The organism is Pedobacter sp. Leaf250 (assembly GCF_920984735.1).
Taxonomy (GTDB): domain Bacteria; phylum Bacteroidota; class Bacteroidia; order Sphingobacteriales; family Sphingobacteriaceae; genus Pedobacter.
Window position 1 is genome coordinate 1 of record NZ_CAKLBU010000028.1, and the last position, 55197, is coordinate 55197.

The following is a 55197-nucleotide window of genomic DNA, read 5'->3' on the forward strand; positions in this document are numbered from 1 at the left end:
TCTATCTTTTCGCCTGTTTCTGTTAAAATGCACATAAAAACACTATCTTTATGTACATCAAGACCACAACATCTTTCCATAACAACTTTGTTTTTTAGTTCATTATAAAGTTAATAAAGATCGATGAGGTGGTCTTAATTTTTATTGAACGCGATTATAATTCCTCACTTTTTATGTAAGTTTGAAAGTATTAACATTTCATATATGTTCTCAACTTTAAGTTTAGCCTTTCTTGGTACACCCGAAATTATTCTCTTTTTTTTATTCTTTGCCTGCATTTTATTATCATATTTTTTTATAAAAGGGATTATTTACTTTTTAAAGGCTTTAAAAGGTAAATAGATATCCGATAATGATTGGTGGTCACTACTTATTCCGAATACCCTTTGTTGGATTGACTACTCGTAGATAATTGACGGGGTCAGGCAGTTGCTTTATTCCTTTCCTTTATTAACCACAATGCTTCAAACAACCGAACCAAGTTTTCATAGACAGCAATGATCTCTTCTTTCGATAGACTATCCTCCATATATTTTTGACTTAATGAATCATAAAGCCAGTTTTTCAAAATAACATGGTAATGGCGGAGTTTAAAGGTTTTAAAAATTTTCCTTAACACTTTCACAGGATTTATTATTTCATCTGCATTTAGGTGAGTTGGATAGTCCCTCATTCCTTTCTTTTCTTCTTTAATACACCATGCTACAATGATATCAATCTCTCCACTAGCAATATCAAGTCTTCCAAATGTTTTCTTTCGAATTAACCAGGCAGCTTCAATGAGTTTCATAGTAAGTTCATAATCATAAAGTCTGTCGGATGGGCTGCTTTTAAGCGGATGATTAGCCTCAAATGAAACGTCATTGCGCTATTTTTTCAACATCTTAAGTTGATCAGGTAACCATGCCGCATCAAAGAATGCTGTTATCGGTTTGATCGGCACTACTATCTCCTCATCATCAAGTAGTATAATCCTATTTTTCTTTTGTCTGTTTAAATTATTTCTCACAAGAATTATATTGAATTTAATTATTTGACTATTAGCTAGATAAGCTCAATTGCAAAACGTTTGCCATGCTGAATACATAGTGAGGGTAAACGGGTAAAAGTTGAATATAGATGACAAGTTGATCCTGTACATGTCTTCTACATTCTTAAATCGAATTATTCGAAACATATTTTATTTTCCATTGTCATATTTCCTGCCCTTTCAAATTCTGATATTTTGTTTTCGCACAATTTTCTGGTTAGCTTTTCAAAAGCATAGGCTTTGGATAATAATTTATCTGCATCGTCCTGCTGGACGCTAAATTTGTCATTATACCTGGCCTGCGAGTAGCTCTTTAACAAGATTTCAAATAATCTGCGATCTGCCTCCGTTGCCTTAAGCATTTCGTAAGGTAATGGTGAAAAGCTGCTACACAAATCAAGCTGCCGACCTAAATGATGAATGTCAGATCGGTAGGCGAGGTATACACGAATTAGTGCTATCGTGCATTGTTCTATAACCTGGTGGGTCATAAACAGACATACCGCATAATGCTCATTACTGTAGCAATCCGATGCACCTTCCAAAAAACCGGCAGCGAGTTTAATTCTGTGTGCATAATGTTTGCTTGCTTTCTCTGAATTCTGTGAAGAATCAAAAGCGATACTTGAAGTTTCATTTAAGATTCCATTTGAACTGTAAAGGTGCTGAGCCGCATTTAATATGGAAATGAAAAAGCGATTATTCTTTTTGATGCAGTATTGAATGGTTTCCATGCCGTGGGAAAGCATAGTTATTTTACCGCAGAAAAATTTGGTATTGCAAAAATCCTGTGCCTCATGCTCGTTTCTTGTTTTACTCGCCATAACCATTAACAAAAAGTAGTGGTGCTCAGTTGAAGAATAAGTGGAACCAAAACATCCCGATTTTGTTGCTGTTTGAGTCAGCTTGCAAAAGCAATAAATATAAATTGGCTTGAATTTCTCTATAAGCAATCTACAGAGCTCAATGATGCAATCTGTCCTAACCGTTTGTAATACATGTTTTGTTTTCATAACTATATGATTTTGAATTTATTCCAAATCTCCATATCTGTTCGATCGTACCGAACCACGAGCGGGTTGTTAAATACAAAAACTTAGTTGTTTTTAACGCTCGAAAAAAATCGATATATTTGGGTATGGAAACATCTGAAAAAAACACTCGAATGCATTTAGGGCGTAAAATCTCTCGTATACGTGAATTACGCGGGATGAAACAAGAAGCGCTTGCTAATGAATTAGGCATCAGCCAACAGGCTATCAGTAAGCTTGAGCAGAGTGAAGATATTGAAGATTCGACCTTAGATAAGGTTGCAAAGGCTCTTGGTGTGACCGCCGAAGGAATTAAGCATTTCACTGAAGAAACTATTTTTAATAATATAAATAACTTTCATGATAATTCAATTCAAAATAATTTTAATCCAATAGAAAAAATTGTTGAGTTGTATGAAAGATTGTTAGCGAGCGAGCGTGAAAAGAACGAAATTTTAAAAAAGTTTTAAATCTTCAATCGAAGAGATATAATTATTTTAACTAAAAGAGCTTATGATGCCGCTGCACCCGCTCACGCGCTATTGATAAATGCCATGGCAAAATCTTATTTTTTGCTGGGTGTTATTAAGTGATTTCCCACCACACTTTTACGCCTTAACGGCTACGCCCGAAAGGTGATTTGCTTCTACCCGTAAGGGGATGTAGTGGGTTGCCGCAGGATTGTGTTGCAAGTGGAAGGGATGGTGGAGGTTGTTGGTGTTTTCCCGCCACGCTTTTTGCCCTATCGGCTTCGCCCGAAAAGTGATTTGCTTCTATCCGTGATGGGATGTTGTGGCTTGACGCAGGACTGTGGTACAAGTGGAATGCGGTGTGCGATATGCTGCTGTTTTCCCCACCACACTTTAGTGGCCTATCGGCTTTGCCCGAAAGGTGCTTTTTTTTGCTTCTATCCGTGAGGGGATGTTGTGGGTTGCCGAAGGATCGTGCTACAAGTGGTGGGGGCAGGCATCGACCTCCTGCGATTTAATAAACAGAAAATGATTTCGTGAAGATTAGGCTTTTAGCGCATATTCCTGAATTAACAAATTGGTAGGAATGTGTAGGGTGGCACTGAACTGCCTGATCATTTTGAGTGATAATGCCCTTTCGTAGTTCAGAACCTTGCTTAGGTTGCCTTTATCTCCATACTTCCTGGCCAGGTCGGCAGGTTTTAGCCCAAACTCTTCCATCCTGATTCTGATTGTTTCAATGGGGTCTACAGCTGGTAAAGCCCATTGCTTGTTTTCATATTCGGAAATAAGGTGTACCAAAAGCATTTTCTCCCTGTGTTCTGGAGAATCCTTTGGGGCATACTTTACCTCTTCATATCGAGACGTGGCAAGATCATATTCCTGCTCATTCTCCAGTAAAAACCACTGGGTTGTTTTACTCATAATTCCTTAATTGACTTTTGAATACAAACTATATCGTTAATGCATCAACTTTGTCATATTCGGCATGTGTGCCGACAAATCTTATTTCAACTGTTTTGTCTATGAAATCCACCTCAACTATAATGCGGTATTTGTTTCCGACAATTTTAAATCTGGCCCTTCGGCCGTTAAGTACTTTGGCTTTTGGAAAGCTTTTCATTATTTCTAACGGCGTATTCCAATCAGCGTTTTCTACGATGCTTTTAAAAACAGATATGCTTTTAATTGAATCGACGTGTGTTCTTGAGAAGTCTTGTAACTTCTTTAAATAAATTATCCTCATTTGGAATAGCTTTAGGTTTAATTGAAGGCCTATTAAACATGATTCAAAAAATTTAGAAGTAAAAATACAAAGGCTTCAGACGACCATTCGTCTGATTTACCGCTATAAGTTTAACGAATGCTGCAAATGGCAACATTCGAATTAGCATCACTAGCTTCCCAAACCTAGGATTGCCGGTACAAACATAAATAAAAGTTGTCTATTTGACAACTTTTATTTGTGTTTTTTTATTTTGTCATTAAAGACGGTGCTAGAGCATATTTAAAGAGCAGTGCGTTACTTAAATTTCAACACCAACTTTTTTCATTTACCGACATTTGTCGGAAAATTCCCGATTTCTTCGCCGCAGATTTGTACTGTAGATCACATTGATCCACCTAACCAGATCTTGAACCAATGAAAAACACCCTGTTAATGTTAGGGGAAGAAAACAGGCCGATCATTTGCAGATTTTCATTTAGAAATTCTTTTTAAAAGACTTTTTTTCTTTTTGGGCGTGCCCCTAAAGGGCTGCGTCTTACGCTATATCTTTTGTTCCAAAGGATGCCGCTGCAACCGCTCACGCGCTGATGATTAACTGACTTTACGAAAAATCTATTTCATGACATGATTAGCTAAATGAATCTGGTTTAAGTAAATGAGCTAGTGTCATGTTTAATCAGCTTAGGTATGATTTTATTAGGACGCAATCTGCCACAGTTCTCTTTTTGATGAAATAATGGTGTCACTTATATGAATAACTGCCATCTTGTCCAGTGAGAAATACAAATAAAATAATGGCATAAAACTTGAAAGAGTGATTTCGCCTTTAGAAATGTCTAGGGGGTTAACAGTTTAATATACCAAATATCTGGGAATTTTCCAAATATTTCTGCACTTCTATAATCCTTATAGCAGTATCAGGCTCCATCCTAACGGATATGAGTACTGAACACATGAGAATCTGTAGAACGGTGTTGAGTGTTTCCATAACATTGTTTATAAAGTTTAAAGAGACCTTACTGGAGAAATCCAGAAAACCCGATCAAAGTCGAAACATATGGAGAGAGGTTTTGAGGCAACAGAAGCAGGTATCAGTTACCTGCCGGTAATCTCAAATAGGTCTGCCGGAACTGTCCGGTAGATGTGTAGTGCCACATTTGTTATGGATGATTGGCCATGGGCGGATTAAGGTAGGCAGGGGTGCAAGTCCCTGAACGATCTAAGGCAGTCGTTTACCAAGCAATGACATACATTGTGCATTGGTCAGAAAGTTAAAACTGATGAATCTTTCTGATCAATGTCCCATTAAAACAGATGAATTACGCTCAATTATACTCAGAAGAAATCTGGAAAGAGTATTCCGATAAAGTGCTCAGGGAAAACAAACCCAAGACCTATAAGCATTTCGACCACATCTTTGATTTTGCTGAAAAGAACCAACTAATACAGCACCTGGTAAGCGACCCAAAGCTACTGCGTGTCGCTAAACATTCGTTTGTCCCGTTGCTGAAAATCCTGACAAAAACGCCAAGATATAAATACGATGAAGAGGACGGGGTCTATGACCTGGAAACGAAGATCCGGCCGATATCCTTTGCCTCCCATTTTGATTCCTACCTATATGGATTTTATGCCTATGCGCTGAATAAAAAGTATCAAGATTACATTAAACGCAAGGGTTTTGACAGTAGTATATTGGCGTATAGGTCGGATCTGAATGGTGATTGCAATATCCAGTTTGCGAAACGGGCATTTGATTCAGTATCCATGATGGTTGGGAAGTACGGAAAGTGTACGGCGATTGCATTGGACATCACAGGGTATTTTGATAATATAGATCATACTGAACTTAAGGATAAGTGGGCATCTGTAATCAGCCTGAAAGAACTACCGGCAGATCAATACAAGATATTCCGTTCACTGACCAATTATTCTTATATCAATAAATCGAGTTTGCTCAAGCATTTCAAGATAGACCTCAAAAAAGAAGAGGATGTAAGAACACTGCTGAATGTTATTCCATCTACTCTGGCTGGGAAAACATACAACGACAAATTTGAACTTTTAAGGAAAAGGCAGCTTGTTGTCAGAAACAAACCCAAAACAGATGCCCATGGAAACAAATCATACCGGGGTATACCCCAGGGATCACCGATGAGTTCTGTGCTTTCAAATATTTACCTTGTTAATTTCGATGAATGGCTCCATAACAGAGGCAGGTACATGGATTTCCAATACATGAGATACTGCGATGATTTGTTGATCATCTGCAGATCGGAACATGCCCAGGATCTTATCGAACAGGTTATAGAAGAGATTAGTGTCCGATATAAGTTAACGATACAAAAAAAGAAAACCGAGATAGTAGAGTTTAGACCAAATTCCAAAGGAAAGGTTCGCTCATTCGATATCGGTGCGAAAGCGGTCATTAAGCCTGGTAGTGACGAGCAACGGCTTTATAAAAACCTTCAATATCTGGGTTTTGAATTTAATGGCAGCAACACCTATATCCGTCCGGGAAGCCTTTCCAGGTATTTCCGGAAAGTCAAGGGTAGGGTATTAAAGACCATGATGATGGCTTATGGCAAAAAATCGGTAAAAGCGGTGATTTCGAAAAAGCAGTTGTATGAAAGATATTCGCATTCCGGGGAAAGGAACTTTATTACCTATGCGATGAATGCAGCTAAAAACAGTTACAAAAATGCTTCGGGGGTTGAAAGATGTGGCCTTGATTCACCATCAATTAAGAGGCAGCTAAATGCCCATTTTTCATTCCTGCAAAAGGAAATCGACAAAATGAGCAGAGAATTTGCCAGGCAGAAAAAAATGGTCAAAAAGAAATAAGTTATATCGATAGTTTCATCAGGTTTCTGTTGTCTATTATGATCAGGGTTTTACTATAAAAATATTTTCAGCATTTAATCCGTTTTTGATATACAGTTTTGGGGTGTTTTCTTCGGGGATCCCTTCTAACATCAACGAGGCCCTAGCTTGTTCAAAGGATTTTTTAACCGAATTGCCATATCCGATCGATCCGTAAAACTGCGCAGCAAATATCCTGGCCGCATTGTCGCTGATGGATGTCGTCATTCCTATGGCTACTTCAATTTGATCAACTACTTTTTCTGCCTGTCTATGGGAATGGCAGGTATTAAAAAATACCAGCCTGATACTGTCGGTCGAGGCGTGCATGGTCTGGACAATTGCATCAATGGATACGGTTTTGCTTTGGTGTTGGTTGTCCATTAAAACCAGTTCATCTTCCTGGGTTCCGTGCCCGCTAAAATGTACAATCACTGGCTGAAATTCATTTAAACCTTGAAGTATGTCCACTGGGCGCACTGCCCAGCAGGATTCCAGTTTCACAGAATCACGGTGTTTCGATGATAAAATATTTTTCTGTATTTCCCTGATTTCCTCATCCAAGAATAATTGGCCTTGGTCTACAGGATTAGAAGCAAAAAATAATACCGTTATTTTTTTTGGGAGATTGGATAATTCGCGTAGTTTCAAGCCGTGGACATTAACGGTATTTTGTAACGTGTTCAGGTTTAGTTGATGTGCTTGCTGTATCTGAGCATTCTGTTTTGACCTTTTATTCTGCTCGCTGATTTCCTCTTTTGATAACTTTGCCAGTTCTCTTGCGAGGTTCAACTCAATTTTGCTGATTTTCGCATCGATATCCGCTATCTTCTTTTCCGACTTGGCATATTGATCGCTATACCGGGAGATTTCTGAATTTTTACTTTTTATTGTGGACAGGTTCTTTGTTGATAACAAAGTCTTTCTGCTTGCTTGGATTCGTGAGGAGATCGAGGAAAGATTTTTACCCTCCAAGGCCTTTTTCTTGATTAAGGAGGCTATATCCTCCCTAAATTTGTTGACATTTCTCCTGTAAGAATCTATAAGTGGCATAATTAAGTATTGTTGGGATAAGATACGTATTGTTTCCAAAGTTCCTGCTCTTGATCTGTTGCTTTTTTTTAGTAACTGAGTTGATCTAGAAGAAATTTGCTGATTAAAGTACTGCTAATATTCCATTCAACCGGATATGTTATTATCACCGGTTAAGCTAAAAGTAAAACGGTTGATGAATGCCAAAGCTAAAAGGACGACTGCCCATTTTAATATTTAAAATACCCGCCAACGATAAATTGTTTCTTTTGACTGCAGTTTTTCCTTATTTTTCAACAATATTTTGGCTTTTATCATGGAAAATTGGAAAGATCTTCAGCGAGCATTAATTGAATTTAGAAACGAACGGGACTGGGAACAGTTTCATAACCCTAAAGATCTGGCCCTTGCGCTGTCTATTGAAGCGGCAGAACTGAATGAATTATTTCTCTGGAAAAAAGCTGATGAGGCAGACAAGGAAAAAATAAAAGACGAATTAGCAGACGTTTTTGCCTATGCCATATTGCTTGCTGAAAAATATGACCTGGACATCAACCAGATTGTTGCAGGTAAGATAAAAAAGAACGCAGAAAAATATCCTATTGCTAAATCCAAAGGTTCGGCCAAGAAATACAACGAACTTTAAACGCTCTTTTATGATTGTATACCAGGCTACAAAAGCTGGCTTCAGTGACGATGTCCTCAATGATCAGATTGAAAACAAAATCCATACTTATTTCAAACAGAATTTAAACCGCTCAACTGGAAATCCGGAAATACGCTCCTGGAAGAACTCCATGCATTATATGGACCGGGTGTTGAATGATCCGTCAATTCCGGATGATTGCGGAATATCCATTGAGTTCCAGATACCGCAGACCTCGAACAGAATTGATTTTATTTTAACAGGGAAAGGCGAGCAGGATAAAGAATATGCGGTAATAGTTGAGCTCAAGCAATGGTCCGAGGCTACTTTGTCTGATAAAGATGCAGTGGTCAACTCATTTGTAGGAGGTAAGGTGCGGGAATGTACCTACCCGTCTTATCAGGCTTGGTCATATGCAGCGTTACTGGAGAGTTTTAACGAAACGGTAGAGCAGGACGGAATTGAGTTAAGGCCGTGTGCATATTTGCACAATTATGTGGCGGATGATGTGATCTCCCATCGCAATTATAAAAAACACATAGAAAAAGCACCTATGTTTTTGAAAGGGGAGGCAGTTAAGCTCCGTGATTTCATTAAACAATTTGTCAAATACGGGGATGACTGTAAAATCATGTACAGGATAGATCGGGGTAGGATAAGGCCGTCTAAAATGCTTTCCGATAGTATGGTAGGCATGTTAAACGGTAATACCGAGTTCATCATGATCGATGACCAGAAGGTGATCTACGAAACTGCGCTTCAGGTATCTGCCAAAGCAAATATCAACCGGAAAGAAATATTGATCGTAAAGGGTGGTCCTGGTACCGGAAAGTCAGTCGTTGCCATAAATCTTCTTGTGGAATTGACCAACAGAGGTTTGCTTGCCAAATATGTGTCCAAAAACGCTGCACCAAGAGCAGTTTATGAAAGCAAGCTTACAGGCACCATCAAAAAAACGGTGATTTCCAATCTGTTTGGTGGTTCCGGTGCATTTATCAATACAAAGAGTAAACAGTTCGATGTACTCGTTGTGGATGAGGCTCACCGCCTGAATGAAAAATCCGGTCTGTATGGTACCGATGGGCTAAACCAGGTTAAGGAAATCATTGATGCCGCCCAGTCTTCCGTTTTCTTTTTGGATGAGGATCAGCGGATACACCTGAAAGATATCGGTTCGGTAAATGAGATTAGGCACTGGGCATCGTTGGTCGGTGCAAATGTTCAGGAGATGGAGCTGAGTTCACAGTTCCGTTGTTCAGGATCGGATGCATATATCGCCTGGCTGGACAATACGTTACAAGTGAGGGAAACAGCAAATGAAACTTTGGCAGCTACCAATTATGAGTTTAAGGTCTTTGATTCCCCTAATGAGTTAAGGACAGCAATTCAGGAGAAAAACGAGGTAAACAATAAAGCGAGGATGGTGGCCGGTTATTGCTGGGACTGGAAGAGTGATAAAAATCCGGCAGTAAATGATGTAGTTATCGCCGAACATAATTTTGGAATGAAATGGAACCTGAAGACAGATGGCAGTCTTTGGATCATCAAACCGGAATCGGTGAATGAGGTTGGCTGTATCCATACCTGTCAGGGCCTGGAAGTAGATTATATTGGTGTAATCATAGGAGAGGACTTAGTGGTAAGGGATGGTAAAGTAATTACCAATCCTTACAAACGGTCGAAAAATGACAGTTCTGTACGTGGCTATAAAAAGTTACTCAAACAAGACCCGATTGAGGGCGGAAAACTTTTGGACTTAATTATCAAGAATACCTACCGGACGCTGATGACCAGGGGTATGAAAGGATGTTATATCTATTGTGTTGATCCGGAGACAGCTGAATTTTTTAGGGCTAAAGTATCTCTTTAGGGATGGGCGGTTTGACGCTGTTTTTTTCGCTTTTGCGGGCTAAAAGCTACGTACGAAAAGTGCTTTTTTTTTTGCTTTTATCCCTGAGTGAATGTTGTTTAGCCATGCAGTGACATGTCATCCTCGAATGGAATAAGAAAGGCCCTTATATATTTTTCTTTAATGTTTTTTGATCAATTTCGAAGACCGATCTTTTAAATAGGAGCCTTAGTTTGTGCGATTTGTTTGACCACATATTCGTCATTTGCAAATGATATCAAAAGATAAAGGCAAAAAAAAGGCCTGCGTCCTGCGCTGGCCCTATACCGATTTTTGAATCAAATTTAGATAAACCCGTGCCGGTCGTTCATCCGGTCATCATACTCAAGCTCTGCGTCAGTGTAGATTTGGGTTCTGTCAGCATGCTGAACCAGTGATTCTCCAAATTCCAGATCTTCTGGAAGGATGTAGCCTTTTTCCTGTGTGGCCCTCACGATGATGAAACTTAGTGTTTTCATTTTTTTTGGTTTTAATTTATCGATCTTGCCAGCACTTTGCTGCAATGCAAGTTAAGCAAAAAATACAAATACTACAAATCCATGAAGGCTTAGGGGGCCGGGTCTTAACCGTAAAGTTGTTCCATCAGGTCCTCTGAGCAGTATTCAAACACTTCGGCAAAATCGCCGACCAGGTCATTGTGCCAGATAATTTCAATTTTTGGGAATTCGCAATCCTTCTCCTCATCAGCAGTCCTTTTTGCCAGGATCAGTACAGCATTCTGCGCGTTATCAAAATTAAGGTCATTGCGGCTGCCTAGGAATTCACTCAGTGCATCACCAAATCGCCTCATGCGTTGCTTTGGGCTGATCTCCAGCCCCGGGGTCATGCCTTGCTCTAATTCGATTGCATAGTTGACCTGCTCCTGCACCTCGCCTAGTGTAAAGCTCCAATCCTGCAGGTCATCAATTTCTTCCAGGTGCTCCAAGGGTTCGTTGAGGCAAAAAAGTATGTCTTTAACCTCATCGTATGATTGGTTACTATCGAAATAATCATAAATCCTAACAGTCACTGCAAACCCATCACAGGTTTTGCATCTAGGAAGTGCTTTGGGCTTAAGGATTTGCAGTTTTCGTGTACTGATGCGTTGGAATTCGTTATCATAAGCCTTAGCTATTTTTCCATCACGGATGATCACGATATTTTCAATATGGGTTCTGGCGGAATAAGTCCAATTATAAGATCCTGTAATCACAGTCTGGCTATCGATGATACAGAATTTACTGTGCAGGTAAAATTCAAGATGCGCATCAATCAGGACGATGTTAGCCCCAGTCTCCCTGAGTCGGTCTAGTTCGAGTTTGAACAGGCCATAGGGCTTGTGGCTGGTTGGAACCATGATGTTATTTTTATTGCTGGCATGGTCTAAGAGCACAAGGTCAATATCAACGGCTTTATTACTCATTTCAATCAGCTTTTCAAACAGGTCCGGGTCGGTAAACCAGGCCATTACAATTTTGATCGATTTTTTTGCGGCGGAAAGTTCGCTTAGTGTAGCGGTAAGGATATTTTCGAAAACGGGAATGATCATTTTGAGCGTCAATTAATATTTTGTTTATTGCAAATATACCCTGAGACTAGCCATTTTTCAAGGCATATTTTGAATGGAACCAAAAGGTGTGACGTTTGGCTAATGTTTCTTACCCTGCTCACTTACTGTTAAAAGCTGAGTCATTTTTTGCATTTACCAGATAGCCGATGTTGTGTGGCACCGCTGGACTGTGCAGCAAGTCGTTGGGGTAGCTATATACTTGTTTTCTATTTTTTTGGCGTGCGCCTAAAAGACCAGCGTCTGCTTCTGTATCACACTTCAGGAGGATGCGGCTGCAACCGCTCACGCGGTATTGATGAAAGCCAGGGCAAAATTTTGTAATCTTTCTGTATGTCGGATAGTTGTCAAGTGATTTCCCACCACACGCTTGCGGCCTATCAGCTCCGCCCGAAAGGTGCTTTTTTGCTTCTAACCGTGATGGAATGTTGTGGTTGGAGGCGGGACTGTGCTACAAGTGGCGCGGATAGTGCCTTTTGTTATTTCCTTCATCAGATCAGGCGCTGTACCATCAGCGTATTATCCCTATTTTCATAGGTATTTGAACTACGGAGCATCCTAACAATAAGCTTTCACGCGGACGTTTTTGCAGCTAAATCGGATTCATAAATAAAAAAGACAAAAAAGATACAATTGCAAACAATGTGCAGCATTTCGAGGAAATGTTAAACTCCATATGGAGGGTAATACGTCCAGGTGGCTATCTGTTCTGCCGTTTGGCATCGGATATCGGTATTGAAAACCTGGTGCGTTCAATTGGCAATGGAAGGTATATTCTGCCAGATGAATCTGAACGCTTTTTGGTCAATCAGGAAATGCTGCTGAGGTTTACGTCAAAACTTGGAGCCACATTGCATGAGCCGATCAAAACAACCAATGTGCAGAACCTGCGGTCAATGACCACATGGTGCCTGAGAAAGTAAAAAATATCTAAATAAAACGGGGGAACAGTTTTCACCGTTACCCCCGTATCTAAATTAACGCTCTCAGAACAAATGTAATAAAACCGTCTATATTTGCCGCACTTGCGGTCGGAATTTTCTCGGTCATCTTGTTCATGGCTTTTGACCTGTTCAATATGTTATTTTACCTGATCCAGTTCAAAATATTAGATAGCTTATACCTCTGTTTTTTTTACAGGCTTTAGTTTGTGATATCGAGTGAAATGATGAGCTTCTAAGTCATACCGATTTTCTTTATCATCAAAGTTCTGTTCATTTTTAAAACCAAATCCAACCCTATACAGGAGATCAAAACATTTGTTCATATCAGGGCTTGAAAAAAATGGAGCTTTCTTAGCGCAGTCTTTTACGAATTTGTCCCGGTCGAAAAGGAAATATGCACAAAGCTCGAGTTCATCATAGCAGTAGAGCCGCCCATGGAGTTTTTCCCTCGCTAAAAGAAACCTTCCAAATTCTGCTACGTAATCATCCTTCCGCTTCAGGGTAATCAAGAAGCTTTCAAGATCATCAATTGATACTGACCAGGGGTAATTACGGTCATCGTCGATGTTTAACAGATGACCAAGGTTGCACTGAATCTGCCCAAATCTTTCCTGGGTTACTACAATCGTAAAAATCTCATCAAAATCTTCTGGTTGTATGGTCTCAGTGGCCTTTTTATTTTTTCCACATATGTCAAAGGGCTTGTCATCCAAAAGCACATCTTCAACTTCGATAGCCTGCGAGAAACCTTTGCCGATTATTTTCTTGAAATCACTTTTGATGCGCTGGTAAGCACGTTCAGTATCCCGTAGAGGCTCATGATATTTGTGAGCCTTGCATTCTATAACAAATACCTGTCTGTTGCATAATATCAATCGGTCTTTTTCATTACCATTGCAATAATAGCTGGTGTAGACTTTAGCTTCACTGCCAAAAAAATCCTGGAAAACCTCACGCGTTTTTTCCTCCAAAAACTCGTCCCGCCGTTCAGATATCTTTCTGCCGGGCGCTTCCGGAACATTGCAAATCCGATAAAGAAAGTTGTATATCGCATTGATCAACTGCTTGGAATAGAGCATCACAATATGATCCCCGTCCATCAGCAAAATAGGCCGGTCGAGATATGGGCAATCATCCGTATAATAGAGATAATCGGCGTCTTCCTTGCCGAGCAGTGTAAAATGTGCAAGCAATTGTTCCGCCTTTTCTTTATCGATTTCACTGTATATATCGGAAAATGGAATCCCCATCTTGTAAATCCTGTTTTCTCCCAAATCCAGCAGATGGAGTTTTTCATCGATCGATAACTGTTTTGCTGGTCTTCCCCGGTTCAGAGCCGCAATAGTCGGATTGCCATCGAAATCATTGTTTGCATATAATTCCATGTATTTTTTCTCCAAACGGGTCAATAGCTGAAAGAAGTCGATGAAATCCTGGATCTTGAATCCGGTTTCCTGAAAGATAAAAGGTTCTAGATGCCTGAACGTTCTGGTTATGCGTTCGATATCCTGTTCAAAGAAAGAAAGGGGAGCGTTAAGATAATAATTTAAAAAGGTGCTCTTGGTGACAATGATTTTATCTACGTCTTCTTTGCTTAATTTGCTCTGTGCGTTAGTTGGTGCGTAGCCATATTCCCGCTCAATCTCATTCAATAGTTTGATGATCCGGCGCTCATCTGTACCGATTGCAGAATATCTTTTTGTCCCTCTTTGGGGAGTAGCATGATATAGGCTCACCAGATACATCAGTTGACGGATAGGAGAACGTAATTTTATTACTCCGGTACCCTGTCTATGGTGGGCGGTGGAAAGATGCGCCATATGGGCAATAAAGCTCCTGTAGCTAAATTGGCTTATAATGGATTTCAGTTCTTTGGCAATCCTTGTTGCCTTGTCTTCGGTTTCGAGCGTCATGCGGTAAATTTATCAATTACATTGCTCACTCTATCTATATCGATACCATAAAATAAAAAACTGATCCTCGATGATTTTGCCGTTGCCTTCTGCCCGGGCTCATATCTTTGATTTCATAAAAGAGGAGGCAAATCGAGGCTGGGCAGGACACGTAGTTTAACGATGTTGACGAGATAGGCAGATCCTCTTTTTTTTTCTTAAAGTCTGAACAGTACCTAAATAACAGGGTTCCGTACCTGATTATGTATTGAATGAGCAAAGACCGGAGGGAAAGCATGAAGCCGGATTGCTATTCGCATGTTTCCTAATAGTCTATGTACAGTGAAAGGCATCTGATCACTAAGGGAATTTATCTTTGTATTTAGCACTTCATTCTAGGGCGTCAGGCCTTACTATAATGTGATAATTGCTGCATATAACTTCACCAGTAAAAGTGAATGAAACAAAACGGTATTGATTGTCGCGCCTTTAGTGCGACAATCTGTAATTTGCTACTGCATTTGTCGCAGTTTATTTTAATTCACTATATTTTTTTTTAAAGTTGCGCTTTATGATGCTCTAGGAAGGTTTTGAGTGATTCAGGCTGAATGCCAAATTCTGCAAATTCCTGCGGGTCTACTTTATAACCTTCTACATTTTGCCAGAGATAGGAATCGATGCCATATTTAAACAACCCACTGTTAGCAGCTTCTTCCTCAGTTTGGCTGATGGCTTCAAATCGTTTGCCAACAACCGAAGACAGTACATCAGCAACTTGTGTCATAGTAAGGTTATCACCGGTTATGGCAAACTCTTTTTTATTAAATTTCTCGGGCTGCGCAAAAGTTTCAGCTGCGAAACGCCCAATATCATTAGGAGATACCCAATCTATTTTTGTGTCCGGTGCGATTGGAGTGAGTATTTTACCCTCTCTAAGAGTAGGAAACGTCACTTCATCCATAGGTGGAAGTACGTTCACCATAATAAAAGGCGGTTTGATGACTGTCCAGTACGTAAATCCTGCGGTTTTAACAGCATCAATTGCTGCGGCTTTTTCTTCCCAGTATAGCGGCTCCCATCTGCCTTCTTCCCAGCCGGCAAAGTTTTCGTGTTCTCCGGCACGCGCAACCGAAGTATGTACGATCTGCTCTATCCCTGCCGCCTTTGCTGCTGCAATTAGATTATTGGCATGCAGGGTTTCTTGACCTTTATTGCCTGGGTGTGTTCCCATTTGTACAGAAAATACTCCTGTGGCGCCTTTGGCCGCCTGAGTTAGAGTTTTCAGGTCGTCGAAAGTAGCTTCGGCTATTTCTACATTCTTTGCTGCCAATGCCTTTGCCGCTTCACTATTTTTATCCCTTACTATTGCCCTGACAGCAATGTGTTTAGCTAATAATGCCTCTATAACTGCACCACCCTGTGTTCCGGTGGCACCGGCTATTAGTATCAATGGTTTATTGTTCATATCTGTTCGTTCATTTTTTTTTTGTAAATTTACGGAGCCGTTGGTTTATAAAACATACCAGTTACCTAAAGGATGCCAGATATACAAGAGGGTAAAGCAGCCATTGACCAGCAGATACGACATTTGCAGGATACGCTGTATGTAATAAACGGGAAGTGGAAACTGCCTATACTGGTTGCTGTCCACCAGGGGAATACCCGCTTTCGAGATATACAACGGAGTACTGGCGGTATTACCACCAAAGCATTATCTAAAGAGCTTAAAGAACTGGAACAAAATAAGCTTGTACTACGCAAAGTATACGACACCTCTCCACCCCGTGTGGAGTGCACGACTACTAGCTATTGCGATACGCTAAGCAATATGATTGCTGAAATGATTGACTGGGGTAAAAACCATCGAAATAAGATAAAGGAGGATTAATAATTGGGTTTCTAAATTTTTTGAAGCAAAAGATCTTCAAATTATATATCCTTAAATACACAGATTTTTAATATTAAAACCGCCACCGTCACAATTTGTAAGAAAAATTAGTGTATTATAACACTGGCGTGAAAATTTACGCTTCATCGGTCTTCCAAGATCATATTATGCTTTTTTTATATCTTCTTAAAAAAACCTAACTCATATAGAGAATCCAAAGCATGATGACAAAACTTTCATTCCACAATCGCAGCACGATTATTGTCGGTTTTTTTTTCATGAAAAACATACACCTTCAGTCATCAGAAAACGAATCCTGATCACTATTTACTAGCAACATTAATCATACCACTAATGTGTAATTTAGCTGTTTGCTGGCCTTTGTTCTACAGATTCTTATAGGTTAGCTAACCTTGAATCGACTCATTCCTCTCCCTTATCTTCTTTTCGCTGAACCGAGGCAGCGCAAAATAGATGTAGAGTAATACTATGGGAATAATACTAAAAGCCACGTTCCAAAAAGAAATAATTAAGGCAGCTAAGTGTAGCACAGGGGCGATCGCATACTCTCTTGTCAGCAGTTTGACAAGTGCCGGGTCTGTATTTTCTTCCAAAAGACCTTTCTTTCTGGTGGCATACCACCATACGCAGTTATAAAGTACTGTCATCAACACCAATATAGTATGATAGATCAATGCCGCCGTTCTTTCGTCTGGTTTGCCTACATGGAGTGCCAATAATCCTGTAGTGAAAGACTGGAGTGTGACAAACATTAAAAACAAGATATGTAATATGAGCAGGTACTGGTCTGTCTTTTTTATATAAATAAACATGTTGTGATGGTTGGATCAGGCAACGCATATAAACAGGAAAGACGCGGCGAACGCAGCATAATGAGGCCAGTTTTTCAATATCTCTCCCAGCAGATCTGTTCCGGCTTCCGGTTTAGGCAATTCTGTGGCGAGTAATGTTGCAGCAATAGCTAAAACAGCATCGCTAAAATATTCAAGCCTGTCAGTTGTTCGATGATTGTACATAAGATCCCTATTAAACTAATTTTAATTGCAGGCCTGAACTGGAAACCAAATATCTATTGATATCGGCAATTGATCACAACGATATCTTATGTGGTTGGATCGGGTAATATTTGAGATTATCCACATAATCCGATCAGATCATATTCAGCAGGCAAGTGATAGCGGTCGGCCTGTGCCGAATGCCGACCTGCGGTCACTGCCAGCTTTTGTTAGAGATCACTTAAAGGCAAGTATTTTTACTTTGTCAATCACTGGCGTCGAAACAAGTAGTTCATCGGCGCTAGCCATCAGTGCTTTAGCGATCTCACCGTTTAAGTGCGCATCTCGACCGGCATCATCGGTAAATGTATCGAATATACCAAAGGTGGAAGGTCCGAGCTGCAATGCATACCAGCGAATAGTACCGGATTCCGCTTCCGCCAAAGGCAAAGCGCTTGCAAGGAAGTCAGCAACTTGTTGTTCTTTACCGGGTTTAGCCTCGAAGTGGGCCAGTAACGCTAAATTTTCCATTTGATCAATTTTAATAGAACTGTTCGTTAGCGGCGATATACCGCTATAATAGATTGAACACGAATAGTGCCACGATCAGGCAATTCAGATGCTTGGCAAATACATAATTATTTTCACAATTGATAGGTTAAAAGTCTTTTAACTGTCCATCTGCTTGGAATAGCAATCCTTTGACCGCGTTCATCCGATTTCCTATGCGGCGCTTTTTGACTCTGGCATAACGCTGGGTAGTTCTTATACTTTTATGTCCGAGCATTTTGCTCACATCTTCCAATGGGAATTCCAGGACGTTGAGCATGATGTCTGCAAAAGTATGGCATGCAAGGTGGGTATTCAGCTCTCTTCCAATACCACAAATATCGGCAAGTTCCTTCAAGTAGGTATTGTATTTCGCATTGCTATTTACCGGTAAGAGGCTATTTTTAAAACGGCAATAGGGATCATCTTTATATTTATCAATGATTTCATCCACTATGGGGAGCACCGGTACCATCTCAGTCACCTTTGTCTTTCCTCTTTCCTTATTAACCAACCATCGTTCCCGTTCAACACCGTGTTTTTTGATATGCTGCGGTGTCAGGGCATAGATGTCCTGATAGGCAAAACCTGTAAAACATTGGAAAACGAAAGCATCCCTGACCTTGTCCAAGCGTAAAATGTCAATCTTTTTTTTCCAGATCGCACCAACTTCCTCCATTTCCAATGGCGGGATCTCCGCTTCATCGCCTTTACAACGGTACTTTTCTATAGGGTTTTTCAGTAACCAGCCATTGGCTTCAGCTAAATTTAACAGTTTCTTCGCATTCTTGATCTGCTTATTTGCGGCGGCGGCCTTTAATTTTTTTAACCTTTTGATCGTGAGGTACCGGAAAAGCTTTTGCGCAAACGAAAATTCAATTTCGGACAGGAGCAGATCGCTACATTTAAATTCAAAAGAAATAAATTCTTTAAGCTTCCTCTGAGAAGACCTCCATTGCCTAAGCGTTGCTTTTGAATGCTGGCCAATTGCCGCTAGTTCGGCAAATTCAGCCAGGTGATATTCACTTAGCTCCAGAAGCGTCGGTATTTCCTCAACAGTTGTTCTTTTGCCAATTTTTTCCAGGTGTAAGGGTGCATTTTTGTAGGCATTCCTAACCATTTGTGGTGTAACAAAGCCATGTTACATCCGGAGAACCTTAAAGTGGGTTTCAAGATCCGACTCCACATCACTCAGTGCGAGGTTGACAGCTTTGTGATCCCTACCACCAGATGCCCGTTTGGTAACCAGATCCCAGTGATCGGTATGAACTTTTTTGGATGTAGAGAATTCCTTTTCCATCCCGTCGATGGTAATCCTACAGACCACCGTTGCGTAGCCGTCCTTACCGGCTTTTGATTTTTTGTGCCAGAACAATATGTTCATGACCTGATTGCTTTTCATTTTCAATCCATTTAAAGTAAAACATGTTATTTCCCGGACGGATCCGGCAAAACGGCTTATGCTAAAAACTGATTCGATAGGAGGTGAGCCTAATGGTGGCCAACAAATTTAATTCATAATATGGCCAGTGAATTCACCACCATACAGATTGAATTAAGTTGTATTTGATTGATTTATCTTCGAAAAGCTATCTTGGTCTAAATATTATTAAACCAAAAAAGACGCAATTTCTTGCGTCTTTCTGTGATCCCGCTGGGATTTGCACCTCAAGCAAAAATCAACGTTTAAAGAGTATTTTTCGCGGTTTGAAATTCTACTCACCGAATCGCTCACCATTAAATTTGTACGTTTTTAGCTGCAATCGCAATATACAAAAATAATGAATTTTTAGAAAAGAACCTAAAGAATTACGATAAGTAGCGTTAAGTAAAAGCAAAGCCCGGGGAAGTAGCTAATTTGCATAAGTTGTTTTGTGAATTAGGAAAATTGTTGGAATTTCAGTCTTTCATTCATCATCTCGAATATTCCTGCTATCTAAATTAACGCTCTCGAAGTAAAAATATATTTTAGTGGTGAAGAAAAAAAGCAGATATATAATCGTAAAAATGTCATTATAGATTACACTTATTTTTTTGTCGGCAAACATTAAAACCGTGAATTTCATTTATTATTATAAAATATTGATGCCACGACTTCACCTTGAATAATATAGAGTAATGCCTTTTACTAAAATGCTTTTAGATCAAATGCATATTTCTGGTAACTGATCAATTCTCTTGTAGGTTCGTTTTCGATCCAGGCAGGTTCTTCATGGCTAATATCAACTACTTCTTTGGTGGTACTTTTTTTGAAATGCTTAAGTACACTTGAAAGAACTTCTAGTTCCATAGTACTGAAATCATCCATGTCATCTTCCTTTCCAACTATTTTTTCGCCATAATTACCATCTTTAAATGCTATCTGTGTAATATTTATTCTTTCATCGTCACATAGTTTGATGTACATTTTATCGTATTCAGCTGGCACAGGTCCATAGGGGATAGCTTTATAGGTAATACCAGTCATAGAATGTGCCGTTCTTTTGTACATCAGAAAATCACAATAGAAAAGCAACTTGTTAACCTTAGTCTTGTAGGTATCTAGTTCATTTGAAAAGTAGGAGATTACCTTGGCTATCTTTAAAAGATCAGGACTTTTGTAGCCATTGTATTCAGATGGCTTATGGTCATGGAATATTTTTTCCTCAAACATGGTTTCCCACCACTCCCTGGTTTCCTGCTCTTGAATTTTTTTAACGTGATTGGTAAGCTTATTGATTTCCTTATCACTCAGAAAGTGGATGCTGGCCTCTACCTGTGATAGGAAAGAAACCGGCTTTTCAATGGTTGATATCAATCTTCCATTAGAAACCGATGGCATTTCGCCATTTTCATATAAACGGTATGTGTTTGTTCCCAGTCCTAATATTTCGGATATCTTGGATGCGGAGATGCCATACTTTTCCCTAATACTTGTAATCTCCTCAGGAAAGGGAATGCCATACTTTTCCCTGTATTGATTATACACTTGGTTCATGTTAATCTCATCCAGTTCGGTATTGGTAAATGCCTCTTGGGTTTTGGTGCATTCAAAATAGTGGTACCAAATCCGAAACTCTTCTTTCCTGAATTTGAAATCAACTTCTTTATGCTTGCGGAGCATTGGTTTGTTGTTGAATGGGCTGGTCATAATCATCATTTTAATGGATAGCTCATGGGGTACTCTGCCAAATGAAAAGAAATGCAAATGGCAGGGTTATCTTTAGTTCCCATAGATATCTTAATGTATATTTCTTGGTTTTTATGCGTTCTTCCAAAAACCCATAAACTGGCAATGCCATTAAGGTCATCGTCAATTGGGCCTTCCGAATAATCTATGGCGACTATTGCATCAACTATTTCACGTCTTTTCAGTGGTGTAAGCTCCAGATCTAATAGGGCTTGGGTGTTTTTCTGTCTGGCATCACGGAAGAAAATATCGAAAATCTGTGCCTTCGTTTTAAAGTCTCTGAGAAAGTTTTTTACGTCATCAATAGTAGCCAAGGGTGAGTTTTTTTGTAAAATTAAACTTTAAAGTTGCATTAGCCTAGTATATCGGAAAATTATTTATGTTTTATATTGTTAGTTATTCACACTCTTAAAGTTTTCAACAAAGATATGTAATATAACTATATAGTTGTAATATTGTTTGAATTATTTAATATATACAACTTTAAAGTTATGAAAAAGAATTATCATGTGGTTCCGCACAATGGCGAATGGGCCGCTAAGGAGGAGGGCAACCAAAGGGTTACCCAAATAGCTTCTACACAGAGAGAGGCAATTCAGATTGCAAGAGAGCATGCAATTAATAACCAATCAGAGGTAGTTATCCACCGACCAAATGGACAGATTAGGGATCGTAATAGTTATGGTAATGATCCGTATCCACCAAGAGGTTAATGATTGAAGCCCAAAAAATATTATTTTTTGGGCTTTTTTATTGCGTGAAGTATTATTTAAATTACGATCGTGGTGATCACTCACTAGGTTTCGGTGTTAAAATTTGAAAATACTACCTTTGTTATAAGATTACTATTAATCTAAATTTCGTATGTCTAAATATTATTTTACCCCAGCAGGTAATAGACAAATTGCGCTAGCATTAAACAATACTGCTTACGATGATTTTAATTTTCAGCACGACCATAAATCAGAAGATCCAACAGACCTAATTTTTATACCATATTTCCCAACTGACACGGATACTGCTTTAGAAGTTTTCGCCAAAAGCAAATACCTTGCGATGTTGATAGGTGGTAGCTTTAATATAGCTACGCATGAAAAAGGAAGTTCACTGGATATTACATTGGATTGGTTGATAGATTGGGAGAAAGAAAAACGTGTCCAGATTGTTAATCCTGAAGATATTATCCCAATAAATCCATACAGCCAAGCTGAACTCTTTGATCGTAGTAAAGCAATAGATTACAGAAGAGAAGATTTTGTTAAATACGCCATCTATCTTTCAAAATATGATCGTTTTGTTAACTCACTACTTCTATTGGCTAGCCAAAAGCACAGTTTTATATCTCTACATGCTTTATTGGATACGATAGAAACCAAAGCAAAGTTTCCGTTGGTTGAAGATAAGAAATTGACCAAGGAGAAAAGAGAGCAAAGAATAGCCTACATACTTGAGAAAAGCGAAGTTACTATAAATAACATCAATGCATTTACTGGAACCGCCAATAATTATGGAATGCTTGGCCTACAAAGTAGGCATGGGGATATGGGTCGGGGGAAGCCCGCTAAAACAATGGATTTAGCAACATCCACAAAAATGATTCTTAAATTAGCCTATTTTACAATCTACCATCATATAGAACTTGATGAAATATAGCAAGAAGAATTTTATTACTTATAATAAGCCAGCAGTTTACAAAGTACTCAAACTGATCCGTATAGCAACCGTTTTTTCATAACTAGAGAAAGGCTGTAAACCATTCGACCCTCTTCTATTAAATCCTCTTCGGGTGATCCCGTAATGCAGGTATATTCCAAAAAGCATAGATAAATACAATTTAAGAAAATTTATAGAAGAATTTATCGGTCACAGTAAATCCGGATGCTAAAATTTATAAAATCATTTTTACGGTTTTCCGTAAATTAATATTAATAGTGAATAATATTTTTGGAATAAATTAAACAAGAATATTATGGCAGATTGCAGAATCACTCACATCACTAAAAAAAATCGTCAATGTGCGCATGAACATATTACCCATGCTGGAAACCCGCCGACTTGGTACTGGAGCAGAGAAGATATTATTGAGAGCATCAACAATAAAACAAACACTTTTTATGTGCTGGAAAATGGTAATCGTTCAAATGTAGGTGTGGTTAATCCAAATGATGGACGTTCACCTTTTTTAAGAACTTATGCTGATAATGTCTGGAATGATAATTTGCTGGCATTACCAGAACAAACGCCTTAATAAGTGATCTTTTGAAAATAATTTGTCGATTTTGAAATATCAGAATAGAAAATAACAAAAATTTAAATTATTTTTAATTGAATATAATTAACCTCTTTTCGTTTATAACATGCTTATTGAAATCTTACTAGTAATATTGATTACTCTTATAATTATTGTTATATTTCTTCTGCTGATCAAAAAAACAGTCAAAATAACCAACCACTTCTCGAACAGTTTTATAAAGCAGATTTGATACTTTCAAAACTTGAACCTGCAATTAGAGATGAGGCGTCTCAAACGCGAGATGAAAATCAAGCGTCATTCAAATTAGACAGGGAAGAACTTGCTAACTCTTTTAAATTTTTAGGAGATACGCTTTCCAATACCGTTAAAGATCTGTTGGAAGTGCAGAAAAATCAATTTGAAATATTTCAAATCAATTATTGAACTTTGATTATGGTTGACTAGAAAACCAAATTGAGTAGGATAAATATAATAATAAATAAATTCAATTGAATATTGAAATAATAACTACCTTAGATATAATAAACTGATATTCTTTTTGAAAATTACTCTAAAGGCTGCTAATATTTACGTTGCGTCAGCAATTAAACAGGAATTATTTTGGATTGTTTAGCAAATAGTTAAACGCTTTCTCTAATGTCTTTTCTCCGATTCCGTCATAATTTGCTAATGCAATTATTGAATTTGTTTCACCGCTTTGGATTATTTCTGATATTTTTTTTGCATATTGAGGTTGTATACCTGTTTCTACTTTGATTGTCTTTTCGTCTAATGACAACCATTTTGCTTTGAAAGAAGCGAATAAATCGTCTTGAACATTTGGGTCATAGTCGTAAATTTCAATATCAATTGAACATTTGTTTAAATATACTTCCATCAGACATCTAACTTCGTTTGTATCTAAGCCACCATTGTGCGTGCCAAGTAGAGGAAAAGCAATGGAATTAATTCCTTTCTTTTCATACGTGTCGACAAATTTTTGTAGACCTTGTTCAATCCACTCTATTTTACTTGGATATTTCCAATGAAACTTTGTCGGGAAGCTTAAAATCCAAGGTGCATTTTCTTGTTTGGTGTAAAGCCACAATGAACCTGTTTTAATAAGTTTGTTTTTACAATGCTCTTTATATTCCTCATACATTTGAGGATAACGAAGTCTATGGACAAATGCTATTCCTTTTCCCATTACGCCAACACAATTTACGGTGTTCACAATGGTTTGACACTTTGAATTAAAAATATTTCCTTTAATATGTTTTATTGCCATTTTATTATGCATAATTTATGAGGTAAAACCGAAAATAGAAGCGTGTCAATTCGCATACACAAACCAATTTCTGTTTGATTCATCTATAAAGTTTAATTGTAGGTTTTGCTTTACGTTTCCAAGAGAAATATTAGATTTAAAAATAATTTTGTCTTGGGTTGTTTTAGTTACATCTCCGAAAAGAATCTCTATTTTTTCTATATCAGATGTTCCGTTCAATACAAAATAACCCTCTCCGCTGAAATTAGTTGAAATGTGCAATTCAGAATCTTCTTCTTCAATTCTTACTCGTGGATTTTCATTGTTGTAATAACGTCTATCTACTACAATTTTTGAAAAAATATCTTTATGCTCATTTCCCAATAAATTCACAAGTAACCTTCTATCTGCTTCCGTAGGACAAACAATTTCAAAATCGTTTAACTCTTCATCTTTAAAAGAAAGTTCGTCTTTTACCAAAAACTCTTGTTGCGAATAGTTCATATAATTTTCTAAACCGTCACCTATGACAGAATATAAATATTGAAAATTAAACTTGTCAATCATTTGTTCAACAGCTTTAAATTTTGTTGCTCCTTTTTGCATATTACCGTTACTAACACAACATTTACTTTCATTTTTGTAAAGAACTTCTTTTAATGAAAAACGAAAGAAAATAGGTAGCGGACATTTTGGAAAACCTAGGTTTCGGGCTTTGTCAAAAAACTTGTCTGTTGTATTTTTTCCTAAAAATTCATTATAAAATTGCGTTGGTGTATTCGGTCTGAAATAAAAGCGTGCATAATCGTGAGCATCGTCTCTGCGGTGAACAACATTGCCTGCAGCATCGCTTTTTCTTGCTGCTGTATTTCGGCTTTGAATTTTTCTGGTTTTAATTATTTCTACAGCATTGTCAATATGTGCAAAGTGATAGATACTACCTTTCCAATGAGAGTACTGTTTATCAATTCTATCAACGAAATTTAAAATCGGGGAATTTTCAATTTCATCCTCTATATAGTTGCCTAAAAGTTCCTCAATTCGTTTGTTTTGTTTCAGCGAAGTCCAATTCCAAAACTGTTTAAAATCTTGAATACTTTTTTTTGTAAAATCCATATTGGTGTTTGATGAAATCAAATTCCAATCTAAATATTTTTTGAATTGGTTTAGAATTTGATTGTTCAATGTCAGTTTACTTGATTCACATATAAAATGCCAATTCCATTTGTCCGCAAAACGTTCAATGAAATCAATATCATCAAAATTGATTTTCGTATTTTTCGTAATGCTTTTCCAATGCCATTTATTTTCAAATTTGGCAAGTAGTTCTTTTGTCGGATCTAAACTCGAATGTTGCGATAAATGTGCCCAATCTAAATCAAAATCTTTAGTAAGCGTAAGAATTTCGATGGTTGGTAAAAATGTTTTGTGCCGTGAAACAGTTTTCCAATTCCAGTTTTTTTCTTTCGTTTTTTCAATAAATCCAAAGTCAAATTCAAGATTTAGATTTTCCGATAAATGAGCCCAATCCCAATCTTTTTCTAACAATTGTAAAAGCATTACATTGGTAATGTCTATCTTTTTCCGCTTAGAAATGGCTTTCCAATACCAATTTTTGTCTTTAAGTTCAAGAATGAGTTCATTTGAAATGTCTGCCTTTTCATTTGCAGATAAACTTTGCCAATCCCAATTTCTGTCTTTGGTTGAAAGAATAAAATTGCTATCAATATTGATGTCTAAACGTTTAGATAAAGTCTCAAAGTTTATTTTAGGAAATTGTTTGGCAACTTGTTCTAAATACTTTTCATTGTCCTTTTTTTGCCTTGTTAGAAACCCGCCAAACTCGGTTAAATACTCCCAATCCCAATTTTCGTCTTTATACTTTTGTAATAGAAGCCTGTTGTAATTAATATTTCTATTTTGAGTTAAAATTTGCCAATCCCAGTTGTCAATAAATTTTTTTAAATAATGGTCAATGTTGTTAAACCACTCTTTACCATTATTCCAATTACTTGGATTAAATTTCTTCTGAATGGCATTGCTTTCAGATAAAATAGACCAATTTATTTTTTGTCGGAATTTGTTAAGAGTAGAAATGTCTGTCGGGAAATATTTATTATTTGCAATGAAATCCCAATCCCATTCAAAAACTTGGAAGTCGTTCGTTGTCTCAACAATTGGAAACAATAATTCAAATGGAATTTTAGCCGTTATGTCTCTCCATATATCTTTTCGTATTTCGGGTTGTACGATCGACAAACAAGCTGCAATTCTTGGAAGTTGCTTATCCATTACAAGCTCGTTTTCCACGCTGAATACTTCTTTTATTAAAAATTTCCAATCAATGAAACGAGCAAAATCTTCTAAATTATCAAGAATAGTTTCTTTGTCAAGTTTACGGGATGCTATTTTCCAGTCCCATTTTTCAAATAAAACATCATCATCAAAGCTGTCAATGATTGCGTCTTCATCAATGTTTTCTGTAATAAAAGTCCAATCCCAAGGGAAATGATTATTTGCAATAATGTAGTCTTGTTGTTCCTTCCGTGTTAGAGATTTCCAAAATTCAATTTGCTTTTCGTTGTCTAACGTATCGTGAAATGCTTCTAAGTTTTTGTTCCAAAATGAAATATCAAAAGTTGAATTAGATAGGATTTCGTTCCAAACCAAATTCCCTGAAAATGAAAAATTGCCTACAAAAGCACCCTCAATAAATGTCGTGTTGTCAATCAGATTCTTGTTTTTTGACATACCTAGCCAATTCCAGGCAAAATCTGGGAATTCTTCGATTAGATGGTAATCTGAAATATGTTGGCTTACATTTAAAAATCCTTTGTCTGACGTAATGCGTCTATTATACTTTTCAAAAATTAATTTATTCCATTCAAAATTATCGTTCGTATCAAAACCTTGTATGTAGATTTTTGTTTCCCATTGTATTAGATTTTGTTCCTCAAAAAAGTCAATTAGGTCTAATGTCCAAAGGTATTTTTGATGTGCAATTACAAAATTGTCAGGCAAATACTTTTTTAAATGGGCTTTAAACGATTCGTCTTTCAAACAATGGGCTGTAATTTCTTTGTTGTTGAAAAAACGATTTAATACTATATGCCAATCTAATTTGCTTGCAAGTCCTGAAATGTTTTTATATAAAAAATTAAGATTAATTTCTTCCGAAATAAATTTCCAATTCCATTCTTTTGAAATTAGTATTTCAAGTCTATCTCGGTATTTGATAAACGTATTTTTAAAAATTTCATTTTTGCTTACCGTTATAACATAAAAATCCCAAGAAAAATCTTCAATGTGTTCCTCTATAAAATTATCAGGAAGATTTTTTGACAAATAATTCCAATCCCAATCACGGTGTTTAAGTTCTAAATTAAAAAGTATCGATGTTACAAGTTCACTTTCTTTTTGCGAAAGTTCTTCAAAATCCCAGTCATAATGCTCAATATTTTCTTTGATAAATTTATCATCAAATCTTTCTGTTAGTATAGTCCAATTCCAATATTCAGCATATCGTTGTATAACCAATTTAATTTTTTCAATTGGTGCATTGAGGGAAATGGCGCTCCAAATACTTCCATCTCCGTATTTATGGAACAGTTCAAAAACAGTTTTATCACTCCAGTCAACTTTTTGACTTTCTGCTAGTTCTTTCCAATTCCATAAGTCAATGTATGTTTCAATATCTTGTGCATTAATAGAGCTTTTATCTGATAGAATATGATGATACATCGCTTTGCGTATCAATTCGCTTTTTAATTTCTCATTTTCGGGCAAATTTATTAACGTTTCAATCTGAGGTTTATCAATGCCTGATTTGTAAAATGAAAACTTTAAAACGTTATCAAATATATTAATGTCACACTGCAAGGTAATTGGTTTGTAACTGATATCCAGATGATTTTCAATAACTTTAACGACTTCGGTTTTATAATTTATTTCCGAACCATTTACAACAACATCGATAACCTGAGTTTTGTGATTGAATTTCGGGTTTTCTATTAAGTCAACAATTTCACCTAAGTAAATATCGTTTTCGAAAAGTTGAAATTGAATTTTTTGTTTCAATTCAAGATCATCGAATGTTTTTTTTGTCGTTTCTCTTTCGTGAGATAATCTATTTTCTAAATCAAATACACTTTTGAATGAAAAATCAAAGTTTTCGCCATTAGCTGTTTGGTTTTCAAATACTTCGGCTGTTGCAAAATAGTATTTGTATTTCAACTTACTTTGTAAGGCTTCTTGTCCGAAATCTGTTAAATGAATTATTTCTTGATTTATCGTAATCAAGTTGTATTCAGTAAGATCTTTTAAGTAAATGTTCAAAATATCTCTTTCAGCCAAATCTTGTAGGTTGAAACCTAGCAGAATTCCTAATTCTGAAAAATTGATTTCATTTCCTTTTGCATTGATGATTGAACAAAAAATTTCATCAATTTGATTGATGTTAAACGCTTTTCTATATCGAATTTGGTAAGAAGTGGCTTTGACATACCATTCAAACGGAAATGATGCGTATGTTGTTTTAGTGCTACCCATTTTGTTCTACTTCGTTTTGTAATTCCTCTGCACTAATTATTTTTCCGTTTTGTTTAATAGTATCAAATACATTTTTGTAAATGTCTTTTCTGCAAAAGTGGTCACTATTTCCAACAACAATAAGCAATCGTCTCGCTCTCGACAAGGCAACATTTAAACGATTAGGTGATTCTGCAAAACCTAAACTTTCTTGTGATGGAAACCCTATGTCACCGTAAATTTCATCGGCTTGTTGCCCTTGAAAAGATGCAAGTTTGTTACTTCGTACCATTGAAACAATAAGTATGTTTCTTTCCATTCCTTGAAACCTATCCACTGTACTCAACCGAATTGGAACTTCATTATGGTTTTCCTTCAGCATTTTGTTGATGTAGTTAATTTGCTTCCCATAAAAACTGATAAGTCCAATTTGTTTTTCTTCTAGACTTTGGTTCGACAACCATTTGTCTAATTCACTTTTCCCTTCGCTGCTTTTTAGTACAGTCAGAATGTTGTCAATAGCTTCAATTTCTCCAAAATTTACCCTTGATGTTCCTTCCTTAATTTCGGGCGTGGTCACGTTTACCCAAATTGTATGTATTTCGGGAGTGATGATGTTTTTGAATTTTAATCCGTGATATCTTGAATTCCATTTACCAAATAAATTATGAAAAGTTTCTTCTAACGGTAAACCGCAATTCAAACCGCCGTCTTCTTTGTAAAATTGTGCAATTGCTTCATTGATTGCGGGGTGCATTCGGTATTGTGTATCAAAAGTTCCTTTTATGCTATTATCAATGTTTAAAAACAATCTTTCAAACTGTGATATTTCAAATTCTTTCTTCGAAAGTGTTTCGGCTAATTGCTTTTCACCTATTGAAATAAGTAAATCTTTAATTTCTTCTCCGTCAATCATTGGCGGTAATTGTCTGTGGTCACCCACGATAACAGATTTTTTACCATATAAAACTGGTAAAGCTAGCTCTGGTGGTGTTGCTTTGCTTGCTTCGTCCATAATTACAGTATCGAAACTTATTTCTACTCTATAGCAATGATTTTTTGCAGATTTATCTGAAAAACTTTTCTCGTAATCTTTTCTTTCAAATACGTTCAAATATGAGCGGAAAAAAGAAGTCCATTTGTTTTCTGAATTTAGTTTTCCGATAGAACTTCCCGTTGCACCAATCAGATTTACATATTCTAAATATTTATCCGCAAATAATTTTTTAGTTGCATCACTTGGGTTTTGCAAATGATTTTTCCATTTATCTAATGCTGAGTCTATTTCTTCATCCTCTTGATTTGAAATCCTATTTGTAATATTATTTACCCAATGTGAAACTGTATTGTTTTGTGTAGAGTTACCTTTCCGCCAATTATCAATGGCTTCTAATGAATAAAAATATCCTTCTGACTCTAAGTTTTTGGTATTTCCAAAACGAATAGGTTTTACTACATTATTCTCATTGTTTTTTAATCTGTCAATAGCATTATCTACAGCAAGGTTGGCTTCAGAAGTTAAAAGAATTTTTTGTTTTTGCTCCTTTCTGATGTGTTGCCAAATTATTTCGGCAATCGCAGTTGATTTACCCGTTCCCGGGGGGCCTTGTATCAAAGCCAATTCTTCGGCATAAAGCGATTTGAAAACAGCTTGTCTTTGTGATTCGTTTAGTGTTTTTGAAAAAAGATTATTTTCAAAATCCTGCCATTCTTCACTAGATCTGTTCAGTAAGTAATTTATATTTTCAATGGTTTTAGCTTTTGATGAATCATACAGAAATACTTTTGCATTATCGTTGGGCAATTTAGTTTTTTCATCGTCAAGTTTTAAAACTGTATCTTCTAATCGTTTTATTTTATCCTTGTCTCCTTTTAAATCTGGAAAAATGGCTTTTACCTTTTCTTCCGAAATGTTCTCTTTTACCTCTTCGAGCCTTTCTTCATCCGCTACAAAATACAAATCAGGGTAATCTACTTTTTGTAGTTTGCCTAAATAGAGTTTCTCTTTTAAGGTTCCAAAATAAAAATCCTCTCTCAAAAGTTTTGATAGCTTTTCTTCTTCCTGTTCAACTTTCAATTCAAAATTCTCTTCGCAAAGGTATTTTTCTTGAAACGTATCGTTTATCGTGTAGGTGAAAGCTTTTGAATCAATAAAATAATCATCTAACTGGTTGATTAACCGTGAAAGTGTTTCTGTTTTATTTCCTGTATGATAGAATTGACGAAATATTAATTTTTCCCCATTTGAAATTAATTTTGTGTTTAGGCTTGGAACTTCTCTTTTTAGATTAGCTTGCAAATCATGCAAGCCTGTTTCAAATTTGATGTTGAATTTGTATCTGTGATATTCGCCCCTGTCGTAAATATCAAAGAAAGAAAATGATTTTACGAAGTTTAATTTTTCAGTTAGTTCATCTTCAGTTTCAAAATCAAATGAAATGGTTCTGTGTGCTTGGCTTATCTGAAAATTATTTCCATGAATTTCGGTGAATAATCTGTTCCAAAATACATCTTCATCCCTTTCAAGTTCGTCAATACCTTTGTCCAGCTTTCTAAAATCAAAAGTATAATCAGTTGAATAGGAAAATTCAAAAGGATTGTCAGGAAAATACCATTCCAAAGAACGCTTTAATCGAAATGCTTCAAAATTCAAATTTGACTCTTGTGTTTCATAGAATTTACTGTCATAATCAAAATAGAGGCAGTTGCCCTGTGGTTTAGATAATGTGATTCCAATTTTTGATAATTTTTCAATCTTTTGTTTTAAAATTTCGGCATTTTGAAAAGTAAAAACCAAACGGTTTCCACGCTTAGTCAATCCAAAATGATTTTCAAATATTTCGTAAATGTTCTGATGTAATTCACCAACTACGGTTATCTTATTGTCTTTTTGAGATATTTCATTCTTTTTATAAAAAGAGGAGACAAGAAATGAAATCGATGGTTTTATTTGAAAAACTGCACCAGCTTTTTTATTGAAATTAAGTCCTTGAATTTGGATTGTTTTCTTCCATTCGTCTAAGGTTAAAAATATCTGTCCTGAATTTTTAAAGTGATAGCTTGTGGGAAGTTCACCAATTACGTTTTTCAATTCATCTTTGGTGTTGTTTTGTAGCCCTGTTATTTTGCCTTCAATAACAGGGTTTTCGTTAAAGTCAATGTAACAGATTTCAGCGAGTTCTTTTAGCTTTGCAAGTTTTTCAGTTGTAATATTGCCAGTATTTGCAACACTTGTCTGAATATATCCGCTATTAAAATCAAAGTCTTCGACTTTGAAAACTTGCTCAACTTCTTTCTTGAATACATGCTTGAATATTTCTTGGTCAACAGATAGATTTAATTTCAATCCATTAAGTTGAACTGATTTTGATGTGTCAATTCCAATCGGTTTAGATTTGTGTTCTAATATTTTTGATTGAGCGGTAATGTATTTTTTCCAAATGTCTTTATCACTAGTTTTTATTTCAGGTTTTAGTCTGTAACCCTTCGTGCCCTGATTTAATGGCTTCTCGGAGAATTCTTGTAATATTTTATTGTAAATATTCTCGTCGATTTTAGTTGTCGGCCTGTTTTCAATTTTAATTCCATTGTTATCCAAAAAATCAACAATTACTCGAATACTTATATTAAGTTCCTGTGCTACTTTAAATAAAATTTTTCCTATTGCCATTTTAAATTAGACTAATTGCGGTTGTTAATATAAAATTTTTCTATTCGTTATTTATTAAAGCTTGGAAATTTTACATCGGATTACGAACTGCAATCGAGATTAGTTACATGACAATATTTTTTATGATAAAAAGTAACTAATTGCAATTTAACATTCCAGCTGGTATTTAATTTTAATTTTTCAGGTTGAGTTAATTATAAAATACACACCTCACCTCCAAGGTGTAAAATCAAAAACCTAATACCTCCTAAATTTGCCTTTGTTACAGCACTGAAGCTGTGATTCAAATAAAGGCTTATGTTATCATCAATTTCTTGGCTGCAGTACTTGTCAGCCTTAGCCATTCTGGCCACTGGATATTATTCCGTCATTATTTTCATTTATCACAGAATGGGGAACTTTTCTATACTTTTTTGCAGAAAAAGAAATGCAGCTCAACCATCCCAATAGAGTGAGTTACATAAGAAATTGCTGATGAAATGATGGCGAACCTGGGCATCGAAGTATTTGATCATATTAGTATAGTCAATGAGTATTAAATTCTGTTGCAGTTGAAATGGGAGGATAAAGAGGGGGTTATATATACAGAGTTGTAGGATTACGGTTTCCAGTAAATTATTTTATTAATATTATGTATTCTTGTGCTTGCGTTACATTTTCTTTTAAATTACTACCAGAATTAATGAAGGGTTTTAAAGAAAATAATACACCCATTTTAGGGGTTTAATATGTCAAAAACTTATTTAGTCAAAAAAGAATTACTTTTATAACCACCTTAAAGAATAAAACCAACAATAATTAATGGACGCTTTTAAAACTCATTCGAAAGTAATTAGTAATTACAAAGATTACCTGCATTCATTTCTCTCTATTTCCGATGAAAGAATTAAAAATGAAGTTGATAAAATTATCATGGGAGAAGGTCTTATTCCCGAACCTTTAATTCAATTCAATCCATCATTTCAAAAGGGTGAAACTCTGAATGCGTTAATTGAACAAAATCTAATTAATTCAAACCTACCAAAAACATTTGGAGGTTATAGCTTGTACAAACATCAAATAGAGGCTATTAAGATTGGTATTCAAGATAAAGGATTTGTCGTTACTTCAGGTACAGGATCGGGAAAATCTTTAACATTTTTGGCTACAGTTTTTAATTATCTTTTCAATTTAGGATCCGAAAAAAAGAAAGGCATTAAGGCTATTTTGGTGTATCCCATGAATGCTTTAATAAATTCTCAAGAGGAAGAAATTAAAAAATATGCTGAAAACTTTGGGAATGATTTCCCTATTACATTTGGGAAGTACACTGGTCAAGAATCAGCGGAAGCCAGGGAAATTTTAAGAAAAAATGAACCTGATGTAATTTTAACCAATTACATGATGTTGGAACTTATCATGACACGACAATCTGAAAGTTGGCTAAGAAGTTCTTTAGAAGATAATTTACAGTTTTTGGTCTATGATGAACTTCATACGTACAGAGGTAGGCAAGGCGCTGATGTAAGCTACCTCAACAGACGAATTCAAGCCAATTGTAAAAATGATATTATTTGTATTGGTACATCTGCAACAATGGCATCTGATGGAAGTCCTGACAATAAAAAACGGGAAGTCGCCAAAGTTGCCGCTAAGATTTTCGGGAAAAGCTTTCATGCGGAACAAATTGTTGGTGAATACCTTGAAACATGCACCGAGGGAATAAATCCTTCTGCGTTTGAATTAGCTGAATCTCTCAAAAAAGGAATAGATCATAATTGGGATGAAGTCGTTTATATCAAACATTCTATAACCAATTGGCTTGAAATTAATATTGCCTTAAAAGACAATCACGGTGTGCTCGAAAGAGGAAAATCATTATCAATTAAGAAAATTGCTCAAATACTTAAAGATATAACCTCTTTAGCATTTGATGAAATTGAATTGACTATTATCAACGTATTAAAATGGACAGAAAAATTAAACGAGGAAAATAGATTAAGGAATACTCGAAAAAGCTTTCTGCCATTTAGATTTCATCAGTTCATTTCTCAAACTAGTTCTGTATCAGTAACATTAGAACCTAGGAATTCGAGAACAATAACTATAAAATCCGGTAGGTACATAAAAGATAAAAGCGGTCAGGATAAAATGCTATATCCAATTTTGTTTAGTAGATATTCTGGTGTTGAATTTATTTGTGTCGAAAAAGATATTATTCAAAATAAGTTGAATCCAGTTAATCCTGATAGAGAATTTAAGAATCTAACAAATACCGACTTCAAAAAGCGAAAAGGTAATATTTCTGAAGATGATTTTAAATTTGGGTATATTGTTTTAGATGATGGAGAAGATTATTGGAATGAAGACCCTCTAAGTTATATTCCAAATGAATGGTTAAATAACAATGGTTTAAGCATCCAACCTTATTATGAATGGTTGATGCCAGCGCCAATATATTTTGATGCTTTTGGGAATTATTCGTTAGAACCAAAATACCCAACTAAAGGATATTTTATAGCTGCTAAATTAAGAATTGATCCAACTGCTGGAGTAATTTATGAAGATAGTAAGACTAGTGAGTTTACAAAACTAACACGTTTAGGTAGCGAAGGGCGTAGTACGGCTACAACTGTTATATCATATTCGGTAATTGATACATTATTTGAACAAAATGAAAAAACTCAAAATCAGAAATTATTAAGCTTTACTGATAATCGGCAAGATGCTTCCTTACAAGCAGGACACTTCAATGATTTTTTATCCTCAATAAAATTAAGAGCTGGACTTTATAAGGCTTTACAAAATAATCTAAGCGGAATCAATGTGCATGAGATTGCCGAACGTGTATTTGATGAGTTGAAATTAAGGGAAGATTCATTCGCATCTTATCCGTCCCAAGACCCTGATTTTCCTGATGAAGAAAACAGTAAAGCTATTAAGGAATATATTTTATATCGTATTTTCCAAGACTTAAAACGTGGATGGCGATATACTATTCCTAATTTAGAACAAACGGCATTACTAAAAGTTGAATATAAAGAATTAGAGAAATTGTCTCAATTTGATGATAAGTTCAGTGGCATTTACTTTTTTGATAATATTAACCCTAATAGCAGAAAAGAAATTTTATTTCAGGTACTCAATTTCTTTAGAACCAACTATTCGCTAGATCATCGATTGTTAAAAAATAGACAGGAAACCGAAGCTTTCCTAAAGAATAAACTTGATGATAGAAAGCTTTGGTCATTAGATAAAAATGAAGATATAGATACACCAAGTCATTTAGTTAGTGTAGTACCTAAACAAAGGGTGAAAGGAAAATTTTTCGCATCAATGGGTTCGCGTTCAGGTATTGGAAAATACTTGAAACGCAAAATGGAAGATGCCGGGGTTGATACTTTAAATCAAGAAGATTTTAAAGAATTTATCGAGACTCTATGTGATTTATTAACAAGAACGAATTTCTTAGCTAAAGAAGAATTCTTGGGCGGAATTGTGAAAGGATACCAATTAAGAACTGATAAAATTATTTGGCTACCTGGTGATGAAAAAACAGTACAAAAAGATGAAACACGCTTAAACACGTTTAGAGATATTAAATTAATTCCCAATAGTTATTTTAAGAAGCTATATAAAGTTGACTTTTCAAAATATGACAAAGAAATCATAGGAAAAGAGCATACTGGTCAATTAGCCAATCAAGACAGGATAACTAGAGAAGAGCAGTTTAGAGAAGGTAAAATATCTACACTTTTCTGTTCTCCTACTATGGAATTAGGGATTGATATAGCTAATTTGAACATTGTTCATATGAGAAATGTTCCTCCTAATCCTGCAAACTATGCACAGCGTAGTGGTCGTGCAGGGCGTAGTGGACAAACAGCAGTGGTTTTTACTTATTGTTCAGCAATGTCGCCACATGATCAGAACTATTTTAAAGCTGCTGAAACCATGGTTTCTGGAACTGTTGTTCCGCCTCGAATTGATCTACTTAACGAAGATTTGTTATCAACACATTTCAATTCTTTTATGTTAATGAATCTCGAAATTAGTGACTTGCAAACTTCCGTAGCAGATATATTAGACCTTTCAATTGAAAGAAAAGTAAAAGTAAAACAATCAGTTATCGACAACATCAACAATGCTATAGATTTAAATAAAATTTATTATAAACAAAATTTTCTCAAAGTGGTGAAATCCATTGAAGGAGATTTAGAAAATGCATATTGGTTTTCTGATAGTTGGATTGATGTTAAAATAAATTCATTCTCTCATAATTTTGAAGCAGCTTTCGCTAGATGGATCGCATTATTCCTAAACGCTTGTAATTTAAGAGATAAAGCGCAATTGGTAATTGACAATCATATAATCAAATCGGATAGTCCTGAAAAAAATGAAGCAAAAAGGCAAGAAGCAGTTGCTCGTAAACAAATTTCTTTACTGAAAAACGATGGAAAAGGTTCTTTCTCTAATGATTCTGAATTTTATGTATTTCGGTATTTAGCAGCTGAAGGTTTTTTACCGGGTTATAATTTTACACGCTTACCTATTCGAACATTTTTAGGCTATAGCTTTAAAGGCGAGGGCGAATACGTATCAAGACCAAGAAGCTTAGCATTGCGAGAATTCGGCCCTGGTAATATTGTTTACCACAATGGTAATAAATATAGGATAAATCGAATGTCTGTATTGGATACAGATAACAGTCAACGCAAAATTAAAATTTCAAAAGAAACGGGATATGCATATTTGGATGATGATGCATCAATTGCTAATGTTGATCCTATTACAAAAAATCCTTTGCGGGGTGATAATATGGAATTAAATACCAATTTGATTGAATTATCTGAAAGTGAGGGAATACCAGTAGAAAGAATATCTTGTATTGAGGAAGAACGCTCTGGTTCTAAATATGAAGTTAGCGAATATTTCCGTTATGCGAAAGGTCTAGAGCATACCAAATCTCTGATAATTGCTAAGAACGGACAAAAGTTATTAAATTTAATTTATGATCAGGCAACTGAATTGATTAAGCTAAATCGGAAAATGCGCCGTTCTCAGGAAGAAGGTTTTAGGATAAACAAAACAAATGGGGTTTGGATAAAAGAAAAGGATTTAGAAAAACCTGAAATTGCCGAAAATTCTAGAGAGGTAATGATATTTGCGAGGGATACTGCAGATACATTATATATTCAACCGCTATCAAATTTAGAATTGACAGCAGAACAAACTATTTCGTTAAGTTTTGCATTAAAAAGAGGGATTGAAAAATTATTTCAAGTTGAAGAAAATGAAATTGGTGTAAGTGTTTTGGGAAATCCTGAAAAACCTAATATTTTATTGTATGAAGCTTCAGAAGGGAGTTTAGGGATTTTATCTCAACTCATTGAAGAGCCCCAAACCTTGCGTCTATTATTTGAAGAAAGTTACCGCTACATGCACTTTGACCCTGAGACTAGAGAAGAAACCGAAAGGGGAAAACAATTACCAAAAGCATCCTATGAAGATTTACTCTCTTATTACAACCAGATACACCATGAGGTATTAGACCGTCATAGTATCAAAGAACCATTGGAAAGATTAATGGATTGTGAGTTTTCAGTAGTTCAAAATAATAATGATCGCGAAAAACAATACCAATATCTTTTAGAAAATTATGATAAGAATAGTAACACTGAATTAAAGTTACTTCGTTTTTTATATCAAAATAACTACGTTCTGCCCAGTAAAGCACAAGTAAATATTCAAGAGTTTTACATTAGTGCTGATTTTGTATTAAATACTAATAATGGACCAGTTTTGATTTTCTGTGATGGTAATGTTCATGATTTAGAACGAGTTCAAGAGTCTGATAAGGAAAAAAGAAGATTACTGAAAGATGCAGGGTATGATATTCTTGAATGGCATCATAGTGAACTTTTAGAAGATTTAGTAATTCGTAGAAAAGATATTTTAAGAAAGTTAAAATAAAGATGATTTCAAATCAAACTTACAAGCCAGGAACATTAATTAAATATCGTAGTCGAGATTGGATGGTTTTACCCTCCGATGATGCTGAAATCTTAAGTATCAGACCACTTGGTGGATCTGAAGAAGAAACTACAGGTGTATATATTCCTTTGGCGTTAGGGAAAGAAAAAATTCAATATGCTGAATTCCCAGAACCTAAACCGAATGAAATTGGTTCTTTCGAATCGGCTAAACTCCTCTTTGACGCTTCAAGATTGTCTTTTCGGAATGCTGCTGGTCCTTTTCGTTGTATGGGTAAGTTATCTTTTCGTCCACGTTCCTACCAATTAGTGCCATTAGTTATGGCATTAAAGCATGATGTAGTTAGATTAATGATTGCTGATGATGTTGGAATTGGGAAAACTGTGGAAGCACTTATTATTTTGAAAGAATTAATTGAGCGTGGTGAGATAAAGCGTTTTGCTGTAATCTGTCCTCCCCATCTTTGTGAGCAATGGCAATTAGAAATTAAAGGCAAATTAGATATTGATTCTGAAATTATACGTTCAAGTACTGCGGCACAATTAGATAGAAAAATCCCTGATGATCAATCAGTTTTCCACCACATACCATATCAAGTAATTTCGATAGATTATATTAAAGCAGATAAAAGAAGAGGGACTTTTATTAATGATAGTCCTGATTTTATTATTATTGATGAAGCACATACTTGTGCATTGCCTGAGGGTTCGAAATCCAAGACACAGCAACAGCGATATAATTTATTACACGATCTTGCAGAAAAAACAAATAAACATTTATTGCTGCTTACAGCTACACCACATAGCGGTAAAGATGATGAGTTTAGATCTCTATTAGGTTTATTAAAGAAAGATTTCAACAAAATTAATTTTGAAAATCTTGAACAATCTGATCGAAAGAAAATTGCCAAACATTTTATTCAACGCAAACGGGAAAACATAAAACGTTGGTTAAATGAGGAAACCTTATTTCCAGAACGTGATGCAAGAGAAGTTGGATATGGTTTGTCATTACAGTACCAATTATTTTACCAAAGTTTGGTCAAATTTGCCAGGGGTATTTCTTCATTTGAAAATGATGATGACAAAACACGTTTATTGCGCTCTTGGGCAGCTATTGCTTTAATTAAAGGTGCTATGTCTAGTCCTGCAATGGCGACAGAAATGTTAGAACGAAGAAAAGATAAGTTGTCAAAATTAGATGAAGTAAACGAACCGTCCTTAGAAAATACATTATTTGAGGAATACGAATTCAGTGGTGATTTTAATCGCCAAGATTTGTTGGATTCAATTTCTTATAAACAAAATGAGCTTTCTGAATTAAAAGAATTACAACAACAAGCTATTGAACTAAAAGGGAGTCCAGAAGATTACAAAACTAAGGCAGCCATAAAAATCATTAAAGATTGGGTAAAAGAAGACTTTTCTCCAATAGTATTTTGCCATTATATTGCTACAGCTCATTACGTAGCTGATATTTTGCGTCATGAATTACCGAAAAATATTCATGTCGAGGCCATTACTTCTGAATTAGCCGATGAACAGCGTAAAGAGCGTATTGAAATCATGGGCAAAAAGGAGCGGAAAGTTCTTGTTGCTACAGATTGCTTAAGTGAGGGAATTAATCTACAGGAATATTTCACTGCAGTCTTACATTATGATTTGCCTTGGAATCCAAATAGAATTGAGCAAAGAGAAGGACGTGTGGATAGATATGGCCAAACTGCACCAATAATTAAAACTTACATTTTGTATGGTGAAGATAACCCTATGGATACTTTTGTTTTAGAAGTGTTAATCAAAAAAGTAAACGAAATAAAGAAATCAACCGGGGTTTCAATTCCTATTGGAGAAAATAGTAAATCCATAATGACTGAAGCCGCCAGACGAATACTTTTTCAGGAACAGTCAGGTTTTCAACAAGAGTTATTTAAAGACACTAAAGAAACCGTTACTAATGAATTAGAACTAGCCAGAAGGAAGGGCGAAAACTTAAGGTCTATTTTTGCTCATGAAGGCATAGATCCAGAGTTAATAAAGAAAGATTTAGAAGAGGTTGATGAAGCTATAGGAGATGTAGAAACAGTAGAGAACTTTGTTAGAGGTGCTGTGGATATGCTTGGAGGTTCTTGTAATTCAGATAATCTTGCTGGTTTTGATTTGCAACCCGCAAATTTGCCACCACATATTAAAAGAATTTTTAATGCAGAAACAATTGTTAAAATCAGTTTCGCTTCGCCAACACCAAAAGGTTATGTGTACATAGGTAGAAATCATTCATTTGTTGAGCAATTGTGCCAATTTCTTTTAGCAATTGCATTTGAAGAAAACCCTGAATATGGTCGTTTAGCTAGAGTGTGTGAAATCCAAACCAATGAAGTTAAGTCTAAAACAACTTTAGTAATGTTTAGAGTTAGAAACGTTATCAAGGAAGTAAATTCAAAACGAGAATCTGTTGCCGAAGAAATGTATTTATGGGGCTACACTACAAGTAATGGAAACATTAAAACTCTAGAATTTAAAGAAACTAAAAAATTATTAATGGAAGCTATTCCATTAAGTAATCTTTCATTAGAACGACAGGTTATTGATATTGGCCAAGAACTGGATTATTTTAAAAAAATGAAACCCCAGTTTATGGAACTAGCTGCAGAACGAGCCGAAAAATTAGTAGAAGCACATGGGAGATTCAAAGAATTAATAGGAGGTAGAAGATATGAAAAAGCGACACCAGTTTTACCACCTGACGTAATGGGAGTTTATGTTTTAATTCCTCAACCCAAAGCATTATAAACCATGAACTACAGTGCAATTTCTATACAGGGAAATATATTTACTAGCGAAATTCTTGAGAAAATACGCCAGGAAGATACTAGATTTCAAGGGGCTAAAGATTTCAATCTAAATCAGGGCGATTCCGTTCGTGATGAAATCAATATTGCTTGGAGTTTAGCCACCAGCCATTGGAATGCTTTCAAGCAAAAAAGAGAATCACTTTCATTAACTGATACCGGAACTACCGAAACTCGTAGATATTGGATTTTACCTTTGCTTCAAATCTTAGGATACGATGTCAGTCAGTCAAATGCAGAAATAATAAATGATAAATCTTATGCAGTAAGCCATAGAGCAAACAATAAAGATGGCTTTCCAATTCACGTTGTTGGTATTCAACAAAGCTTAGACAAAAAAGCTGATATTGGTGGAGCACGTTTATCACCCCATGCGCTTATACAGGAATATTTAAACAATACAGAGCATTTGTATGGTTTTGCAACCAATGGTGCTATGTTAAGGGTTTTACGTGATGCTACCCGTTTGAGCCGATTGAGTTATGTTGAATTCAATTTAGAGCAAATGATGGAAGAGGGCTTGTATGTAGAGTTCGCTTTATTATACAGAACCTTGCATAGTTCTAGAATTGCAAACAAAAAAGAGGAAAATGCCGAGAGTTTCATAGAATGGTACCATCAAGAAGCCTTATCATCAGGTTCTAGAATTAGAGAACGGTTGAGCCAAGCAGTTGAACAATCTATTTTATTATTGGCAAATGGAATTTTAGAAAACTCAAACAACGAATCCTTACGTCAACAAATTGATGAAAATAAAATAACTCCACACCAATACTATTTACATGTACTTCGTTCTGTTTATAGAATATTGTTTTTATTAGTAATTGAAGAACGCAAACTCATTTTTCCTGAAAAAAGAGATGACGAACTCAACAGAAAAAGGAATGTTTATTACAAGTTTTACAGCATACAGCGATTAACCTATTTGGTAGAAAAGAAAGTATATATAGACCCAAGAAAAACTGATTTATGGCAGTCTTTACTTACTACTTTTCATTTATTTGAATATTCAGATCAAGGAGCTAAACTTGGTATATCAGCTTTGGGCTCTGGTTTATTTGCACCAAATGCTTTAGGTGGTTTACAAGACCAGTTGGTTAATAACGAAACTTTGTTGAAAGTTTTACGCTATTTAGTGACTTTCGAAAACGAAAATAGGCAATTGGTTCGTGTCAATTATGCCGATTTAGATGTTGAGGAATTTGGCTCCATCTATGAGGGTTTATTAGAATATGCTCCTGCTATTACCAATTATCAATTCAATTTTGTAAAAGGAGATGAACGTTCATCTAGCGGTTCTCACTATACTCCAGAAGAGTTGGTAAAACCACTAATCGTACATTCATTAGATTATCTAATTGCCGATAAACTTAAAGAAGTTGATCCAGAAGCTGGTTTGTTATCATTAAATATTTGTGATGTTGCATGTGGTAGCGGTCACATTTTATTGTCAGCAGCACGTCGTGTCGGGTTTGAATTAGCTAAATACCGTTCCAAGGAAGACCAACCTACACCATCTGTCTTGCGAATTGCAATTCGTGATGTGATAAAAAGCTGCATTTATGGGGTCGATTTAAATCCTTTAGCAGTAGAATTATGTAAAGTAGCTCTATGGCTCGAAGCACACGAGCCGGGGCAACCCATGAATTTTTTAGATCATCATATCAAGTGTGGTAATGCTATTGTTGGTTTGGCTCATTTTGAGGAACTTGAAAATGGTATTGCAAGCGAAGCTTTTAAAGCCTTACCAGGTGATGAAAAAGAAATAGCGACCGCATTTAAAAAGCGTAACGATTTTGAACGTAAAATTAAAAATCAGTTAATTACTTACAATGTAGAGCAAATAGATGACAGCTTACGTGGTTTTCAAAAATCATTTCAAGAATTTACTAGTTTGCCAGAAAATTCACCAGAACAAATTTGGGCAAAGGAAGTAGCTTATAACACACTAACCAACGGTAAAAAGTGGAGGAGATTGAAACAGCTGGCTGATTTACAGGTTGCTCAATTCTTTATTCCAAAAACGGATGTCAACAAGGTTAAATTAACAACCCAAAGCCAATATATAGATTACCTTAAAAATGGTTCTCAAATAATTGATCGCGGTGCTGCCATGGCAGTTAGTGAACAAAAACGCTTTTTTCATTGGTTTTTAGAGTTTCCACAAGTTTTTCAAAACGGAGGGTTTGATTGTATTTTGGGAAATCCGCCTTTTTTGGGTGGAAAAAAAATCAGTGGTGCTTATGGGGATCAATATTTGAATTTTATAAAATCCTATTTTGAACCATCAAACGGTGGACTTGATTTAGTGGTATATTTTTTTAGACGAATTTATCAAATAGTAAAAAAAACTGGTTTCCAGTCTTTAATTTCTACAAATACTATTTGTCAAGGTGATTCTAGAATTGGGGGCTTAGATTATATTGTTGCTAATAATGGATCAATTAATTTCGCAATTAAATCTATGAAATGGCCTGGATTGGCAGCAGTAGATATATCACTTTTAACCATATATAAGGGAGAATGGGGGGCTAATTTTAATCTCAACAACAAGAAAGTCCAAAAAATAAACTCAAATTTAGATGACTCTGAAACGAGTTATAATCCATTTCCCTTATCTAAAAATATTAATAAGGGTTTTATAGGAAGTTATGTTCTTGGTAGCGGTTTTATTTTATCAGAAGCAGAAGCAGCCGAAATCATTTCAAAAGATCCTAAATCAAAAGAAGTAATTCAGAAATTTTTAAATGCGGATGATATAAACACGGATATATATCAAAGGCCAAGCCGATACATTATAAATTTCTTCGATTGGAATGAAAAATATAGCTCTGAAAATTATCCCTTTTGCTTTAAAATAATTGAAGAACGGGTAAAACCTGAGCGAATAATTTCACCTGATAAAGGCTATAGCGAAAGATGGTGGCAATATGGAAGGAGAGCAGTTGATTTATATAGAACAATAAGTCCTTTAAATAGGTTTTTGGTTGTTCCATTGACAACAAAATATTTATCTTTTTCTTTTGTTGATCAAGAAATGGTTATTTCCCATGCAGCAGGTGCTGTTGCATTTGATAACTATGCTAATTTTTCTATAATTAGTAATACATTTCACGAACAGTGGGCTTGGTTATTAAGTTCAACAATGGGGGGGAATACTTTAAGATATACTCCCAGCTCAGCTTTGTCAACGTTCCCCTTTCCTGAAGGTCTAAATTCAGAAAGTATATCTAAACTTGAAAGTATTGGAGAACACTACCATGAGTACCGTAGACAGTTGATGATTGGATTCCAATTTGGTCTGACTAAAACGTATAATCTTTTTCATTGTAGATCCATTAAATCAACTTATGTTGATGCAAAAGACAAACAAGTAGTTGCCTTGCAAAATCACTTAGAAAAAGTGACTGATTCAATTTCTTTTGAAGGGGCTATTCAAGGCATTATCAGATTACGTGAATTACACCAAGAAATGGATGAAACAGTTTTAGGAGCATATCTTTGGCAAGATATTGACTTGCGCCATGATTTTTATGAAGTTGATTACTTACCGGAAAATGATCGTGTCCGTTACACAATTCACCCAGAAGCTCGAAAAGAGGTGTTAAAACGATTACTCCAGCTCAACCATAAAATTCACAAAGAGGAAGTCAACGCTGGGTTGTGGGAGAAGAAGAAGCCGGTCAAGAAAGAGAAGAAAGCTGAAACAAAAGGTATTAGAATAGAACACAAGAAAATAAATCAAGTATCGTTATTCGATATTGAACAAAGTTTAGGTATGAAAGAATTTAGTTTGAATGAAGGGATTTATTCAGTTATTGATGCCGCTAATATCATCAAACAACCTGTGGATAAGATACGTAGATGGTTCAAAAAATTATCTGAAGTAGATTATGAAGGTTTAGATGGTACAGCTAAAACCGATATTGAAAAGCGTAGAATAAGTTTCCACGGATTAATTGAATTAGTTGTTATTGGTACACTATTAGAGAATGGCTCAAAAATTAGTGATGTAATTACAGCAAGAAAAAACTTAAAGGACATAACTTCTAAAGAATACCCCTTTGCAACTAACAATGTTAGAGATAATCTTAAAAAATCAGGTTCAAGTATAATTTTTCGAACATCACATGGAGATGTTACATTGGATGGAACAAGTCAATTTAATTTAGACTTCATATATCTTTTCTTCGATGAAATAGTTTTCGAAAATGATATAGCTGTTCGAATTATGCCGGCAAAAGGCAATGGACAAATCATTATCGATCCTAAGCTTGCGAGTGGTAAGCCCTCATTCATTAATCATTCAGACTTAGAGGTTGAAATGATTTTGGGCTTTTATGAAGATGAATCTTCAATAGATGAGCTTATGGAAAACTACAATTTGACTAAAAAGGAAATAGAATCTGCTTTAAGTTATGCATCATGAGTAATTTAAAGATATACATTCATCCAAACTTTTCACCGAAAATTACCGCTATTCTTTATGAAATGCATCAATTACAAAAGGTAAAAAACATAGAAATAATCAAATGGCAGGGTCTCGATGAAGATAAAATTGATCTCAACTCTTCAATTTTCTTAATGACTGATAAACAATCTAAGGGGTTGTCAGTAAGCACGTTGAAACATCACGAAAGTGGTTATAGAATAGTGGCTTGTAAATTGCCTAAAGATAAATATGATATGTTTGAGTTAGGGATGTCAGTTTTAAGAGTGTGGCCTTATATAATTGAGAGGTCAATAACTAATCAGAAGAAGTTTCTTTACACTTTTAATTATGGTGGCAAAAGATTAAATAACTTAAAATCCAAAAATTAACAATTGCAATGAATTTAAATCACATCTTAAAATCAATTAAAGAGTGCCATAACGGTGAACTAAATTTCAATAACAGAGAAGATCTAAACTGTTTTTTATATGAAAATACATGGTATCCGTTGAGAGCAGTAATTAATAATGCATCGGCTCTTGCTCAAGATGGTGTAGAATATACCAAAGACAAGGCGTTAGTTAAGCTTTTGGAATTCTTTCCATATGTTAAAATAAAGCAAATCAATATTCAAGAAAATATTTTGCCAAAGTTAAGTGATTCAGAAAAGCTCGAAGAAATAGCTGTTTTATCTAATATGATTAATAAGCTTACACATTAGAGAAGAATATAGCAGAAGTAATGGTAACTCGTTCTTTAACTTAAAGATTAAATTATGGCTACGGGATTAGGGTGGATAGATTTTTCTAGAGAGCATAGAGATAGAGTTTTCTCGGTTATAGATATGCTTGGTGAACCAGGTACTGTTGACGAACTTGGAATTGGTGTAATTAGAGACGCTCTTGCAGATTGTTTATTTCCTGGAGTTTCAACAATTCAAACACGACCAAAATACTTTATAATAATATCTAATATTATTTTAGCATACGTGAGGGAGCACCAAAAGGGTTCAGTAGTTTCTACTTTAGCTAAATGGTTAAATGAGAAAGAGAATGACGTAATGCACAGTTTAGCAAAGCATTACAACTATAAAGAAAATAACGGTGTCATAGGGATAAATGTGGCAAAAAATAATGGAGAATTAGCGAGGAAAGCTTCCTCTGTATATTGGAACGGTTTAAGAACCCATGGTATTATTGAAACTAATTATTCTCTTGCTGAATATTTGAATAGAAATGATTTATCGGAAATTTCTAAAACACTTTATCGAGAACATCAATCTGATGATAAAGATACGGGTTCTGAATATGATTTGTTTAACCTGAAAATACCCTCATTTTCATTACTTGAACAGGGTGATTTAACTATGGATTTATCTATAGAAGAAGCCAGCTTTTTAAAAGACCAACTTAAAACTGACTTGAGGGAGAAAAAGCAAATAGATAATTTATTGAAATATATTCTTTCATTCGACGAATTAGCCGATTTAACAATAGCCACAACAAGTTTTAAAGATTTAGGTGAAATTTTATTAAATAGGGAAGAACTCCCACTAAAAACAAAGTCATTTCTAAATTTAGCTTTGAATTTTGATTTTATTATTCATGGCGCTCATATTAGATATAACATAATGTTACACCAACGAGCTGGCGAAACTGATTTTACAACTATATGGGATGAATGGTTAGCTGAATTGTCGATTAGAAAAGCTAAAATAGCAACATTTGATATTGATTTTTTATTTAATGAAATAGCAACTAGGACAAAAATAAGCACACGCAGATTTATTTATAATTGGTATAACGAAATAATGCAGACGTCTATTTCTGAGGAAAGATTAGATAAACTAGTATACAATCAAGAATTAACAAATAAAGGTTCTAAATCAAAATTAAATTCTAAGTCTGAAGAATTTTCTGGATGGATTGGAATACAAGAACTAAGCTATCGTTTTGTGCAAGCAAAAAGATTGGTTGAAGACATCACAAATGGCTTAAAAAATGCTTGATTTTAAAAAAAACAGACTAACATATTCCGATTTACTCTCACCACCTGAAGGATATGAATTAACCAAAGCAATTGGTACAAGCTATTCGTTAGATCTTTATGCGCTTTTGGCCATTCCTGTTGCAATGTTTTATGCGAAATCATTAGAGGGAAATTTTACTCAAAATCGTTATGATGTTCTCGATGCAATAAGAATGAGTAATGAAAAGGTGACATTATTTTGTCAACGAGGAAAGATTCATGCTCCAGATTCATACAGTAGTTTGCTAGCTTTTGTAGAAGAATGTATTGTAGAAGTTTTACCACCACATTTTGCGGCATCATTTCATCCCAAAATATGGGTGCTCCGATTTGAAAAAAAGAAAAATGTTGTTTACAGACTTGCTGTACTAAGCAGAAACCTAACATTTGATCGGTCTTGGGATATCTCATATTTCACAGAAGGTAAACCGCAAGAAAATGAAACTAAAAATGGTAAAAAACTGGCTTCCTATTTAACATATTTACATGATTATGCTGGGAAACAAAAGGATATTAAGTTTCTTAGGGAATTAACAAAAGTTGATTTTGAGTTGCCTGTAAACTTCCTATCTACTGATTTGTATCCTATTGTTGGATTTAATAATGAATCCGCTAATTATCCTAATCCATTAACTTTAGCACATTATGATGAGTTACTTATCATTTCTCCATTTTTAGATGCGAAGACTATAAACTTATTAAAAGCCAATAACAAGAAGATTGTTTTATTCTCTCGAAAAGATGAGCTAGACAAAATAGAAGAAGATGTATTAAAGAATGATGAAGTTTATTATTTCAACAAGGACATTAGAGATGGCGAATTTAAGATAGATTCTGAAGACAAATTATGTTTTTATCAAGACTTACACGCAAAAATTTTTATTGGAAAAAGAGGTAGATTAACTGATTGGTTTATTGGTTCGGCTAACTGTTCGCAACCAGCACTTGATAGGAATGTGGAGTTTTTAATAAAAAATAGCTCCAAGTCTTCAAAAGTTGATTTCCAATCGATAAAAGAGCAACTAACAAATAAGGAAAGTCAAGTATTTTTCCCTTATCAGTATGTCATGCAAGAATTAGATATTGAAAAAGAAAATCTTGAAAAAGAACTACGGAAACTCAATCACGAAATCAGCAAGACACATTTTAAAGGAGTTGTTAGTGAACGAGAAAATCAGCTAACTTTTGATCTAAGCATTGTGGTTGACCTTTCTAAGATTCAGTCCAATCCGAAACTTAAGATAAAGATTTCACTTTTACATAGAACTGAATCTGGCGATGAACTTACCTTATCCGAGATAAATACTGTTTTATTTCAAAATATAGCATTAACTCAATTATCAAAATTTGTTATTGTCGAAATTTTGATTGAAGATAAATGTGAAAATAAACTGGTTGTTAAAGTTCATTTTGAAGACTTTCCCAATGAACGGGATAATGTCATTTTTAATCAATTGATAAATAGTAAACATTCTTTTTATCAATACTTGCAATTTCTTTTAAGTCCAGATGAATTTGAAGGTCTAATAAATATGGATCAAAATGAAATTCATGGAAATGCTAATTCGAACTTGAATAATAAGAATGGACTTGACTTTCCAATATATGAATATCTAATGAAAGCAGCTTCGAGAAGCCCTAGAAAGTTAAAAGAAATTAATCAAATTATGAATAGGATGGAAAAGCTAAATAGTGAGATTTTAGCCGATTTTAAGCCTATTTGGGAAGTTTTTAAAGAATTTGCAAATGATTGATTCTATAAATCAGCAAGTTATTGAGATTGAGAATACGTTGAAGGATTTTCAAGCAGCAACTGTCAATTACGTTATTAATCAATTTTTTGAAAAGGACAGAAAAAAGATTCTTGTTGCTGATGAGGTGGGTCTGGGTAAAACTATAATTGCGAAAGGTGTCTTGCTAAAAGCCCTGCAAAGAAATTATGTTCCTAATAAACCATATAACGTAATTTACATTTGCTCAAATCAAGTTCTCGCTCATCAAAACATTAAAAAGCTTAATCCATTTAAAGAAAATGCAAATCCTGTTAATAGATTAATTTTTTTAGCTTTCGAACCCATACCAAGCAGTCAACCCCTTAGCTTAAGTACGCTCACTCCCTCAACATCGTTTCAAATTACAAATAGTGTAGGCGTTAAAGAAGAAAGGGCAATCATATTTCAGCTGCTTTTTAACTTTACTTTCTTCAAGAATAGAGAATCTGTGTTAAGGGGATTATTTAAAGGTAATAATCAGATCTCAGAAGCAAATTGGAACTACTTATTAGATACTTATAAACCTAAGTTAAGATTGGGACTTTCTGCAAAGTTTAAGTCGCATCTCCAACATATTAAATTTTCATTTAATCGTTTTCCATTAACTTATAGTTATTTAAATACAAGTTCAGATTTAAATTTGTGGGAAGCAATTCGCAGACTTTGCGATAAACTTCATCAAAACGAAGACAATAACTCCCTTAGATTTTCATATGAAATTGTACGAGCACTTCGATATGAATTAACCCAGGTCTGCGTTTCTTTTCTTGATGCTGATTTATTTATTTTAGATGAATTTCAAAGATTTAAAACTTTATTAGACGGAGATGATGAATCAGAAGCATCAGAAATCGCAAAGGCTGTTTTAAGAGATAGCGATACCAGAGTTCTACTATTGTCCGCAACTCCCTTTAAGCCTTTCACTACTAAGCTTGAGGAAATGAAAGGAGAAGCACACTTTGATGAATTTAGGAAGCTTATTGTTTATTTAGGCGGGGAAAATGGCAATAAATTATGGGAAGATATTAGAAGGGATCAGGAAGCTTTTTTTGAACTTCTTAGATTTCCAAAAACAGCAATTGAAAATATTGATGCAGCAGTCACCACTAAAAATAGTTTGCAGAAGCGATTAAAAAATTTAATAAGTCGCAATGAGAGAATGAGTGTGTCATTGGAACATGATAACATGATATCGATGAATACGTTCAACAAAATGACTGTCATTAAAGATGATATAAATAACTTTATTGCGGTTGATCAAATAACCGAAACATTAAAAGAGTTATCATTAAGAAAATCAAAGATGTTCGGCTCAACAATTGAATTTTCCAAATCAACTCCATATCCGTTATCTTATTTAAGAGGATATAAACTTCATGAATCTTTACAGGAGTTTAAAGAAAATAACACCCTTAAAAATGTCATTAAAAAGCATAAAGAATCGTTTATTGATTTTAATAAAATTAAGCAATACAAACCAGTAGGTTTGTCAAATGACAACCCAACTTACCCAAATGGCAAACTACGGATGCTTGCTGAAGAATGTTTTGAAGATAATGGCCATCTCTTATTATGGGTGCCACCTTCTAAGCCGTATTATAAACAATTTGGATCATTCAAAAACAGTACTAACTTTTCTAAAATTTTAGTTTTTTCGGGTTGGGTTATGGTTCCTAGAGCAATTTCAACGCTAATTTCATATGAAGCAGAGAGACGAACTATCGGAAAGGAAGATTTTAGTAAAAATCAAGAGCAACATAAAAGGTCCTATTTTTCCAAAGAGGGGAAACGTCATCCTAGGCCTTTAATTACCTTTCCTTCTAAAGAGGATTCATTACACATGACCAATGTTTGTTTAACTTATCCTTCTTGGACTTTAAATAAATGGATTTTAGAAAGAAATCCATTTGATGAGCAGGATGTTGAATATTCAAATGTAAAACTAAAGGCTGCTGAAAAGATTCGTTATGAATTAGAAAAATTAAATATTGAAGATAAATTTTCAAAAGACACTAAGCATGATGTGAGGTGGTATTGGATTTTACCTGCATTACTTGATCATTTAAATAATAATGATACGTTAGTTGCTTTGCTTGTTAAAACAGAATCAGGTGGCAAATTGAAGCATTACCAAACTTTGAATGATACAATTTGTAAAGCTTTAGAAGGAACACTTGATGATTTAGGTTTGTTTCCAATGGATATCTATGATGTTCTGGCCGATATAACACTTGCTTCGCCGGCTTCAACAGCATTGAGGGCCCTGACTAAAATTTTTGATGATTCCTTGGAGACATCATTATCTCACGGGGCATACAATATTGCAGAGGGATTTATAAGCTTATTTAATAAGCCTGAGTCTATTGCTGTAGTTAGGCTTTCGGTAGACGATCAATTTTATTGGAAACAAATTCTTGAATATTCTGCTTCAGGTAATATTCAATCGCTATTGGATGAATATATCTATTTACTTAAAGAATGTGAAGGTAAAAATACCATAGAAGAAATTTCGGATGGCATAGCAATGGTTCTCAAAATAAAAAGTACAAGTATTAAAGTTGATGATAAGAATACTTTTTTCACTGGTGAGTCAAAAGAGATGCGATGTCATTTTGCAATTAGTTATGGAGATCAAAAAATTTCTACTGAAAGTGGTAGTGACAGAATGGTTAATGTTAGGGAAGTATTCAATTCACCTTTCCGCCCTTTTGTGTTAACATCTACTTCTGTAGGACAAGAGGGGTTAGATTTTCATTATTACTGCAGAAAAATATTTCATTGGAATTTACCACACAATCCAGTTGATTTAGAGCAAAGGGAGGGTAGGATAAATAGATATAAGGCTTTTGTTATACGGAAAAACTTAGCTGAAATGACAAAGCATTCTACCCTAAATAATCAGAAGAAAAATATTTGGGCTGAAATCTTTAAAAATGCAGTTAATGATATTAAGAAACCTGGAGATTCTGATCTAATTCCATTCTGGTATTTAAACGAAGCTAATATAAAAATTGAACGTTTCGTTCCAATTCATGAGTTAAGTAAAGATCAATCCAAATTTAATTCATTAAAAGAATCTTTGGCATTGTATAGACTTACCTTTGGACAACCAAGACAAGAAGAACTTTTAGACGCAATGAAGAATTCTGGGCTTTCATCCGAAGAAATTAATATTTTAAGGAGTTCATTGATGTTAAATTTAAGCCAATTAGAAACAAAAATCTAGAGGTTATTGCATCTAGTGGATAATATTATATTTTTGCTCACCATGAGAAAAACACATAACATACTATTAGCATTGCGATTGTGTCTGGAGCGTAGTAGTTGCAAGCCAGAATGTTGTGCATTGTGATTAAAAAAAGCAATTTCTAAAGGTTGAATTTTGTAGTTATGAATGGTTAGACTATCAAGTACAGATTTGAACATTTAATTGAAAATATTTATTAATTTCCTGAGCCACATAGGTTGAGCATTTATTTGTTTCTGAATCTAAATATTATTTCAGGATAGTAAAAATTTAGCAAGTTATGAAAGCCAGTTTCTTCAAACCCCGCAAATCCTTTTCATTTTCGCCACATCCTTTCGACATAGGAAATATTATTGGACTTTGGCATAGCCACGATGATAACCACTTTCTATTAAAAATCTATAGTCTGGATGAAGATAGATTTGCTGATTTCTATTCCTATCATCTGCAATATGTGTTAGAAAAAAAAATAGCTAAAAAAGAGGACTTTTTTAAGCACGTCTGGCAAACTGTCGAGAATAGGGTCAGGCATTTTGAGATGCAGGACCCATTTTCAAGGCAACATGCATTGCATAAAAGTAATATTCAAAAGCTTCAGGCTTTTCATAGATATCTTGATAGTATTGATGAGTGGAATGCCCGACCATCTCATTTGCTTATTGCAGAAAAAGATTCGGTTATACGAAGACAGCTATCAGAAATTGAATCCCTCAAGCTAAAACTGTCAGAGTTGACCGTGTTCGAAGTTACTCAGAAGGTGTGGGTTGACGAGGGATATCTTCCTACTTTAATTGATCTGGTCTTGCAGCTGAAGGAACTGGAACTGGATTCCGGGAGAAAGCTATTGAAGAGTGATCATAAGATTCCTTATGCCAAAATGATCAGCAGGTATTTTTCCCATGCTGGAAAGAATATATCAATTGAAACACTTAGAAATTATTTTGTGAACAAGAAAGGGGATGTTCCGGTTAAGGGAACCACGGTTCCAGCTGATCGCCGCCTTTTCAGAATTGTCAGGGCGGATCAAGATTTCGGATCAGTTGTTTAACAGTTAAATATGACCAGGCCGGTTCAGTGGTCATGGTTTTTGACACCTAGAGTTACACTTTTGCTTCGTATAATTTAAATATGGAGGTGAAAATGCAAATTGAAATTTTAACTTGGGAAGATCTTCAAAGGTTCAGAAAGGAACTGATTGAGGATATTAATGCAATCGTCAAACCGGGTGATTTGAAAACTGGTGGCGATTGGTTGCGAAGCGCGGAGGTGAGGAAACTCTTGAAAATCTCACCGGGGACTTTACAGAATCTGCGGATCAATGGGGCTTTGCCCTTTCAAAAGATTGGCAGTATTATGTATTATGCGCATTCGGATATAGTGAAGTTGCTGGATAAAATCGGGAGGGGGTGATGGAGACAATAGGACTGTTAACCGATTATCTGAGCGTCGCTCGTGGAAGGACCGATTTTCACCAGTCGCACCAGAACCTTTATTCGGCAATATTAATTTGTTTTGGAAAAGCTTTATTTCAAAATCCTTTCCGGATCAGCCGACGGGAACTGATGGCTTTTTCTGCCATTCGCTCTTATGCGACATACCATAAATGCCTGAAAGGACTGGTGGAGGCCGGGCTGATTGACTATCGTCCTTCGTTCCACCCGAAATTAGCCAGCAATATAATGGTGTTCAAAAAAGCAGAAAGATTGACATGACCTGAAGTCCATAGGAACAGCGGTAGATCTTGATAGAAGTCTTGAGCGGATTAGCTTGTTACTTAATAAGCTACTTATCAAGTGATTCTGTTGGCTTGTGGATACATGAAGTTTTGTATCTAATCATCTGGTTTCAAAGCTCAATTGTGTGTATAACGGCATTGATGGGCCAAGGATTTCGGAGCATAGCGGGCCAGTCATTTCGGGAATCAACGGGCCACTTTCCTTTTACAATTATAAATGATTTTTTTTAAGTACTCAATTGTTTATTTT

General features: G+C 35.3%; 38 protein-coding genes. 19 read left to right on the top strand and 19 right to left on the bottom strand.

Going from position 1 to position 55197, the window contains the following annotated elements; genetic code table 11:
• Window positions 1-421 precede the first annotated feature (421 nt).
• Both LUA91_RS18970 and LUA91_RS18975 read right to left on the bottom strand, forming a co-directional pair.
• Window positions 422-790 carry a hypothetical protein gene (locus LUA91_RS18970; protein WP_231427684.1) on the bottom strand — a complete coding sequence of 123 codons (369 nt, stop codon included), beginning with the start codon at window positions 788-790 and terminating at the stop codon, window positions 422-424.
• A 374-nt stretch (window positions 791-1164) separates the two neighbouring features.
• On the bottom strand, window positions 1165-2043 hold the full coding sequence (locus tag LUA91_RS18975; protein ID WP_231427685.1) for a HEPN domain-containing protein: 879 nt from the start codon (window positions 2041-2043) through the stop codon (window positions 1165-1167).
• Window positions 2044-2168: 125 nt separating this feature from the next.
• Between LUA91_RS18975 and LUA91_RS18980 the strand changes: the two genes are divergently transcribed.
• Window positions 2169-2531: a helix-turn-helix domain-containing protein gene (locus LUA91_RS18980; protein ID WP_231427686.1), complete on the top strand. Its 363-nt coding sequence runs from the start codon at window positions 2169-2171 to the stop codon at window positions 2529-2531.
• 543 nt (window positions 2532-3074) lie between these two features.
• Here LUA91_RS18980 and LUA91_RS18985 read toward each other — a convergent pair.
• A complete protein-coding gene (locus LUA91_RS18985) occupies window positions 3075-3455 on the bottom strand; it encodes a type II toxin-antitoxin system HigA family antitoxin (protein WP_231427687.1) in 381 nt (126 codons plus the stop codon).
• 28 nt (window positions 3456-3483) lie between these two features.
• On the bottom strand, window positions 3484-3777 hold the full coding sequence (locus tag LUA91_RS18990) for a type II toxin-antitoxin system HigB family toxin (protein ID WP_231427688.1): 294 nt from the start codon (window positions 3775-3777) through the stop codon (window positions 3484-3486).
• Window positions 3778-5073: 1296 nt separating this feature from the next.
• Here LUA91_RS18990 and LUA91_RS18995 point away from each other — a divergent pair.
• Entirely contained in the window at window positions 5074-6603 is a 1530-nt protein-coding gene (locus LUA91_RS18995; protein ID WP_231427689.1) for a reverse transcriptase domain-containing protein, read from the top strand.
• 42 nt (window positions 6604-6645) lie between these two features.
• Here the strand turns inward: LUA91_RS18995 and LUA91_RS19000 are convergent, their stop codons facing one another.
• The gene (locus tag LUA91_RS19000) at window positions 6646-7674 is read right to left on the bottom strand and encodes a CHAT domain-containing protein (RefSeq protein ID WP_231427690.1); all 1029 of its coding nucleotides are present in this window, start codon (window positions 7672-7674) and stop codon (window positions 6646-6648) included.
• Window positions 7675-7969: 295 nt separating this feature from the next.
• On the opposite strand from LUA91_RS19000, the gene LUA91_RS19005 reads away from it, so the two are divergent.
• Entirely contained in the window at window positions 7970-8299 is a 330-nt protein-coding gene (locus tag LUA91_RS19005; protein ID WP_231427691.1) for a nucleotide pyrophosphohydrolase, read from the top strand.
• Between the two features lie 10 nt (window positions 8300-8309).
• Window positions 8310-10169 carry a DUF2075 domain-containing protein gene (locus tag LUA91_RS19010; RefSeq protein WP_231427692.1) on the top strand — a complete coding sequence of 620 codons (1860 nt, stop codon included), beginning with the start codon at window positions 8310-8312 and terminating at the stop codon, window positions 10167-10169.
• Window positions 10170-10492: 323 nt separating this feature from the next.
• Here LUA91_RS19010 and LUA91_RS19015 read toward each other — a convergent pair whose 3' ends face one another.
• From LUA91_RS19015 to LUA91_RS19030, 4 genes are all read right to left on the bottom strand, one after another.
• Window positions 10493-10666 (bottom strand): hypothetical protein, encoded by a 174-nt coding sequence (locus LUA91_RS19015; protein ID WP_231427693.1) that lies wholly within the window; start codon window positions 10664-10666, stop codon window positions 10493-10495.
• 104 nt (window positions 10667-10770) lie between these two features.
• The gene (locus LUA91_RS19020) at window positions 10771-11736 is read right to left on the bottom strand and encodes a phospholipase D-like domain-containing protein (protein ID WP_231427694.1); all 966 of its coding nucleotides are present in this window, start codon (window positions 11734-11736) and stop codon (window positions 10771-10773) included.
• Window positions 11737-12871: 1135 nt separating this feature from the next.
• Window positions 12872-14611 carry a hypothetical protein gene (locus tag LUA91_RS19025; protein WP_231427695.1) on the bottom strand — a complete coding sequence of 580 codons (1740 nt, stop codon included), beginning with the start codon at window positions 14609-14611 and terminating at the stop codon, window positions 12872-12874.
• A gap of 535 nt (window positions 14612-15146) precedes the next feature.
• Window positions 15147-16055, bottom strand: a complete 909-nt coding sequence (locus tag LUA91_RS19030) for an NmrA/HSCARG family protein (protein WP_231427696.1) — start codon at window positions 16053-16055, stop codon at window positions 15147-15149.
• A gap of 72 nt (window positions 16056-16127) precedes the next feature.
• Here LUA91_RS19030 and LUA91_RS19035 point away from each other — a divergent pair, with 72 nt between their 5' ends.
• Entirely contained in the window at window positions 16128-16478 is a 351-nt protein-coding gene (locus LUA91_RS19035; protein WP_231427697.1) for a helix-turn-helix domain-containing protein, read from the top strand.
• A 407-nt stretch (window positions 16479-16885) separates the two neighbouring features.
• On the opposite strand, the gene LUA91_RS19040 is transcribed toward LUA91_RS19035, so the two are convergent.
• From LUA91_RS19040 to LUA91_RS19065, 7 genes are all read right to left on the bottom strand, one after another.
• A complete protein-coding gene (locus LUA91_RS19040; RefSeq protein WP_231427698.1) occupies window positions 16886-17311 on the bottom strand; it encodes a hypothetical protein in 426 nt (141 codons plus the stop codon).
• A gap of 15 nt (window positions 17312-17326) precedes the next feature.
• Window positions 17327-17515, bottom strand: coding sequence for a TMEM175 family protein (locus LUA91_RS20805; RefSeq protein WP_370633678.1), 189 nt, complete (start codon window positions 17513-17515; stop codon window positions 17327-17329).
• Between the two features lie 216 nt (window positions 17516-17731).
• On the bottom strand, window positions 17732-18025 hold the full coding sequence (locus tag LUA91_RS19045; protein WP_231427699.1) for a putative quinol monooxygenase: 294 nt from the start codon (window positions 18023-18025) through the stop codon (window positions 17732-17734).
• Between the two features lie 127 nt (window positions 18026-18152).
• The gene (locus LUA91_RS19050) at window positions 18153-19163 is read right to left on the bottom strand and encodes a site-specific integrase (RefSeq protein WP_231427700.1); all 1011 of its coding nucleotides are present in this window, start codon (window positions 19161-19163) and stop codon (window positions 18153-18155) included.
• A 21-nt stretch (window positions 19164-19184) separates the two neighbouring features.
• Window positions 19185-19445, bottom strand: coding sequence for an Arm DNA-binding domain-containing protein (locus tag LUA91_RS19055; protein WP_231427701.1), 261 nt, complete (start codon window positions 19443-19445; stop codon window positions 19185-19187).
• A 726-nt stretch (window positions 19446-20171) separates the two neighbouring features.
• Window positions 20172-21173: a type II TA system antitoxin MqsA family protein gene (locus tag LUA91_RS19060; RefSeq protein ID WP_231427702.1), complete on the bottom strand. Its 1002-nt coding sequence runs from the start codon at window positions 21171-21173 to the stop codon at window positions 20172-20174.
• A gap of 5 nt (window positions 21174-21178) precedes the next feature.
• Window positions 21179-21526 (bottom strand): hypothetical protein, encoded by a 348-nt coding sequence (locus tag LUA91_RS19065; protein ID WP_231427703.1) that lies wholly within the window; start codon window positions 21524-21526, stop codon window positions 21179-21181.
• Between the two features lie 177 nt (window positions 21527-21703).
• On the opposite strand from LUA91_RS19065, the gene LUA91_RS19070 reads away from it, so the two are divergent.
• The 3 genes from LUA91_RS19070 to LUA91_RS19080 all read left to right on the top strand — a co-directional run bounded on the left by LUA91_RS19070 (window position 21704) and on the right by LUA91_RS19080 (window position 23460).
• Window positions 21704-21925 carry a DUF2188 domain-containing protein gene (locus LUA91_RS19070; RefSeq protein WP_231427704.1) on the top strand — a complete coding sequence of 74 codons (222 nt, stop codon included), beginning with the start codon at window positions 21704-21706 and terminating at the stop codon, window positions 21923-21925.
• Between the two features lie 151 nt (window positions 21926-22076).
• On the top strand, window positions 22077-22865 hold the full coding sequence (locus LUA91_RS19075; protein ID WP_231427705.1) for a hypothetical protein: 789 nt from the start codon (window positions 22077-22079) through the stop codon (window positions 22863-22865).
• 316 nt (window positions 22866-23181) lie between these two features.
• Complete coding sequence (locus LUA91_RS19080) at window positions 23182-23460, top strand: DUF3892 domain-containing protein (protein WP_231427706.1); 279 nt, start codon at window positions 23182-23184, stop codon at window positions 23458-23460.
• A 601-nt stretch (window positions 23461-24061) separates the two neighbouring features.
• Here LUA91_RS19080 and LUA91_RS19085 read toward each other — a convergent pair.
• Genes LUA91_RS19085 through LUA91_RS19095 form a run of 3 tightly spaced genes read right to left on the bottom strand, consistent with a single transcriptional unit; the run spans window position 24062 to window position 32909 of the window.
• Window positions 24062-24733, bottom strand: coding sequence for a macro domain-containing protein (locus LUA91_RS19085; RefSeq protein WP_231427707.1), 672 nt, complete (start codon window positions 24731-24733; stop codon window positions 24062-24064).
• 45 nt (window positions 24734-24778) lie between these two features.
• Window positions 24779-29260: a DarT ssDNA thymidine ADP-ribosyltransferase family protein gene (locus tag LUA91_RS19090; RefSeq protein WP_231427708.1), complete on the bottom strand. Its 4482-nt coding sequence runs from the start codon at window positions 29258-29260 to the stop codon at window positions 24779-24781.
• Window positions 29253-32909: a DEAD/DEAH box helicase gene (locus tag LUA91_RS19095; protein ID WP_231427709.1), complete on the bottom strand. Its 3657-nt coding sequence runs from the start codon at window positions 32907-32909 to the stop codon at window positions 29253-29255. The genes LUA91_RS19090 and LUA91_RS19095 overlap by 8 nt, the downstream gene beginning before the upstream one ends.
• 801 nt (window positions 32910-33710) lie before the next feature.
• Between LUA91_RS19095 and LUA91_RS19100 the strand changes: the two genes are divergently transcribed.
• The 11 genes from LUA91_RS19100 (at window position 33711) to LUA91_RS19150 (ending at window position 54924) form a co-directional block, all read left to right on the top strand.
• Window positions 33711-38861, top strand: coding sequence for a DEAD/DEAH box helicase (locus tag LUA91_RS19100; protein ID WP_231427710.1), 5151 nt, complete (start codon window positions 33711-33713; stop codon window positions 38859-38861).
• 2 nt (window positions 38862-38863) lie between these two features.
• A complete protein-coding gene (locus LUA91_RS19105) occupies window positions 38864-41674 on the top strand; it encodes a helicase-related protein (RefSeq protein ID WP_231427711.1) in 2811 nt (936 codons plus the stop codon).
• Window positions 41675-41677: 3 nt separating this feature from the next.
• A complete protein-coding gene (locus LUA91_RS19110) occupies window positions 41678-46162 on the top strand; it encodes a DNA methyltransferase (protein ID WP_231427712.1) in 4485 nt (1494 codons plus the stop codon).
• On the top strand, window positions 46159-46554 hold the full coding sequence (locus LUA91_RS19115; protein ID WP_231427713.1) for a hypothetical protein: 396 nt from the start codon (window positions 46159-46161) through the stop codon (window positions 46552-46554). The genes LUA91_RS19110 and LUA91_RS19115 overlap by 4 nt, the downstream gene beginning before the upstream one ends.
• 8 nt (window positions 46555-46562) lie before the next feature.
• Window positions 46563-46886 (top strand): hypothetical protein, encoded by a 324-nt coding sequence (locus LUA91_RS19120; protein WP_231427714.1) that lies wholly within the window; start codon window positions 46563-46565, stop codon window positions 46884-46886.
• 54 nt (window positions 46887-46940) lie between these two features.
• The gene (locus LUA91_RS19125; RefSeq protein WP_231427715.1) at window positions 46941-48173 is read left to right on the top strand and encodes a DUF6361 family protein; all 1233 of its coding nucleotides are present in this window, start codon (window positions 46941-46943) and stop codon (window positions 48171-48173) included.
• Window positions 48166-49947 carry a phospholipase D family protein gene (locus LUA91_RS19130; RefSeq protein ID WP_231427716.1) on the top strand — a complete coding sequence of 594 codons (1782 nt, stop codon included), beginning with the start codon at window positions 48166-48168 and terminating at the stop codon, window positions 49945-49947. The genes LUA91_RS19125 and LUA91_RS19130 overlap by 8 nt, the downstream gene beginning before the upstream one ends.
• Window positions 49940-53191 carry a DEAD/DEAH box helicase family protein gene (locus tag LUA91_RS19135; RefSeq protein WP_231427717.1) on the top strand — a complete coding sequence of 1084 codons (3252 nt, stop codon included), beginning with the start codon at window positions 49940-49942 and terminating at the stop codon, window positions 53189-53191. Before LUA91_RS19130 ends, LUA91_RS19135 begins: the two co-directional genes overlap by 8 nt.
• 301 nt (window positions 53192-53492) lie before the next feature.
• The gene (locus LUA91_RS19140) at window positions 53493-54260 is read left to right on the top strand and encodes a hypothetical protein (protein ID WP_231427718.1); all 768 of its coding nucleotides are present in this window, start codon (window positions 53493-53495) and stop codon (window positions 54258-54260) included.
• A gap of 92 nt (window positions 54261-54352) precedes the next feature.
• A complete protein-coding gene (locus tag LUA91_RS19145) occupies window positions 54353-54622 on the top strand; it encodes a helix-turn-helix domain-containing protein (RefSeq protein ID WP_231427719.1) in 270 nt (89 codons plus the stop codon).
• Entirely contained in the window at window positions 54622-54924 is a 303-nt protein-coding gene (locus tag LUA91_RS19150; protein ID WP_231427720.1) for a hypothetical protein, read from the top strand. Before LUA91_RS19145 ends, LUA91_RS19150 begins: the two co-directional genes overlap by 1 nt.
• Window positions 54925-55197: the final 273 nt, after the last annotated feature.

Coding starts and splice junctions, on each gene's coding strand:
- LUA91_RS18970 (WP_231427684.1), bottom strand. CDS start 790: ATGAAACTCATTGAAGCTGCCTGGTTAATTCGAAAGAAAACATTTGGA.
- LUA91_RS18975 (WP_231427685.1), bottom strand. CDS start 2,043: ATGAAAACAAAACATGTATTACAAACGGTTAGGACAGATTGCATCATT.
- LUA91_RS18980 (WP_231427686.1), top strand. CDS start 2,169: ATGGAAACATCTGAAAAAAACACTCGAATGCATTTAGGGCGTAAAATC.
- LUA91_RS18985 (WP_231427687.1), bottom strand. CDS start 3,455: ATGAGTAAAACAACCCAGTGGTTTTTACTGGAGAATGAGCAGGAATAT.
- LUA91_RS18990 (WP_231427688.1), bottom strand. CDS start 3,777: ATGAGGATAATTTATTTAAAGAAGTTACAAGACTTCTCAAGAACACAC.
- LUA91_RS18995 (WP_231427689.1), top strand. CDS start 5,074: ATGAATTACGCTCAATTATACTCAGAAGAAATCTGGAAAGAGTATTCC.
- LUA91_RS19000 (WP_231427690.1), bottom strand. CDS start 7,674: ATGCCACTTATAGATTCTTACAGGAGAAATGTCAACAAATTTAGGGAG.
- LUA91_RS19005 (WP_231427691.1), top strand. CDS start 7,970: ATGGAAAATTGGAAAGATCTTCAGCGAGCATTAATTGAATTTAGAAAC.
- LUA91_RS19010 (WP_231427692.1), top strand. CDS start 8,310: ATGATTGTATACCAGGCTACAAAAGCTGGCTTCAGTGACGATGTCCTC.
- LUA91_RS19015 (WP_231427693.1), bottom strand. CDS start 10,666: ATGAAAACACTAAGTTTCATCATCGTGAGGGCCACACAGGAAAAAGGC.
- LUA91_RS19020 (WP_231427694.1), bottom strand. CDS start 11,736: ATGATCATTCCCGTTTTCGAAAATATCCTTACCGCTACACTAAGCGAA.
- LUA91_RS19025 (WP_231427695.1), bottom strand. CDS start 14,611: ATGACGCTCGAAACCGAAGACAAGGCAACAAGGATTGCCAAAGAACTG.
- LUA91_RS19030 (WP_231427696.1), bottom strand. CDS start 16,055: ATGAACAATAAACCATTGATACTAATAGCCGGTGCCACCGGAACACAG.
- LUA91_RS19035 (WP_231427697.1), top strand. CDS start 16,128: ATGCCAGATATACAAGAGGGTAAAGCAGCCATTGACCAGCAGATACGA.
- LUA91_RS19040 (WP_231427698.1), bottom strand. CDS start 17,311: ATGTTTATTTATATAAAAAAGACAGACCAGTACCTGCTCATATTACAT.
- LUA91_RS20805 (WP_370633678.1), bottom strand. CDS start 17,515: ATGTACAATCATCGAACAACTGACAGGCTTGAATATTTTAGCGATGCT.
- LUA91_RS19045 (WP_231427699.1), bottom strand. CDS start 18,025: ATGGAAAATTTAGCGTTACTGGCCCACTTCGAGGCTAAACCCGGTAAA.
- LUA91_RS19050 (WP_231427700.1), bottom strand. CDS start 19,163: ATGGTTAGGAATGCCTACAAAAATGCACCCTTACACCTGGAAAAAATT.
- LUA91_RS19055 (WP_231427701.1), bottom strand. CDS start 19,445: ATGAAAAGCAATCAGGTCATGAACATATTGTTCTGGCACAAAAAATCA.
- LUA91_RS19060 (WP_231427702.1), bottom strand. CDS start 21,173: ATGACCAGCCCATTCAACAACAAACCAATGCTCCGCAAGCATAAAGAA.
- LUA91_RS19070 (WP_231427704.1), top strand. CDS start 21,704: ATGAAAAAGAATTATCATGTGGTTCCGCACAATGGCGAATGGGCCGCT.
- LUA91_RS19075 (WP_231427705.1), top strand. CDS start 22,077: ATGTCTAAATATTATTTTACCCCAGCAGGTAATAGACAAATTGCGCTA.
- LUA91_RS19080 (WP_231427706.1), top strand. CDS start 23,182: ATGGCAGATTGCAGAATCACTCACATCACTAAAAAAAATCGTCAATGT.
- LUA91_RS19085 (WP_231427707.1), bottom strand. CDS start 24,733: ATGGCAATAAAACATATTAAAGGAAATATTTTTAATTCAAAGTGTCAA.
- LUA91_RS19090 (WP_231427708.1), bottom strand. CDS start 29,260: ATGGGTAGCACTAAAACAACATACGCATCATTTCCGTTTGAATGGTAT.
- LUA91_RS19095 (WP_231427709.1), bottom strand. CDS start 32,909: ATGGCAATAGGAAAAATTTTATTTAAAGTAGCACAGGAACTTAATATA.
- LUA91_RS19100 (WP_231427710.1), top strand. CDS start 33,711: ATGGACGCTTTTAAAACTCATTCGAAAGTAATTAGTAATTACAAAGAT.
- LUA91_RS19105 (WP_231427711.1), top strand. CDS start 38,864: ATGATTTCAAATCAAACTTACAAGCCAGGAACATTAATTAAATATCGT.
- LUA91_RS19110 (WP_231427712.1), top strand. CDS start 41,678: ATGAACTACAGTGCAATTTCTATACAGGGAAATATATTTACTAGCGAA.
- LUA91_RS19115 (WP_231427713.1), top strand. CDS start 46,159: ATGAGTAATTTAAAGATATACATTCATCCAAACTTTTCACCGAAAATT.
- LUA91_RS19120 (WP_231427714.1), top strand. CDS start 46,563: ATGAATTTAAATCACATCTTAAAATCAATTAAAGAGTGCCATAACGGT.
- LUA91_RS19125 (WP_231427715.1), top strand. CDS start 46,941: ATGGCTACGGGATTAGGGTGGATAGATTTTTCTAGAGAGCATAGAGAT.
- LUA91_RS19130 (WP_231427716.1), top strand. CDS start 48,166: ATGCTTGATTTTAAAAAAAACAGACTAACATATTCCGATTTACTCTCA.
- LUA91_RS19135 (WP_231427717.1), top strand. CDS start 49,940: ATGATTGATTCTATAAATCAGCAAGTTATTGAGATTGAGAATACGTTG.
- LUA91_RS19140 (WP_231427718.1), top strand. CDS start 53,493: ATGAAAGCCAGTTTCTTCAAACCCCGCAAATCCTTTTCATTTTCGCCA.
- LUA91_RS19145 (WP_231427719.1), top strand. CDS start 54,353: ATGCAAATTGAAATTTTAACTTGGGAAGATCTTCAAAGGTTCAGAAAG.
- LUA91_RS19150 (WP_231427720.1), top strand. CDS start 54,622: ATGGAGACAATAGGACTGTTAACCGATTATCTGAGCGTCGCTCGTGGA.